The following is a 57,671-nucleotide window of genomic DNA, read 5'->3' as shown; positions in this document are numbered from 1 at the left end:
TTGCTGACGTTTCGGCGCTCGCGCTTTTTTCTTTACCGGTCCATTCTCAGTAGCATTGATTTTCACGTTCACTGACCGCATGTTAGAAAGATTGCGTCGCGCCATTGCGCGCCACCCCCACTCCATGAAGAAAGGACTGCGCTTATGACCAATCCGTTACTCACCCCTTACACGCTTCCGCCGTTTTCCGCGATCAAACCTGAGCACGTGGTTCCTGCTGTGACTGAAGCGCTGAACAACTGCCGCGCTGAAGTTGAACGCGTTGTAGCACAGGGTGCACCTTACACTTGGGACAATTTAGTGCAGCCATTGGCGGAAGTGGATGACCACTTAAGCCGCATTTTCTCACCGGTGAGCCATCTCAACTCGGTGAAGAACAGCCCGGAACTGCGTGAAGCTTACGAGCAAACGCTGCCGCTGCTGTCCGAATACAGCACCTGGGTAGGCCAGCATGAAGGCCTGTATCAGGCTTATCGCGATCTGAAGCAAGGCGACAACTATGCTGCGCTGGATATCCCCCAGAAGAAAGCGGTGGAGAACGCACTGCGTGATTTTGAGCTGTCCGGTATCGGTCTCGATAAAGAAAAACAGAAACGCTATGGCGAAATCGCGGCGCGTCTGTCTGAACTCGGTTCGACTTACAGCAACAACGTGCTCGACGCCACCATGGGCTGGAGCAAGCTGATCACCGACGAAGCGGATCTGGCGGGCATGCCGGAAAGCGCGCTGGCCGCGGCGAAAGCGCAGGCCGAAGCCAAAGAGCAGGAAGGCTGGTTGCTGACGCTGGATATCCCAAGCTACCTGCCAGTGATGACCTACTGCGACAACGCGGCGCTGCGTGAAGAGATGTACCGCGCTTATTCAACGCGTGCTTCTGAGCAGGGTCCAAATGCCGGTAAATGGGATAACGGCCCGATCATGGGCGAAGAGCTGGCATTGCGTCACGAGCTGGCACAGCTGCTCGGCTTTGACTCCTTCGCGCATAAATCACTGGCGACCAAAATGGCGGAAAATCCGGCGCAGGTGATCGACTTCCTGACCGACCTCGCTAAACGTGCGCGTCCGCAAGGTGAGAAAGAGTTAGCCCAGCTGCGCGCCTTCGCCAAAAAAGAGTATGGCGTTGACGAGATGAATCCGTGGGATCTCACTTACTACGGTGAAAAACAAAAACAGCATCTGTACACCATCAGCGATGAGCAACTGCGTCCGTACTTCCCGGAAGAGCGTGCGGTGAGCGGTCTGTTCGAAGTGGTGAAACGCATTTATGGCATTACCGCCAAAGAGCGTAAAGACGTCGATGTTTACCACCCAGACGTGCGCTTCTTCGACCTGTTCGATGAAAGCGGCGAGCTGCGCGGCAGTTTCTATCTTGACCTGTATGCGCGTGAGCACAAGCGTGGCGGGGCGTGGATGGACGATTGCGTCGGTCAGATGCGTAAAGCCGACGGCAGCTTGCAGAAGCCAGTGGCGTACCTCACCTGTAACTTCAACCGTCCGGTACAGGGCAAACCTGCGCTGTTTACCCACGATGAAGTCACCACCTTGTTCCATGAGTTTGGGCACGGCTTGCACCACATGCTGACGCGCATCGAAGCGCCGGGCGTGTCGGGTATCAGCGGTGTACCGTGGGATGCGGTCGAGCTGCCAAGCCAGTTTATGGAAAACTGGTGCTGGGAGCCGGACGCGCTGGCGTTTATCTCCGGCCATTACGAGACCGGCGAACCGTTGCCGAAAGATCTGCTGGATAAGATGCTGGCGGCGAAGAACTATCAGGCGGCGCTGTTTATCCTGCGTCAGCTGGAGTTCGGCCTGTTCGATTTCCGTATGCACACCGAATTCAATCCGGAAAAAGGCGCGCAGATCCTTGAAACCCTGCGTGAAGTGAAGAAGCAGGTTGCCGTGGTGCCAAGCCCGGAGTGGGGCCGTTTCCCGCATGCGTTTAGCCACGTCTTCGCTGGCGGTTATGCCGCAGGCTACTACAGCTACCTGTGGGCGGATGTGCTGGCAGCGGATGCTTACTCACGCTTCGAAGAAGAGGGCATCTTCAACCGTGAAACCGGCCAGTCGTTCCTCGACAACATCCTGACGCGTGGCGGTTCCGAAGAGCCAATGGAGCTGTTCAAACGCTTCCGTGGCCGTGAACCACAGCTGGACGCGATGCTGGAACACTACGGAATTCAGGGATAAGCCTGCTTGTGAAAATCGGTTTAATCGATGAATCAGGCGCCGGAGACGGCGCCTTATTACATCTGGCGCAGCGCTGGGGCTTGCAGCATGACGATCAGTCCGTGATGGCACTGGTGCTCACGCCGGAACGCCTGGAACTGCGCAAACGGGATGAGCCTAAACTAGGCGGTATCTTCGTGGATTTTGTCACCGGTGCCATGGCGCATCGCCGCAAGTTTGGTGGCGGTCGCGGCGAGGCGGTGGCGAAAGCGGTGGGCATTAAAGGTGGCTATTTGCCGGACGTGATCGACGCGACGGCAGGATTGGGGCGCGATGCCTTTGTGCTGGCAGCGCTGGGTTGCCGGGTGCGCATGCTGGAACGCCATCCGGTGGTTGCGGCTCTGCTGGATGATGGTTTGCGTCGTGGCTATGAAGATGCGGAGATCGGCGGCTGGCTGCGTGAACGTCTGACGCTGCTGCATGTGGTGAGCCAACAGGCGTTAAGTGATATCACGCCTGCACCAGATGTGGTGTATCTCGATCCGATGTATCCCCATCGTCAAAAGAGCGCGATGGTGAAGAAGGAGATGCGGGTGTTTCAGTCGCTGGTCGGTGCCGATGATGACGCCGATGCGCTGCTGGAACCCGCTCGCCGTCTGGCGAAGAAACGTATTGTGGTGAAACGTCCGGATTACGCGCCGCCATTAGCCGGTGTTGCAACCCAATCGGCGGTGGTCACCAAAAGCCATCGCTTTGATATTTATCCGCCGTTGGTATGAGTCTGCCTGCTGGCATCGTGACGTAATTTATCGCGCGGGGTTTAAAGACGCGCGATGCATTACGCCACTACCAAGAAACCAGGGCCATTATTGGCCCTGTTTTTATTCGTCTTCTTCGTCACGCAGCGGCACAATCAGCATATCGATATGTACCGTGTTGATCAGCTGTCGCGCGGATGACATCAGCTTGCTCCAGAAATCCTGGTGGTGGCCACAGACCACTAAATCCACTTCATATTTCTTAATCGCATCCACCAGCACCTGGCCGAGATCGCCGCTGCCGCTCAGGGTTTCACTGATCGGATAACCGGCGTTGGTAGAAAGCTCTTTCAGCGCGGTGTGCGTCTCTTCAGAAATGCGTTTCTGCATGTCGCCCAAGTTAACGTCAATCAGCCCGGTGTAGAGGTCTGAATAGTTCACATCAACGTGGATCAGCGAGATTTTTGCATCATAAGGACGGGCCAGTGAAACGGCTTTATCAACCAGCAACTGGCTTTCCGGGGAAAGGTCTACTGCAATCAGGATGTGTTTATAAGCCATGATAAAACTCCTTCTCAAGATTCTGGGGCTACCTGAATTCCCGCCGCTCGGCGAGCGAAATCCTTTGCGCGAAACAGCGATGAAGCGCCACCAACCACAATTTATGCCCTGCAGGCGTTCTGTTCTTATGTGTTGAGTATAGCCAGAGTTGTTAACAAATGCTGCAATCCACGGCTCGCTTGTGAGGAAGATCAAGCGCTATCGCAATTTTCACTCGCGGTGAACGAAAATCATCGCTGGAAAAAAATTGAACAGATCTCCTACACTGAAAATGAGTGCCACTGCCGTCTGGGTAACGCGCTCGGGCTCGCATAACAACAATGCAATTCAATTCATCTGTGGCTGGTTAATTTCCCGTGGGGCGTCTACAGCATTTCCCCGCTGCCTTCGACGTCATTGCGGCTCCAGCTGGGAGGGGAACATGATCAGCACTATCGCGCTTTTTTGGGCTCTGTGTGTTGTTTGTCTGGTGAATATGGCGCGCTACTTCTCTTCTTTGCGCTCGCTATTGGCTGTGCTGCGCGGTTGCGATCCGCTGCTGTATCAATATGTGGATGGGGCGGGTTTCTTCACGTCTCATGGTCAGCCGAGCAAGCAGGTGCGACTGGTGCGTTATATCTGGGATAAACGCTATCGCGATCATCACGACGACGAATTTATTCGCCGCTGCGAGCGCGTGCGCAGGCAGTTTGTCTTGACCAGCGGGCTCTGTTTTTTGGTGGTGGTGAGTCTGGTTGGCCTGGCGATCTGGCATTAAATAGCGGCAATAAAAAAGGGCAACCTGTGTTGAACAGTCGCCCTCTTGTTTGCCGTTGACGGCTTAGATAATTTTCAGCGCGATCCAGTAGAGCGAACCTGACAGCACAATACACACCGGCAGGGTGAACACCCACGCCATGGCGATGTTTTTGATAGTGCGGCTCTGTAATCCCCCGCCATCAACCAGCATGGTACCGGCAACCGATGACGACAGGATATGCGTGGTCGAAACCGGCATTCCGGTATAGCTCGCGATACCAATCGACACGGCCGCAGTGACCTGCGCTGACATGCCTTGCGCATAGGTCATGCCTTTCTTACCGATTTTCTCACCGATGGTGGTCGCCACGCGACGCCAGCCAATCATGGTGCCAATGCCCAGCGCTAACGCCACAGCCATGATGATCCAGATCGGTGCGTACTCGACGGTGCCCAGCAAATCGCCCTTCAGCTTGTTGAGGAAGCGCTTATCGTCCGGGGTGGTCTCTGGCAGCTTCGCCGCTTTATCGGCCGTGTCCGAGACGCACATCAGCAGGCGACGCATCTGACTGCGCTGATCAACTGTCAGTTGGTCATAGCTGTTCAGATTGGTCAGCAAGAGTTGGGCACGATTAATAGCCTGTAGCGCACGGCTGCTATCGCAATGGAACTCATGCGGACCGCCCACAGATTCTTCCGGCGTTGGCACCGCTGGCGGCGCCATCTGGACGATATGCGTGAGTGAATCACTATGCTGCTGGTAATACTGCTCCAGATGATTGACCGCATCGCGCGTACGCGTGATGTCATAACCCGAAGCGTTCATGTTGACCACGAAACCAGCGGGTGCCACACCAATCAGCACGAGCATAATCAAGCCAATGCCTTTCTGACCATCGTTCGCACCGTGGGAGTAGCTCACGCCAATCGCTGAGACGATCAAGGCAATACGCGTCCAGAAGGGTGGCTTCTTCTTGCCATCGATCTTTTCACGGTCAGCCGGTGTCATATGGATGCGCGAACGTTTAGGGGTTCCGCTCCAGTAACGACGCAGGATGAAAATCAATGAACCCGCAATCACCAGACCGACAATCGGTGACAGAATCAGAGACAGGAAAATATTGATCACTTTCGGCAGGTTGAGTGCGTCAACGACCGAGGTGCCGGTCATCAGTGCATTGGTGAGACCAATACCGATAATCGCGCCAATCAAGGTGTGAGAACTGGATGCCGGCAAGCCCAGATACCAGGTGCCAAGGTTCCAGATGATGGCTGCCAGTAGCATGGAGAACACCATGGCGAGGCCATGCGCAGAACCTACATTCAGCAGTAAATCCGTTGGCAGCATATGCACGATGGCATAGGCCACGCTTAAACCACCCAGCAAAACGCCTAAGAAGTTGAAAACACCCGCCATCACAACCGCCAATTGCGCCCGCATCGCGCGGGTATAAATGACTGTAGCGACTGCGTTAGCAGTGTCGTGGAAACCGTTGATTGCCTCATAGAACAAGACAAACAGCAGAGCTAATACCAAAAACAGGCCGGTACTGAGGTCAAGACCAGCGAACAGATGTAGCATAAACGTTACGCCATTTTTTGGAGGACATGAACGCGGCGCATTATCGGCGACAACCCGCATGATGTGAAAGGAAAATATAGCCCTTTTTTGTCTTAAAATTGCCACAAACCCCGTCAGACAAGGTAAAAAGACTGAAAAATAAGCGAGTTACAATATGACACATTTACGGCATTTTTTTGACGCTGGCGCGAAATGCCGCAGATCTCTACAATCACCGCCTTTCAATTATGTGGATTAAGCACTGTGGACAAGTTTGACGTTATCGTAATAGGTGCAGGCGCTGCCGGCATGTTCTGTGCCGCGCAGGCAGGGCAGTTGGGTCGTCGTGTGCTGTTGCTGGATAACGGCAAAAAGGCGGGACGTAAAATCCTGATGTCCGGCGGTGGCCGCTGTAACTTCACCAATATGTACACTGAACCGGCGGCATATCTCTCGCACAACCCGCATTTCAGCAAGTCGGCACTGGCGCGTTACACCCAGTGGGACTTCATCGATCTGGTGAATCGCCACAAGATTGCGTATCACGAGAAAACACTTGGCCAACTGTTCTGCGATGATTCGGCGCAGCAGATTGTGGATCTGCTGTTAAAAGAGTGCGAAGACGGACAAGTCACCGTGCGTTTGCGCAGTGAAGTGCTAAGCGTGACGCGTGATGAAAATGGCTACAGGCTACAGCTGAATGGCTCCGAGGTGCAGGCAGAAAAGCTGGTGATCGCGAGTGGGGGATTATCGATGCCGGGTCTCGGGGCAACGCCGTTTGGCTACAAAGTGGCCGAGCAGTTTGGTTTGAAAGTCTTTCCGACGCGCGCTGCACTGGTGCCTTTCACCCTGCATAAGCCGTTGCTGGAGCAGTTAAACACGCTGTCGGGTGTGGCGCTGCCCACCACCATTACGGCGCAGGACGGCACGCTGTTTAAAGAAGCGATGCTGTTTACCCATCGCGGCTTGTCGGGTCCGGCGGTGCTGCAAATTTCCAGCTACTGGCAGCCAGGGGAATTTGTCACCATTAATCTGTCGCCGGAGACCTCGCTCGATGATTTCATCAACGTGCAGCGCGAGGCACATCCGAACCTCAGCCTGAAAAACAGCCTGGCGAAAATTTTGCCAAAGCGACTGGTGGAAGTGTTGCAGGAGTTGAAGCAGATCCCGGATGTCACCCTGAAACAACTCAACAGTAAGCAGCAGGCCGAGTTGGTCACCACGTTGCATCAGTGGCGCGTGCAGCCAAATGGCACCGAAGGCTACCGTACCGCCGAAGTGACGATGGGCGGCGTCGATACCACGCAGCTCTCTTCCAAAACCATGGAAGCGCGTGACGTGCCCGGCCTTTACTTCATCGGCGAAGTGGTGGATGTCACCGGTTGGCTCGGTGGATATAACTTCCAGTGGGCGTGGAGTTCAGCGTGGGCGTGCGCGCAGGCGCTGTAAAGTATCACGTCACCATTAATGGCGATGCTACTGCGCGAATACGAAGTTCAGCTTGATGGTGAGGTTACAGCGCTAATGCCTGGCGCTGCGTAACGGCGTCGCTACAGCACTAATGCTAGGTTTTGCCTGATAGCGACGTTGCAACCCACATCCACGGATTGGGGGGCGGCCACGAAACACCCCCCATTGCGCGTTTTTTTGCAGTGTGCGCATTGATGCGCACCTGGCATTATTGAGCGGCTTTACCCGCTAACGTCGCTGCAGGTGTCAGGTTTTTCGGCTGCTCGTGCAGCAATACTTGCCCCAGCAGGCTATCGCTGTTGACCACACCGTATTTCAGATGCGTCGCGATATATTTGCGGTCAAAGCTGGTGAGTTTGTACACCGGTGGCAACACCTCTGGTAAAGCATCCACCATCAGCATGCGGCTCAGTTTCACCGGACGCCAGCCGCTCAGCGTTTGATACAATAACGCCCCGGCTTCCGCTTTGCGTAAGTAGAAGTTGTAGTGATTCTCTTCCCGCAGCGCCTGCTGCTGAGCGATATACACCACCAGATAATCCGGCGTCTTGATGCCCTGCAGAATGGTGTCGTAGTTCGGCAGCGCCAATAATTGCTGGAAGAAGGCCTCGGAGCCTAACTCCACAATCGGGCGGAAGCAGTGCAGCCAGCGGCCGATAAAGGCATTGTTTTTCGGCGCGGCGAGAAACCAGGATTCCATCACCGGATAAGCGCAATCGCGGGTGGATTCCTCGCGATAAAAAGCGACCAGGTCATAACGCTCATCCGCATTCACCGCTAACAGCTCATCAAGGCTACGATTGAGGATAATGGTGGCATCCATCCAGATTCCGCCATAACGATGCAGCAGCTCCAGGCGAATCACATCGCTTTTGTGCGAAGCCCGCATCCCCGCGTGGACAAACTTCAGGTCGGGTAAATAGTCGTGCAGATTGAGATTGTTGATCACCGTCAGCGTATAGCCAGGGTTTTCACGGGCAATCTTGTCGACAAAAATCTGGACTTCAGCCGGGAGCTTTTCACTTTCCCAGTACATCCAGACCTGACGCGGAATGGGCGCAGGCGGATTAGCGCGAGCCTGCAAGTTAATATCCTGCTCGGCTGAGGGGTGGTAGGCGGGAAGGCGTTTGCGTGTGGTCAGTTTTTTTTCCGCCAGCAACGCCAGCGAAATCAAATGCATTTTAAGTTTATGGTTGGACATCATCATTCCTGTAACCCTGTCGGCCGCTATCCCAGCTTTTACCGCTTTAAGGCGAAAAACTGGCCCTGTAACAGCGGGCACGATGAAGCGCGAATCGCGCGAAAAGTGGCTCAAAATTAACAAACAGCGCCGAACTGCTCAATAAATAAACTCTGAAAACGTTACTTTAAGAGAATACGCAGGCGGCGTTCACTTGCCGTGCCGTTGCCGTGGGTGTTTAAGGGCTGTTAACCGATGAATCTGTTAAGATCGCCGCGTTTTTTCAAACAGGCCCATGATTCCATGTTCAAACTTAAATTCCTTCTGCCCGTGCTTATCGTCATCAGCGCGGCTGTCTGGTGGCTGATGCCGCACTATAGCGATGAAGACAAAGGCTATTACATCGCCATGTTCTGCACCTTGACCCATGACGGGCGCGACAACTCACCCCAGGCAATGCAGCAGATCATTGAAGGCAGCAACTCGGACTATGCGCTGCAGAAAATTCATTTCCAGTCAGGTCTGGCACAACATCTGCAAAGCGTGTGGCAGGATTTGTCAGTGGGGCAGCAACAGCAGGCGCGGCAGGACAGTCTGTCCTGCCGCAAGGTGATGTCTGAAAAGTTATTACCGGGTAAAGCAGTGCAGTGATTAATGAACGGGCAGCGCTAATACCGCGTCGGTGGTTTTGATCTCGGCAAACACATCAGCAACGCCTGCCAATGCGCTCTGCTGCAGCACCTTGTGATCGACCACCTTGTTATCCCAGGTCGCCAGATCGCGCGTGGCGGTGGCATCTTCCGGGATGATGACCGAGTAGCCAAGCGGTACGGCATCACGTGCGGTGGACGACACGCACATATGGGTCATCAAACCGGTGACAATTAACTGCTTGATGCCCAGACTGTCGAGTTGTTGTTTCAGATCGGTTCCCACAAAAGAACTGGGTGTGGCTTTGGTAATGACACGATCATTTTTGCCCGGCTGCAAATCCTTGTGGAATTCAGCGAAGCGGCTGCCTTTGGCGAACAGCGGGCCATCTGCCGCGCCTTCATGGCGGACGAAGAACACTGGCATGCCATGCTGGTGTGCAAACTCAACCAGGCGCTTACTGTTTTGCAGCGCTTTCATGCCGTCTGGAATGGGCATTTTGCCGCCAGCGAAGTATTCGTTCTGAATATCAATCACGATGACCGCGGTTTGATTGGCTGTCAGCTGGCTGGTGGCGGTGGCACCGCTCATTGTACGAATGGTCGGTGCATTTTCAGCTTTGTGTTCTTCGGCAATAGCACTGCCAGAAATTGCCATCGCTAATGCTAAGGTTCCTGAAGCAAAAAAATTTTTCATCGCTAATAATCTCTTTGAGTGAGAAGTCAGGGTGACTTCCGATGCACAGCAGTATGGCGATTGTGCCGAAAGTGAAGGAGTACTGCGCATGACAAATAACGTTCACTTTGCGCCAAAAATGGCGCACCGGGATGCGCCCATCAAGGTCGGTATTGTGGTGTTTGACGACATCATCCCGTTTCATCTTTCCGTTCCCTGTGCGGTGTTTGAGAAGGCGGAACGCGAAGATGGCCGAGCTTGCTACCGGTTAATGATCTGTGCCACCCACGCCGGTCCGCTCCGCACCAACAGCGGTTTTTCGATTGTCGCGGAGCATGAACTGGCTATGCTGGCCGAAGCGGATATGGTGGTGGTGCCCAGCTGGAGCGATCCTGCCGTTGCGCCACCGCCCGCGTTGTTGCAAGCGTTACAGCAGGCTGCCCTGCGTGGTGCTCAGATTGTTGGCTTGTGTCTTGGCGCCTTTGTGCTGGGAGCCGCTGGCTTGCTGCAACAGCAGCGCGCCACGACACACTGGCGTTGGATGAGTGATTTTGAACGGCTTTACCCCGATGTGACGATTGATCGTGACGTGTTGTATATCGACGAAGGGCAGATTGTGACCTCAGCGGGCACTGCAGCGAGTATCGATTGCTGCCTGCATCTGGTGCGTGAACAGTGTGGAGTGGATGTGGCCAATAGTGTGGCGCGCATGCTGGTGGTACCGCCGCATCGGCAGGGCGGCCAGGCGCAATATATTGAGCAGCCGGTCTATCACTCGGCGGGCAACGATCGATTTATGTCGGCGCTCAGTTGGGCCACCGAAAATTTGCAGCAGGCCCTTACGCTGGATCAGTTGGCGGAGAGAGCGTTGATGAGCCGTCGCAGTTTTACGCGCCGTTTTAACCAAACCACCGGCAGCTGTTTCAGTGATTGGTTAGTGAACCAGCGCCTGGCATTGGCGCAGCGATTTTTGGAAAAAACCGACCAACCGGTTGAGCTGATCGCTGAAAAAGCCGGATTCTCTTCGCCGTTGATGTTAAGACGACATTTTAAAAAGAATTTGAATACGTCTCCGTTACAATATCGGAAAACATTTCGTGGTCGGATGTGAATTAATGGTTTGTAAATCAACCTATTGATAATAATGCATTGAAAATAGGGCGGCTAAAATTATTCCCGAATCATTTTTGACAGGCTATCTGATGAGAAGACTATTTCAGCGTGATCAATGAGGGTTATTCTTAACAACGGATGGCGAACCATCCGTTGTTATGCAAATCCTGCAAAGAAAAATAGTTACGCGGTTTATTAACGCATCACACAATCAATGCGTGAGGGAAATTGACCTGAACGTAGCGATGGCGCTCTCACCTCTTTCATTTTCTCACTGCTGTTAAATCCATGCTTACGGCAAATCACGCAGGGATCAGTACTCTCTTTCAATTGCTGCTTGGCTTCGCTCCCCAGCTGACGCTTACGGCAGTAGAGTGGGGTGCAACCCATCACTTGCTTAAAGGAGCGAGTGAACGATTGCTGGCTTTCAAAATGGTATTTTACGGCCAGGCTGATGATCGGTGCGTTGCTGTATTTCAGCTCGCTGACACAGCATGCCAGTTTCTTTTTACGGATATACCGTGCCAGTGTTTCATTATGATAGCGGGCAAATAATTTCTGCAAATACCATTTGGAATAACCCGATTTCACGGCGATATCATCAATGCTTAAGCGCTGATCCAGATTGTCCATAATCCATTTGGTCACCGAATCAATAACCCCTTCGTTGTATTTTTGCGGCATCTTTTTGATCCTCCATTAACTGGGCACAGTGTAAAATAATTAATCTTTCCATTCATCCGATTAACGTAAAGTTTTATAAGGAATTGGCTGTTTTATTATTTGTCATCAAGACTGGTCTTGCTTTTAGTGAAATAAAGGCCGTTTTTGTTGAACCGATGTTGAATATTTAACGTAATCACGTACGTTATTTTTAACTCAAATTTTCCATCGCTTTGCCAGGCTTAACAGTTAGAGAAAACGTGGCGCTGGCACACCTCATCAATACGTCCTGGCGATTAACGTGCCAGACTGATGGTTTTTTCATAGCTCAGGAGCAATGCGCATGGCTTTTCGTTTCCCGATAAAACAGTCACTTGCCGTGATTTTGACGGCGATGGCAGCGCTACCCACCCCCTCTGCATTGGCGGCCAATGTGTATGGCGAACAGCTTGAAGGTTTTCATTACCCTTACACACTCGAGCATTTTAATTTCTCCTCTCAGCAGCAACCGCTGAGCATGGGGTATATGGATGTCAAACCCGCGCAGCAGGCCAATGGTCAAACGGTGGTGCTACTGCACGGTAAGAATTTTTGTGGTGCGACCTGGGAAGACACCATCAAAGCGCTTAGCCAGCAGGGATATCGGGTCATTGCGCCGGATCAGATTGGCTTTTGCAGCTCGACGAAACCTGCCAACTACCAATACAGCTTCCAGCAGCTGGCGCTGAATACCCATCAACTGTTAGCGCATCTTGGCGTGGCTAAAGCGGTGATGGTCGGGCATTCAACCGGTGGGATGCTGGCGACGCGCTATGCGCTGATGTATCCACAGCAGACACAGAAGCTGGTGCTGGTGAATCCGATTGGGCTTGAGGATTGGAAAGCCAAAGGCGCGCCGTGGCGCTCGGTGGATCAGTGGTATCAGCGCGAACTGAAGCTCAGTGCGGCGGGCATTAAAAAGTATGAGCAGACGACTTACTACAGCGGTCAGTGGAAGCCGGAGTACGACAAGTGGGTGGATATGCTGGCAGGGCTCAACAACGGGCCAGGCCACAAGAAGGTGGCGTGGAACTCTGCGCTCATTTACGACATGATTTTCACCCAGCCAGTCTATTACGAATTCAAAGACCTGAAAGTGCCGACAACGCTGATGATCGGAACCGCCGATACCACCGCGATTGGCAGCGATATCGCTCCCGCTACGGTCAAAGCGCAGCTAGGTCATTACAATGTGTTGGGCAAACAGGTGACAAAGATGATTCCGGGGGCACATTTAATTGAGTTCCCAGGTATGGGGCATGCGCCGCAGATGGAAGAGCCGCAGAAGTTTAATCAGACACTGATTAGCGATCTGGCGCGTCCACAGTAAGATGCGGTGGCAGAGGGGCGTGCTTATCACGCCCTGGCATTACTGTGCCTGCTTTTTTTTGCCGTTTTTGGCTTTGTACATCCGCGCATCGCTGCCTTCCAGCAGCTGTTCCAGCGACAGCGGATGGTCGGGGTCAAACTCCACGATGCCTGATGAGAAGTGCAGTGCGTAGCGGCGGTCGAGATCCTGAGTTTGCTTTTGCAGGAAGCCATCAAAGCGCGCCAAAACGCCCTCAGCATCGGCCTGCTGTAAGCCGTTAAACAGCACCACAAACTCATCGCCACCCAGGCGCGCAAAGATATCAGCGTGGCGGAAACTCACTTTCATCGCATCCGCAAAATCCATCAATGCACGATCCCCCTCGCGGTGGCCGAGCGTATCATTGATGGCTTTAAAACGGTCGAGGTCGAGGAAGGTCAGACTGGCCGGGAGTTGTTTGGCTTCGCACTCATTCAGCGCAAGCTGTCCCAGCGTCATAAACCCACGTCGGTTGGTGATTTGCGTGAGTTCATCCGAGGTCGCTGTCTGGAACGCCACTAATTCTGCTTCGGCCATCGCGGCCAAATCGCGCAGCGTATTCATATCATCCGCATTGAATTCGCGCGCATGGTGGTCGACGATACAGAGCGTGCCCACTTTGGCACCTGCGGGCGTACGCAGCGGACAACCGGCATAGAAACGCACGGGATTCTCTGAGGTATTCACCAACGGATTATCGTGGAAGCGCTCATCTTCGAGGGCGTTTTCCACCACCATCACATCGTCTTGCAGGACGGCATGACCACAGAACGACGTATTACGGGGTGCGGTCGCCGCGCTTTGGCCTGCGATGGATTTGAACCACTGGTGGTCTTCCTCCAACAGGCTAACCAGCGCAACCGGCACGCCGAATAAACGACGGGCAAGGCGGGTTAAACGGTCAAAACGCTCTTCTGCAGGCGTGTGCAGAATGTTGAGCGCACGTAACTGGGCCAGACGACGTGACTCGTCCGCAGGCAGTGCAGGTGCTTTCATCGCGTTACTCTTTCTTTTGATTTATTCGGGTACAACTTCACTGGTGTTTTGCTGCCATAACGGCATAAAGCGCTTAGCAACGGTTGCGATATCCATTGCTAAGCGTAACGATTATCAGAGCACTTTTTGCTCGGCAAGATCAAGGGCAAAATAGCTGAAAATCAGGTCAGCACCGGCACGTTTAATCGCACCAAGACTCTCCAGAACCACATTACGTTCGTCGATGGCACCCGCCTGCGCGGCGAATTTGATCATCGCGTATTCACCACTCACCTGGTACGCAGCCAGCGGTAGAGTAGTGCGTTCGCGAATATCGCGCAGGATGTCGAGGTAAGCACCCGCCGGTTTTACCATCAGTGAATCGGCCCCTTCGGCTTCATCGATCAGGGACTCGCGAATCGCTTCACGGCGGTTCATCGGATTCATCTGATAAGTTTTACGATCGCCTTTTAATGCCGTTCCCGCTGCTTCCCGGAACGGACCGTAGAATGAAGAGGCGAACTTGGTGGAGTAAGACATGATGGCCGTATCGGTGAAGCCTGCGGCATCCAGTGCCTGACGAATGGCTTTCACCTGACCATCCATTGCCGCTGAAGGGGCGATAAAATCCGCACCGGCTTGCGCGGCGACCACGGCTTGTTTGCCGAGGTTAATCAATGTCTGGTCGTTATCCACGCCGTGATCGCACAGCACGCCACAGTGGCCGTGGCTGGTGTATTCACAGAAGCAGGTATCGGACATCACGATCATTTCTGGCACGGTGTCTTTGCAGATACGCGACATACGCGCCACCAGGCCATTCTCATTCCATGCATCGCTGCCGGTCGCATCCGTGTGATGCGAGATACCGAAGGTCATCACTGAGCGAATACCGGCTTTGGCGATGCGCTCAATTTCATAGGCGAGACGTTTCTCAGGAATACGCATCACACCCGGCATGGCGTTAATCGGCACGTAATCGTCCACGCCCTCTTCAACAAAGATTGGCAGGGCCAGATCGCTCAGACGAAGGTGGGATTCCTGGAACATTTCACGCATTGATGCGCTTTTGCGCAGTCTTCTTGGACGTTGGAGAAGATTGAATTCAGACATGTTCGTACAACTTTTGCTGGTGAAAAAAGTGACAACAGTTTACCCCTTTTCGCCAGCGGGGATGAAGGATTGTGTGCGGAAACGAAAACTCCCGCCGGGCGGCGGGAGTGGGGAAGATTACTCGTTGATGTCCGGGTGCTGCTGCACCAGGTTTTTACGTTTCGCCTCGAGCTTAGCGATCTCTTCATCAATATCTTCGATTTTCTGCTCAATGTTGTCGTGATGCTCCTGCAGGATTTCACGCGCTTCTTCAATATCCGACGCCGCTGGTGTGGCACCGCGCAGCGGCTTGTTGGCGGTCTCTTTCATGTAGATACCGGTGATCAAACCAATCACCGCGACCACCATCAGATAATAAGCCGGCATATACAGATTGCTGGTTGTCTCAACCAGCCATGCGGCGAAGGTCGGGGTTAAACCGGCAATCAGTACCGAGATATTGAAGGCACTGGCCAGCGCACTGTAACGAATGTGCGTTGGGAACATCGCCGGCAGCGACGAAGCCATCACACCGGTAAAGGCGTTGAGGATCACCGCCAGCAGCAGCAGACCCGCAAAAATCAGCCCCAGCACGCCGCTGTTAATCAACATAAAGGCCGGAATTGAGAAGGCGAACAGCGCGATACTGCCGATGATGATAAACGGACGACGGCCAAAGCGGTCACTCAGCATGCCCATCACCGGCTGCACAAACAGCATACCCATCATGATGGCGATAATAATCAGTACGCCGTGATCTTCCGAGTAGTGCAGGTTATGCGACAGATAGCTCGGCATGTAGGTCAGCAGCATGTAGTAGGTCACGTTGGTGGCAATCACCAGACCGATACAGGCCAGCAGACTTTTCCAGTGCTTGGTGGCGATCTCTTTGAACGATACTTTCGGGCCATCACGCAGACCTTCACGATCGCCTTGCTCCAGCTTATCAACGTGCTGCTGGAACGCCGGTGTCTCTTCCAGTGCGTGACGCAGATACAAACCGATGATACCTAACGGCAGCGCGAGGAAGAACGGCAGACGCCAGCCCCACTCAAGGAATTTCGCTTCGCCGATGACGGTGGAAATCAGCACCACCACGCCCGCACCCAGCACGAAGCCGGCGATGGAGCCAAAGTCGAGCCAGCTGCCCATAAAGCCACGCTTACGGTCCGGCGAATATTCCGCGACAAAGATCGACGCACCGGTATATTCACCGCCCACCGAGAAGCCCTGCGCCATTTTCGCCAGCAGCAGCAGAATCGGAGCCCAGATGCCGATGGTGGCATAAGAGGGGATCAGGCCGATACAGAAGGTACTGATCGACATGATGACAATGGTAATGGAGAGGATTTTCTGACGACCGTATTTGTCGCCGAGCATACCAAAGAACAGACCACCCAGCGGGCGAATCAGGAAGGGAACCGAGAAGGTACCCAGTGCAGCAATCATCTGCACACTAGGCGATGCATCCGGGAAGAACACCTTACCCAGCGCATACGCCACAAAGCCATAAACACCGAAATCAAACCACTCCATCGCGTTGCCCAGAGACGCGGCGGTAATGGCTTTTCGTAAACGGGCGTCATCGATAATCGTGACGTCATCCAGCCCGATAGGTTTTACACGCTTCCTACGTAGTTTCATGATGTAACCCTGTATTGGAAATCGAAAAATCCTCAACGCTGCAGACTACATTTTGTGGCCAGTCCACGGCGTTGAGAAGATTTAAGCATAGCCGTCAAAGAGGATTTTATCCGGCATAGCAACGGTAATAATTAGGGGCGAAATGATTACGTCCCGCGACAGAGTATACCGATTTTGTGTGATATTTGTCATGTTTCAGCCAACAACTGGCTATTTTTTGGCTAAAACTCTGGCGGAATGTCGGAGGAAACGCAGCTTATAAAATCCTGGTTATCGCGCGTCAGGCCGCGTAATGCGTGCGTTTCAGCCAGGAATGCATCAAAAAGGAGGCAAAGCGTGTCATTTATTTTTTTTTTGAAAAAACGCGGAGAAAATTTTGATGATTATCAGCGATATCAACTGCGCATCGCTGATTGATTAATCCATTGTTCTGACAAGTGGCGGCTTGATTGCCATACCTGATTGTTGCGCAAATAAATAAGAATTTCTTATCATTAAGCGAAGCGGTAAGTTTGCTTGCCAGCTTGTCATCATTCGGTAATACTCTGCCGCCTGGCTCAGGTGGAGTGTTCATGTCGAGAAAAAACGCCCGATTGTTTGAGAATCCCTGGCTGTCGCAAATTGACAGTGTAGAAAGGAATCTTATCAATTATGCGCCTGATGCACGGCGAACGCTTGCCGATCCTGTGGCACCGATTGGCTGGATTGACTGCGGTGAACGTGCCGATACCCAATTGGCGTTACTGGCCCAACAACCTGATGAGCTGCTGAAACGCCTGAAAACCTGGCGGCAAGCCGGATTGCTCACCAGCCAGGCGGCCGAGAGTTTGCGGCAGCTGCAACGCCTGACGCAAACCAGCATCGCGCGTAATCAACCCATTACCCAGCTTGATGAGTATCAGCAGTTGGTGGGACAGCTGACGCCGACCCTGGAACGTATTAACCAGCGCCTGAATGGCCAGCGCCCGCCGGTCACGCTGGCGGATGACACTCTGGAAGTGGCGCTGCGTATCGCCGAAAAACGCCGTCGCTCAGAGTAGCGAGCGCAGTGGTGCGCCGCTTATCCATCCCTGAATATCTTCCACTGCCTGCGTGAAGTAGGTGCGGTAATTGCTGTCGGCGACATAGCCAAGGTGCGGCGTGGCCAGCACATTGGGCAGATGGCGCAACGGGTAGTCAGCAGGTAGCGGTTCCTGTTCGAACACATCGATTCCGGCTCCAGCCAATTGACCGGATTGCAGTGCGGCAATCATCGCTTGCTGGTCGACAAGTGCGGCGCGTGAGGTGTTGATCAACAGCGCGCCCGGCTTCATCTGCGCCAGTGCAGCCTGGTCAATCACGTGGCGCGAGCGCTCGCTAAGCACCAGGTGCACCGAGACAAAATCGCTCGCTTGCATCAAGGCGTGCAGCGAAGGCATCCGTTCTGCGCCACATTCGGTTGCGCGTGAGTCGGTGAGATTCTGACTCCATGCGCAAACGCGCATCCCAAAGGCCTGCGCCACTTTGGCCATCTCGCCCCCGATTTTACCCAGCCCCACTAAGCCCAACGTTTTGCCCTGCAAACCGAGCCCCAGCGTTTGCTGCCACGGCCCGTTATTACGCAGTGCCTGATTTTCTACCCCGATGTGGCGAGCCAGCCCAATCAGCAAACCCCAGCTGAGCTCCATCGGTGCAGCGCTGCTGCTGGCGGTGCCGCACACGGCGATATAACGCTCGGCACAGGCGTGCAGATCAATCGAGGCATTACGCATGCCGGAGGTGACCACCAGTTTCAGGTTAGGCAAGCGACCAATCAGTTCGGCCGTGAGCGGTGTGCGCTCGCGCATGATGACCAGAATATCGGCGTGTTCGATGTGACGAACCAGTTCATCTTCATGATCAAAATGCCGGGTCAGTGCGGTGGTGTGGACAGTAGGTTGCAGCGATGCCCAATCGGCCAGCGACAGGGCAACGTTTTGGTAATCATCAAGAATGATGCAATTCAGGCTCATGGGATTCCTCAACGAGAAGTGGCTGGCGCCCTTGCTCATTGAGCCAGGCGCGGAGCCGGTCATTATCCATCGGACGGGCATAATAGTAGCCCTGGATGTAGACAACGCCACGTTGCTTCAGGTACTCGAATTGCAACGAGGTTTCCACCCCTTCACCGAGCACGTCCAGCTTGAGTTTGTGGCACAGATTAATGATGGCATCCAGCACCGGCGTTTCTACCTCAAGACCTTCAATGGCGTTAATGAAGCCGCGATCGATTTTCAGGTAATCCAGCGGGAAGGTCAGCAGATAAGAAAGTGAGCAGTGGCCGGTACCAAAGTCATCAATCGCCACTTTCATGCCGTGTGACTGCAGGTAGCGGAGTTTACGCGCCACCAGTTCGCCGTCATCAATCAGGCTGCGCTCAGTGAGCTCCAGCGTCACCACCATCTGCTTGTCTTTAATGCGGCGGGCAAAGCGCTGAATGTCCTGCACGAAATCGGCATGTTGCAAGTGTTCTGCCGCCACGTTCAGGCCGATATGGAAACCGGGCTCAACCTCCCAGCCCTGAATATCTTCCGCCATCAGATCCAGCAAATGCTGGGTCAGTTGCACAATTATCCCTTCAGATTCGGCGTGGCTGATAAAGATATCCGGACGGATCATCTCACCATTCGGCAATTGCCAGCGCAACAGGGCTTCCGCGCCTTTACAGCGCTCGATTTCCGTGCTGTAAACCGGCTGGTAATGGACCGAGAATTGACGGCTACGCATCGCGCGGCGGATTTCATCGGCCCACGAAATGCGGCGGCGCAGCCAGTTGGCGGTCAATACCATCAGCAGGATAGAGAAAATTGCCGCCATCGGCAGGAAGATAAACAGCGCCTGACGCCAGGCCTTCAGCAACTCGGAGGCGGGCACGGTGACATTCACGCTAATGGGGTAGCGGCTGGATTCGGCCTGATAAGGCTCGCTTTTCAAATACAGCTCGGGCTCGATATCGGCAGGACCGCTGGTAATCGGTGCGCCGCCGCTAAAGCGCATGCTCATTTGATAGCCACGTGACTCGCCAATAGCGTGCATAAAGTCCATCAGATACTGGCCATCAATCACCGCCCAGAAGCCGGTGCTGTCTGGCAGTTGACGCACGAACACCACGGCAGGTCGATTAGGCACGCCGTAAGTGCCCCGAATGGAGATGCTCCACCAGGCTTTGCCGGTGATCGGCGGCGGTTGCATCATCATCTGGGTCAGTGTGCCATGGGCTAAACCAAAGGCAGACGAGCAGCTAATGTTCTCGCCACTCAGCAGACCGACGGAGCGGAAATAGGCGTTGAGGGTGCCAGCGCGCTGTAGCTGATCCTCGATCTTCGCACAAGGCTGATAATGGAACTGACGCAGCTGGGTGATCATATCCCAGGCGTTATCACTCATTTTTTCGGCTTGAGTGAGTAAGGAGTTAGCGGTGGAGATCTGCTGCTGACTCACCGTGTGCCGCGCTTCAATGGCCGTACAAAGGATGCCCAGTACCAGCGGTAATAACCCGGCACAGACAATTAACAGCCAGCCAAAATCGCGATTTTTTCTTTGCGGTGGCACCTGACTTTCCTCGGTCATTTTAAGCAGCAGATGAGGGCTAAGCTGCGGCGTCAGCAGCATAACACTTCCAGGGGCCGTGCATATTAGCGTTTTGCTTTTGCTCTGGACTGACTCAGGTCAAATATCGGCGTCGCTTTGCGTTAATTGACAATGTTTTGCCGTTATTGGCATTTCCCAGCGGGAAAAGCGCTGTGCCACGATGATGGGAAAGCATATTGACCTGATATGAGGAGCGAAAATGAGCACTGAAACCCTGGATGTGGCTTCCCTGCGCCAACGTATCAGCGAAGGCGAATGGCAGGCGCGTGTGAAGCTGGCGCAGGCCTATCACCTGGCGGCCAGGCTGCGCTGGACTGACCATATCTACACCCACTTTTCTCTGCGTGTGCCGGGCGATCAGCCCCATTTTCTGATTAACGCTTTTGGTCAAACCTTCGATGAAATCTCGGCGGAGACGCTGGTGAAAATTGATATCGACGGAAACATCATTGATGACCCGACGGGGCTGGGGATTAACCACGCGGGATTTGTGATTCACAGCGCCATTCACCGTGCGCGTCCGGATGCGCATGCCGTGCTGCATACGCATACGGCGGCGGGCATTGGTGTCTCTGCGCAGCGCAACGGTTTGCTGATGATTTCGCAGCACAGCACGCGCTTCCACAATCGCCTTGGCTATCACGATTACGAAGGCATTGCGCTGGATCTTGATGAGCAGCAACGCATTGTGGCCGATCTTGGCGATCTTAACGCGTTGATTCTGCGTAATCACGGTTTACTCACCAGCGGTGGCAGCATCGAAGAAGCGTTCTATAACCTTTACTACCTGGAGCGTGCTTGCCAGGCGCAGCTAGCAGCTCAGTCGGGCGGTGCGGATTTGATCATCCTGCCTGATGCGGTATCCGAGAAAGCGGCGCAAGCCTTCGACAACAGCATCCGTAACCACAAATATCAGCTGCACTGGGATGCTTACATCCGCCAGCTCAACCGCAACGCACTCTGAGAATCCCCTATGAAATGGATGAAACCGGTTGTTTCGACGCTGTTGCTGTGCGCGGCGTTTAGCAGTCAGGCGGCACCTGATTTGAGCAAAGTCACTCTGGTGCTGGGCGATCAGGCGCGCAATCTGCGTTCGCTGATTGAGGCCGCCGATGTGATGAAAGATGCGCCCTATCAGTATCGCTGGGCGAATTTCCAGGGTGCGGCACCGCTGTTTGAAGCGCAACGTGCGGGGGCAGTCGATACCTCTTACGCCGGTGATCTCCCGGTACTGATGGCGGCATCCGGTGGGGTACCGTTGAAGATCATCGCCACCAACGTCGGCGATGCTGGTTCGAACGGGGTGATCGTCCCGGCTGATTCACCGATTCACAGTGTGAAAGATCTGGTCGGAAAGGAAGTGGTGGTGTCATCGGCGCGCGGCAGCATTTCCCAGCATCTGCTGTATGAGGCGCTGGAAGAAGCGCAGGTAAAACGCGATACGGTGCCGGTGCGGTTTGTTTTGCCAACCGATGCCAGTGCCGCGTTTAATTCCGGGCAAATTGCCGCCTGGGCCACGTTCGATCCCTATCTGGGGATTGCCGAACAGCACGGTGCACGCCTGCTGCGCGATGGCAAAGGGTTAACCACGGCACTGTCGTTTGTCACTGCCACGCAGAGTTCGCTGGACGATCCCGCTAAGCGGGCGGCGATTGTCGATTTCACCCATCGTTTAGCCAAAGCCCGCGAATGGGCGCTGGAGCACCCGCAGCAGTACAACGCAGTCTATGCCCAGTTAACACGTCTCTCGCCGGAAGATGCGCAGAAGATTACGCCGCGCATTTCGCACGGCGTTCGGGGGGTGACGGCAGAAGATGTGGCGAAAGTGCAGAAGGTGTCAGATCTGTTTAGCGAGCTGAAGATTTTGCCGAACAAGGTCGATGTGCAGGCGATTACCGATAACAGCGTATTTACGCAATAATCGGCCACCCGGCGCGATGCATCGCGCCGCCATGCTTATGTTTTAACGCGGACGCGATCCCGGCCGCCCAGTGCCTAACAGAATCGCCAGTCGGCTGCCACCCGGCGTGGTCTCCATCAATATCTTAGTGACGCTGGTCAGTGGTACTGACAGCAGCATGCCCACCGGTCCCAGCAGCCAGCCCCAGAAAATCAGCGACAGAAACACCACTAGCGTGGAAAGCCCTAAGCCGCGCCCCATCAACCTGGGCTCCAGCATATTGCCAAACACCATATGAATCGCGCTGAACAGTGCCACCACAAACAACGCATCGTAAGTTCCGTTCAATACCAGTGCCTGAATAAATGGCGGGATGCCGGCGATGATCGGCCCGATGTTGGGTACAAAGTTAAGGATAAAGGCCACGACGCCCCAGAACAGCGCAAACTTCACGCCGATAAGTTCGAGCACCAGCCATACGGCGATACCGGTAATCAGGCTGACCAGGGTTTTCAGCGCCAGGTAGTGGGTCACGCCTTTGAAGGCGCGGTGTAACCCCGCGATGCGGATTTGCGGATTGACCATCGCGTTACGCATTTTGTACGGCAGATGACGCACTTCAAACAGCATAAATACCACGGTGAGGATCAGCAGCAGCACGTTGGTCATGGCACCGGAAAACTGTTTCAGCAGCGTGGTGGCCATATCCATCATCACATTCGGGTCGAGCCGGGCGGCTAAGGCTTCCGTGGAGATATTGATATGAAAGCGAGCGGCAAAGTGCTGCACCACGCCGAGCTTTTGTTCCAGCATGCTACGGATTTGCGGATAGGTATCGCTGAAGTCACTGGCCGAACTGGCCATCACGCCCACCAGCAACAGAATGACGATAAATATCACGCTGATCACCGCTGTGATGGCCAGACCACGCGGCACGCCGCGACGCATCAGCAGGGTGACCAGCGGATTCAGCACAATCGCCAGAAAGCTGGCAAGCAGGAAGGGCACCAGAATCTCTGACGCGGCGCGAATGCCCGCCAGAATGATCACCAGCATCGCCATCTTGACCAGCATGTTCTGGCCAATTTTTTCCTGGGGCAGGTTGTTCATTTACTCTCCTGAGTCATCAATGGCTCAGGAGAGTGTAGTTGAACGAGATTAAGTGATTGTTTATTTAGGAATAAGCGAAACGCGTGAGTGCGTCTTTCGGCAAGGACGCTGTGTAACGCGCAATAAATTGCGCCGCTACTGACATGTGCAGCTGAGTTGTAGCGGCGCGATTCATCGTGCTATTTATTCCCCTGGCGCTGCATCAGCATGGTGGCACCCAGCATCAAGGTCAGGCTGGCGAGCAGCGTCACGGTGGCCATCGCCATCCCTTGTCCCACGGAACCTTGCTCGAACTGACGCCAGATAAAAATCGCCACGGTTTGCGTCCCGGCGGGTGCCAGCAGTAGCGATGTCACCAGTTCGCGCGATGCCACGGCAAACACCATCATCATCGCAGCCAGCAGACTCGGAGCGACCAGCGGCAGGACGATCAGGCGCAGCGCCTGTAAGCGTGATGCGCCGTGCACGCGCGCCGCCGGTTCCAGCGTGGGGGCTAGCTGACGCAGCGCACTGCTGACATAGCGTACCGGCCACGGCAGCAGCAGGCAGCTGTAGGAAAGCAGCAGAATAAACATCGTGTTGTAAGGTGAAACCGGCCAGAAGCCGCGGTTCCACAGCAGAATTAACCCAACACCGACCACCACACCCGGCATGGCGGCAGGCAGCAGCGCCAGGCCATCCATCATCGCCAGCAGGCGCGTTTTCCCTTCTGACACGCGCCAGGCAATCAGGAAACCGAGCAGCCCAGTAAGTAGTGCCGCGCCCAGCGCCAGCCCAATGCTGGTGGAGAAGGCCGCTAATGCATCCCCTTGCTGACTGAACAGCGCGCCGAAATGGCGCAGCGTCAGGTTATTCACATGCAGGCCGCCGGAAAGGGTATTCAGTAATCCACTCAGCGTCATTGCGCCCAGCGGCAGTACCACGGCGAGTAAAACGGTGAGGATAAACGGCAGCAACATCAGCGGCAGCCAGCGCCCGCCCTCGGCAAGCTCTTGCACCACCGGTTTGCCGTTCACTGCCGTCACATCGCTGCTGCCGGTCAGTTTACGTTGCAGGAACCAGGCGGTGAGCGCCACCAGGCTCAGCATCAACGAGAGGGATGCCGCGCCCGGTAAGTCGATTGGCCAGTCCGCCAGTTTGGTTTCGATACCGACCGTCATCAACGTCAGATGCGCCTGAGTGCCGAGCGCCGCAGGCACGCCGTACTCTTCAATCGCCAGCGTGAATGCCAGCAGCACGCCACCGGCTAACGCCGGCAGCGTCAGCGGCAATGTGATCTGGGCAAAAGCGCGCCAGGCTGATGCGCCGTGGACGCGAGCCACCCAGGCGAGGCGCTGACCGCTCGCCATCAGCGAACGCGACACCGCAAAATAGACCACCGGGAAAATATTCAGCGTCATCACCAGCGTCATGCCGGTGCTGCTGAACAGCAGGCTATCAAAGTTGATGCCGATGAGTTGCTCAAAATAGCCGTTGCGTTGCAGCGCCAGCGTCCATGACAGCGCCACGATATAGGGCGGCGTGAGGAAGGGGATCAGGAATAACAGATCCCACATTGCCGCACCCGGCAGGCGGAATAGGCCGCGCAGCGCGCCGAGCGGTAAGCCCAGCAGCAAACTGCACAGCGCCACGCCGCCGCCGATCTTCAGCGTGCCCAGCCACATCGGAACCAGCTGAGGATCTTCAAACAGCGCCGGTAATGCGCTGAAAGCCCCACTCCAGTTCCCCTCGCCAGGCTGTGGAAACAGTGCCTGTAGCACGATAAACAGCAGCGGCAGTGCCACCAGCAGCGTCAGCGCCAGTAGAATCAATCCATTCAGGGCACGCGACATCATTTACTGCCCGAACAGGGCGCCAAAGCGCTTCAGCACCGCCGAACGCTCGCTGCTGCCATCGCTATTGGCGGGCAGCAATTTGATCTCGGTGAACAGCGGACGCTGTGCTTTGATATCGGTACGTGCAGGCATCAACCAGGCCTTCGCGACCTGCTCCTGGCCTTCATCCGACAGCACATAATCGACGAACTTCTTCGCATCATCGGCATGTTGGCTGCTTTTCAGAATCATCATCGGACGCGGTGCTACCACGGTGCCGTTCTCCGGGAAGATCACTTTGACGCTTTCACCCTGCGCGATGTTGTTATAGGTGACGTAATCCACCGCACCAAACACCGCCGCTTTCGCCCCTTGCAGTACGGGTGTGACGGCCTGGGCATTTGGGCCGCTCATCACCATGCCATTGGCTTTTAACTGATCAAACAACTGCCAGGCTTTCTCGCCTTCGCTGTTTTGCAGGCCAATCAACAGATCGAGTGAAGCACCGGACAGAGCGGGATCCGGCGTGGTGACTTTATCTTTAAACGCGGGCGCCGTCAGATCCTGCCAGGTTTTTGGCTCTGGCGTGCCGCTTTTGGTGTTCCACACAATGCCGAGTGCAGAAATACCCTGCGCGACATAGTTTGCCGTTTTGAACTGCTCTGGCACTTTCGCCGCATTGGCGCTTTCATACGGCAGCAGCCAGCCACGATGTTGCAGATCTTCGGCGGTATCCCATGAGGCAGAGATCAGCACATCGGCTTGTGGATTAGCCTGTTCAGCTTCCAGGCGCGCCATGACTTTGCCGGTCGTGGCCTGGAAGATATTCACTTTAATACCGGTTTGCTTTTCGAATCCGGTGGCAAGACTTTTTGATAGCGAACCCGGACCGGCGGTATAAACCGTCAGCGCCTGGGCATCGTTGATCATCATAGCGGAAGTCAAAATCATCGCGCTGATGGCTCCTGTTTTAACTGACTTGAGAGATGGCATTGCGGTCCCCTGAGAGGTGAGTAACGGAAACAATCTGGCCCTGTGCCAGGTGAATAATGCGGTCGGCGAGTGTGTTGGCTTCCTCGCGGTCATGCGTGACATAAACAGCGGTAATGCCCGCACTGCGCAGCAGATCGGCCATGGTATGCACCAGGGTTTCGCGCAGATCGCGGTCAAGATTGGAGAGCGGTTCGTCGAACAACAAAATCGCGGGTTTGGCAACCAAAGCACGGGCGAGGGCGACACGCTGCTGCTGTCCGCCAGAGAGCAACGCCGGTTTGCGATCGCCAAAATCAGCCAGGCCAACCTGCGCCAGCGCTGCATCGGCTTGTTCACGCGCCGCCGCTTTTTTCACACCGCGCATGCGCAACGGGAAAGCGACGTTTTGCGCCACCGTCATGTGCGGCCACAAGGCGTAATCCTGGAAAACCATGCCGAGGTTGCGCATTTCCGGCGCATCACAATGACGTGCAGAGGCAGCGCAGCGATCGCCAATCCATAGCTCGCCCGCCGTGGGTTGCAGCAAACCCGCCAGCAGTTTCAGCAGCGTGCTTTTGCCACAGCCGCTCGGGCCGAGCAGCGCAAGGATTTCGCCTGCGGGAATCGTCAGGGAGAGATCGTGCAGAATCGTCAGATTGTTCACCGACCATCTGAGATTTTTCAGTTCGATAGGCACGGCATGCGTCACTGGCTACCTCCCGTGAAGGAGTAGCACTGCGGCACGCGCGCCTGACAGCAAATCAGGAGCAGCATCAGATTGTTTATCCTCTTTGGGATTTGTTGGGCGCGAGTGTAAGTGGGCGATATGACGAAATGATGACCACAAATTAGGGCGATCACCGGATGCAGTCGGCAGGAAAAGGCGTATAGTTAGCCTTCTATACAAATATTTAGTCACCCACGAGCGCAATCACTCATGCCTGACCAGCCTGCCGCAGCCCCTGAACACGGCCGACTTCGCCTGAATCTTCTGATCCTCTCCATTGTGAAGTTCAACTTCGCCAGCTATCTCACGATTGGCCTGCCGTTGGCGGTGCTGCCGGGCTTTGTCCATGACGGATTAGGCTACAGCGCCTTTTGGGCGGGATTGGTGATCAGCCTGCAGTACATCGCCACGCTGCTGAGCCGTCCACATGCCGGGCGCTATGCTGATATGTGGGGGCCGAAGAAGGTCGTGGTGCTAGGGCTGGTGGGGTGCCTGATTAGCGGCATCTGTATCCTGCTTTCAGCACTGACGGAAGGGCAGGGCGTCCTCAGCCTGATTTTGCTGTGTCTGGGGCGCGTAATATTGGGCGTGGGGCAAAGCTTCTCTGGCACCGGCACTTCACTGTGGGGCGTGGCGCGCGTTGGGTCGCTGCATATTGGTCGGGTGATTTCCTGGAACGGTATCGTCACCTACGGCGCGATGGCGATTGGTGCACCGCTGGGTGTGGTGATTTTCCGCAGCGGCGGTTTGCTGCTGCTTTCCAGCATCATCATTGCCATCTGCGTGCTGGCGATTGCGCTGGCACTGCCGCGTGCGCCGGTGAAAGGCAGCAAAGCCAAACCGCTGCCGTTTCGCGATGTGCTGGGCAAAATCTACGGTTTTGGCCTGATCCTGGCGATGGGGTCAGCAGGGTTTGGCGTCATCGCCACCTTTATCACCCTGTTCTATCAGGATAAAGGCTGGGATGGTGCCGCCTTTGCCCTAACGATGTTCAGTGCCGCCTTTGTCGGTACGCGCCTGCTGTTCCCCAACGCTATCAATAAACTCGGTGGCCTGCGCGTCGCCAGTATCTGTTTTGCCGTCGAAGCGGTTGGACTGTTTCTGGTGGCGGGTTCATTCGATCCCTGGATGGCGAAAATGGGGGCGTTTCTAACCGGTGCAGGTTTCTCGCTGGTGTTCCCGGCGATTGGCGTGGTGGCGGTGAAGGTGGTACCGCAGCAGAATCAGGGCAGCGCGCTAGCGACCTACACGGCGTTTATGGATCTGTCATTGGGCATCACTGGCCCGATTGCGGGGTTTATCATGAGTTACGCCGGAGTCTCGCTGGTGTATCTGCTGACTGCGCTGCTGGTATGTCTGGCGCTTTTCTGCACGTTACGCATGATGAAGCGCATGCCCGCAGAGGCGAACGTAGAAATCAAAGAAAATGCCTGACTTCAATGAATAAAGCACCCTCACATCATTCATCCCAATCGCTCAGGCGCATCTAAACAGGGTCTTCAATCGCTCAGGCATCCTCTAAATAGTTTACGTCAGAGCAAGGCGGCAAGTTTGTAAGTCCCCAGGAGCTTACGTCCGTCAGTGATTGAGGTGTGCAAACGTTGTTATGGCACTCAGGCATACCCTAAATAGTTTAAGTCAGAGCAAGGCGGCAAACGCGCGAATCCCCGGGAGCTTACGTCCGTAAGTGACTGGGGCGCACAAACGCGGCCAACGCAGCTATGACGTAAAATATGACGAGGATGGAAAAAAGGGCCTCCGACCGAGGCCTAACACTAACAAAGTGTGTCTTGTTATGGACACAGATAAGGGTAGGGGAAACGGCGACCACACACCCTCGGCCGCCGTTATAAATCAGGCTTGCAGTAACGCAATACTCTGGCGAATTTCGCGTTCAATCTCTTTCGCGCCCCACTTCTCCAGCTCCGAGGAGAATGGCTCAAATGCGTAAATGCCCTTATAACCAAGCATCTCCAGCCGCTTCACCTGCGCCACGCTGTTCAGCACATCGCGGTCGCTCAGCATAATGCGCTCTTCATCCGTCAGTTCCACCGTTGGGCGGGTATCTTCCACGCCTGAGAGATGCACTAAACCAATCTGGTTCACCTCAATCTCCTGCGGGAACTCCTGCTCGGCGTTCTCGTACAGGTGATGATGGAAGGTATCCAGCAGCAATTTAAACGGCACGCCCGCCTGCTTAATCAGCTTTTGCGTCTGCACCGCAGAGCGCAGTGAACTTACCGGGAAGCCCAGCGGCTCAACCAGCCCCTGAATACCATATTCAGCGAAGCGCGGTGCCAGGATCTGCAACGCCTCCAGCGTTTTCTCTGGTGCGATGGCAATACCCTCGTTCAATGGGCACATCACCAGCGCTTTGGCTCCAATGGCTTTCGCTTCTTGCAACATCGCTTCGGCTTTGCTCAACAGCGCGTCATCAGGGCGGTTAAACGGATAGAGCGCGTTAATGGTCTCGATCTCGATGTGATACTTATTCGCCAGCGATCGCAGCTGCGACGCGCTCAGACCATCGGTGACCTTGCCGCCCGGCATATCGTTACGCAGTTCCACTTTGCTCAAACCCAGTCGCTGAACTAACTGGAAAAAAGCTTCTAGTGAGAGCGCAGGCGCAATTTTACGGTTGATACAGAAACGGGTTGGATCGATGGCCATGTGAGGCTCCTGTAATAGGATACGGATCAGATGCTGCAAAGAAAACATTTATTTCATTGTTAGTGAATTATGAAATATCAGATATTGGATCTTCCTCGCAAAAATTTCATATTTCGTTTCGCGCAACAGCATAGCGACGTGACTTAAGTAGAAAATGTGTGGTCACAGTGGGTTAGGGTTGCGCCGGGGCAACAGGGTAAGAACGCCCGTAGTGAGGGCTTTGCGCCTGCCTGACAGCCAGAGCGGGAAAAATGCGATCCATGCCGCTAAAAGGAAATTTTCCAAAAAGAAGTATTTGAAAAATTTATTTCATTGTAATAGCTTCATAGCACGCTTTTCGTATTGCCTGGTCAGGTGGTGTTGCAGTGATAACCGACTGCCTGCAGGGAACTTCACATCAAAGAGGCAACGACATGACTATCGTAGGAAACTTTATCGGCGGCAAGATTACCCATAGCGCCAGCAATGAAACCATCCCGGTATACGATCCAGCCACCGGCAAAGTCGCGCGTGAACTGACGCAGAGCACTGCTGCTGAAGTGGAAAAAGCGATCGAAATCGCCCATGCCGCGTTCCCTGAATGGTCGAAAACTGCGCCGCTGCGTCGTGCCCGTGTGATGTTCAACTTCAAAGCACTGATGGAAAAACATCGTGACGAGCTGGCTGCGCTGATTGTGTCTGAGCACGGCAAAGTGTGGTCGGATGCGTTAGGTGAGCTGACGCGCGGTATCGAAGTGATCGAGTTTGCCTGCGGAATCCCGCATCTGATCAAAGGTGAAAACTCACCAAGCGTCGGCACCGGCGTGGATAGCTACTCGCTGATGCAGCCGGTTGGCGTGGTCGCGGGTATTACGCCTTTCAACTTCCCGGCGATGGTGCCACTGTGGATGTTCCCTATCGCACTGGCGTGCGGTAACACCTTTATCCTGAAGCCACCGGCGCTGGATCCATCAGCCTCTGTGCGTATGGCTGAACTGCTGAAAGAAGCGGGACTGCCGGATGGCGTGTTCAACGTGGTGCACTCGTCTAACGAAGATGCTGAGCAGCTGTACAAAGATCCGCGTATTGCGGCAGTGAGCTTCGTCGGCTCTTCCGGCGTGGCCGAGCATATCTACAAAACCGCCAGCGCCCACGGTAAACGTGTGCAGGCGTTTGGTGCGGCAAAAAACCACGCTATCGTGATGCCAGATGCCGATCTGGATGCCACTGTGAATGCCATCATGGGCGGCGCCTTTGGTTCTGCCGGTGAGCGTTGCATGGCGCTGCCTGTGGTTGTCGCAGTGGGCAATGATACTGCCGACAAACTGATTGCACGTCTGACTCCGCTGATCAAAGCGCTGCGCATCGGCCCCGGTATCCAGAAAGGTGCTGAAGAGAACGAAATGGGCCCGGTGGTTTCTGCCGCACATCAGAAGAAAGTACTGGGCTACATCGACAAAGGTGAAGCCGAAGGCGCAAAACTGGTGGTAGATGGTCGTGGCGTGAAAGTCGCAGGCCATGAAGAGGGTTATTACGTGGGCGGCACCCTGTTTGATAACGTTACCCCGGACATGATGATCTGGCGCGAAGAGATCTTCGGACCGGTATTGAGTATCATGCGTTCTACCGATTTCGACAGCGCGCTGAAGCTGGTAAACAGCCATGAATTCGGCAACGGCAGCGCCATCTTCACCAGCAACGGCCACACCGCGCGTGAGTTCGTGCAGAACGTGGAAGCGGGCATGGTAGGCGTTAACGTTCCCGTGCCGGTGCCAATGGCGTTCCACAGCTTCGGCGGCTGGAAGCGCTCAGTGTTCGGTGCCCTGAACGTGCACGGTCCAGACGGCGTGCGTTTCTACACCCGCATGAAAACCGCCACCGTGCGTTGGCCGAGCGGTCAGCAGACTGTTTCAGAGTTCAGCATGCCGACGCTGGGCTAATCTCGCTCTAACAAGGAGATCGATGATGTCTTTGATTTCGAAAGCACAGCAGCCAGACAGCAACGGCCGTATTCAGCACGTCACGCCGGAAAGTGCGGGCTGGGAGTATGTCGGTTTTGATGCTTATCTGTTGAAGAAGGGCCAAAGCCTGAAACTCAGCAGCGGCGATAAAGAGCTGTGCCTGGTGCTGGTGGCGGGTTTTGCCTCAGTGAAAACCCGCAACGCGGAGTTTCCCAACCTCGGCAAACGCCTGTCACCGTTCGAGCGTATTCCACCGTACTCGGTGTATGTGCCGCACGATGATGAAGTAGAAGTCTACGCCGACAGCGATCTGGAACTGGCGGTGTGTAATGCGCCGAGCAAAGGCAACCTGCCTGCGCGCCTGATTGCCCCGGAAGATGTGGGTGTGGAGCAGCGTGGTAAAGGGCGCAATCAGCGTCTGGTGCACAACATTTTGCCGGACAACAAAGAGGCCGACAGCCTGCTGGTGGTGGAAGTGTATACCGACGAGGGCGCGACCAGTTCGTACCCGAGCCATAAACATGACCAGAAAACCAGCCCGGATGAGACCTATCTGGAAGAGACCTATTATCACCGTTTCGATCCAGAGCCTGGTTTCGCGATGCAGCGCGTGTATACCGACGACCGTTCACTCGACGAGTGCATGGCGCCGTATAACCGCGATGTGGTGACCGTCCCGCGTGGCTACCATCCGGTGGCCACCATTGCGGGTTACGATAACTACTATCTGAACGTGATGGCCGGTCCGGTGCGTTTGTGGAAGTTTACCTGGGAAAAAGATCACGCCTGGGTGAACAGCGATAAGTATCCGCGCAGTAAATAAAGCCGCAGGTCGCCCTAATGGCGACCCTATCGGCTAGCGATACGCTTGTCGTTGGGTGTGCAGTGATGCGCACCTGCCAGAACATCGCAAGATATGAATGACACATGTAAAAAGGGCAGCCAAATGGCTGCCCTTTTTGATGTACAACGCTCGGCGAAGTTATTCGCCGGTGCCGGTATTATTCAACGCTAATGAAACCGCCAGCGTCTGCGCCAGACAGAGTGAGGCGACCTGCGAACGGAAGCCATCAACCTGCGCTTCGCGCACCACAAAACACACATCGCTGAAGGCGGCCAGCGGACTCACCTGGCTGTCGGTGATGGCAATCAGATGTGCGCCGCGTTTGGCACCCAACTCAACCAGCTCAACCGCTTCACGCGCATACGGCGAGTAGCTGATGGCAATCACCACATCTTTGGGATTCACCATGCTCAACTGCTCGGTAAACATGCCGCCGAGACCGTCGATCAGAAACGCACGACGCTCCAGATGGCGCAGCGCATACACCAGATAGGACGCAACGCTGAATGAGCGACGCAGGCCAATGATGTAGATATTCTCGGCTTCATCCAGCATTTTCACCGCTTTGTTCAGCTGGTCCGGATTAACCTGCATGGCTAGCTGCTGCAATGCCTGGCTGTTCACCATGGTGAATACGTTGAGAATCTCAACCGGGCTCTCAGGAGAACTGGCGCTGTCATCCGTCGCCGTCTGGCGGAACAGACGGGCGCGCTCGGTGTAGTTCACCGTTTCTTCCATCAGATGTTGACGGAAAACCTGTTTCATTTCGTTGAAACCGCTAAAGCCAAATGCGTTGGCAAAGCGAATCAGCGTGGAGGGCGGCACATCGGCCTGCTGCGCGATGGAAGCGACGGTATCGAAAGCAATGCTGTTGCTGTTATCAAGAATATAACGAGCCACCTGCTTCAGGCGTTTACTCAGCGTCTCATAGCGACGACGGATATCGTCCTGTAACAAGGTTAATTGGGTTGGATTATTGGTCATGACTTCGGCCCGTCAAAAAAGAAAATATGGCTGGATAATGAGCGCTATAGTACCAGATGGATGGAAAATTTCATTTGTTTGACGCTATCGTGACGCTTATTTCATCGGTTTATGAAATGCCTCACAAAAAGAAGTGATTAGCGAGAAGGCAAAAGCCAATAAAAAAAGCGGCTCTTGCGAGCCGCTTTTAACTGTGATTAAACCCTGTCAGCCACGCGCCGCGCGCCAGTAGCCAATCAGTCGCAGATAGTTGCCTTTCACCGTTTCAATCAGCGCTTTATCATCCAGTTCACCGTTGAGCCATTGGCGTGACGGTTGGCCGAAGATGGTGCGTCCGACGGCAAAGCCTTTCACCCACGGCGCTTGCGCCGCCGCAGCGAAACCGGCTTTCAGCGTCTCTTCCGGTGCATCGAGGCCGAGCAACAGAATGCCGCGGCAGTGGGGATCGTTCTGTTCGATCAACCCGCTGATGGCCTGCCAGCTCTCCGCCGACAGCGGTGGCAGTTTCCACCAGTCCGGCTGAATGCCCAGGCTGTAGAAGTGGCTCAGCATGTCGTAATAGTACGCTTCATTACGGTCAGGATTGCTCTCCGGCAGAATCAGTTCCAGCAGCAGCTCATGCCCGCTTTTGTTACAACCGTTCCACACATCGAGTACCAGTTCATCCTGCTCTTTACGCAGCTCGGCGCTGTCGTGCGGATGGTAGAACACCAGGCATTTCACCACGTGCTCTGCCGGCCAGTCGACCAGTTGCGAACCGATGTTACCGTGCTCCAGACGCAGGGGACGCGAGCTTGGCAGTTCGATAGGTCGGCCAATCCACCAGTTTTTGCCGGTAATGGCGTTCAGCGCTTTCTGGCCGTAGGTGGTATCCGCCAGAATCCCACTCTTCTCATTTAAGCCTGCTTCGTTGGCCGCTTCCTGTGCCGCCTGCAACAGCAGCAGTTTCAACTGCGGGATCTTATCTTCACTGACGCCCGCTTCACGTGCCATATCGGCCAACTGCTTACGGTGGTCAAAGGCGAACACGTTGAGTTCTGGCCACTGCTGTTTACGCGTGGTGACGCGGTGCAGATGGTTGAGGCGCGCATCCAGATCCGGACGTTTCACATCTTTATCGCGACCAAGGAAATCGTCCAACTCTTCTTTGGTTGGCATCGCTGGCGCGCAACCGTGGCGTGAGACCACCAGCGCACCACAGGCGTTGGCGTAGCGGCAAGCCTGTTCCCAGCTTTCATCGTTGAGCCAGCCGCGTAGCAGGCCAGACATAAAGGCATCGCCTGCACCCAGCACGTTCAGGACTTCAACGCGTACGCCGGTTTGCAATTTGGTCTGTTCCCAGCTGTCCGGGATATCACCTTCAAACACCACGCAACCCAAGGGTCCACGTTTACACACCAGCGTCGCTTTGCTTGCCTGGCGCACATTTTTCAGTGCTGTCAGCGTATCCGTGCTGCCGCCGGCAATATGGAACTCTTCTTCCGTTCCTACCACCAAATCGAAATAGTGCAGCACTTCCTGCAGCTGTTTCGTGACTTCACCGGATTCAACGAAACGCGTTTCGCCATCGCCCAGTGACGTCAGGCCCCACAGCACCGGACGATAATCGATATCCAGTGCGGTGCGCAGACCATTACGTTTGGCGATATCCAACGCTTTCAGTACCGCAGCGCGGGTTTGCGGATGTGAAAGATGCGTACCGGTGACCGCGACAGCGCGAGAAGAGGTGATGAATTCCTCTTTAATGTCATCCGGCACCAGGCCCATATCGGCACAGTTGTCGCGGTAGAAGATCAGCGGGAAGGTATCTTCATCTTTAATACCGAGGATCACCAGGCCGGTCAGGCGGTTTTTATCGGTGATCAGCCCATCGGTGTTACAACCTACGCGCTGCAATTCTTCTCGCAGAAAGCGGCCGTTATGTTCATCCCCTACGCGTGCCAGCATGGCTGATTTCAAGCCCTGAATGGCTGTTCCATAGGCCACGTTACCGGAAGAACCGCCCAGATATTTATTAAAGCTGGTCATATCTTCCAGACGTGATCCGATTTGCTGACCGTAGAGGTCGACGGCGATGCGTCCGATACAAATCACATCAAGCCGCTTCTGTTGTGTACTCATACCTGTGGTTTCCTTCTGTGATAAGCAGACACTGGGGCGAAAACGCCCAACATCAAGCGCTATGCTTCCGGGTTCTCAAGGTGCCTGATTGGCTATGGTCGCAGTATGAGGAATAAAAATTCCAAATACAATATGAAATGAAACATCCATCGCGATTTTGTGACCGAGGTAAAACTCTGCACAATGCGCTATCACGGCACGCTGTTTAGCATCAGTTTCACTGATGCTCTGGCTTGTGAGCCAGGTCGCAGGAAAATGACTGTGAATAAAGGAAGCTACTGAAGTGAAATGAAATTTCGCTATCTTGTTAAAATGCTATTTTGTCATTCCACTTTTACCCCTGCAACGGCCTCCGCTGGCAACGTTTCATCGCTGAATTTGATCTCCATCGCAAAATGAAATGTTTCTTCTGTAATTACGTTTAATGAAAAAAATATTTGTTTATAATCGCCACACGTTTCACTTATCCGCGGGTGCCGTAACGGCAGCGAAAACCCGAACCGCGTTGTACCTCACGTCAGGTACCAGCATGTAAAGGAAGAAGCATATGGGCACAATCAGACTTACCACGGCACAGGCGCTGGTGAAATTTCTTGATAACCAGTATCTGAACGTTGACGGCGTTGAAACCAAATTTGTGAAAGGCATTTTTGCCATTTTCGGCCACGGTAACGTGCTGGGATTGGGGCAAGCGCTGGAGCAGGACAGCGGCGATCTGGTGGTGCATCAGGGTCGTAATGAACAGGGCATGGCGCATGCGGCGATTGGTTTCGCCAAGCAGTCACTGCGTCGTCAGATTATTGCCTGTACCTCTTCAGTGGGACCGGGCGCGGCGAACATGATCACCGCAGCTGCCACGGCGACCGCGAACCGCATTCCTTTATTGCTGCTGCCGGGTGATGTGTTCGCGACGCGTCAGCCCGATCCCGTTTTGCAGCAGATCGAGCAGAGCCACGATCTCAGCATCAGTACCAACGATGCCTTCCGCGCGGTGAGCAAATACTGGGACCGCGTTAGCCGTCCTGAACAGCTGATGACTGCCTGTATTAATGCCTTGCGTGTGCTGACCGATCCGGCGGAGACCGGTGCCGTGACCATCGCGCTGCCGCAAGACGTGCAGGGTGAGGCCTGGGACTTCCCGGAATATTTCTTCCAGAAACGTGTGCACCGTCTGGATCGCCGTCTGCCGACCGCTGCCCAGTTGGAAGATGCTCTGTCGCTGATTGCGCGTAAACACAAGCCGCTGATTATCGTGGGTGGCGGTCTGAAATATTCCGATGCCGGTGCCGCGCTGCTGAAATTCGCGGAACGCTTTAACATCCCGTTTGCGGAAACACAGGCCGGTAAAGGCACCATTGTTTCTGATCATCCACTGAATGTGGGTGGCGTCGGCGAAACCGGCTGCCTGGCGGCTAACCTGTTGGCGAAAGAAGCCGACCTGGTGATCGGGATCGGCACGCGCTACACCGATTTCACCACCGCTTCGAAATGGATTTTCCAGAATCCTGAAGTGAGCTACCTCAACATCAACGTCAGCAATTTCGACAGCTACAAGCTCGATGCGGTGCAGCTGTTAGCGGATGCGCGTGAAGGGTTGACCGCACTGGAAAGCGGACTGAAAGGCTTTGAGAACCACTGGGGCGGTCAGGTTGAGCAGGCGCAAAGCAAGCTGCTGAAAGAGACGCAGCGTGTGTATGCCGCCACTTATAACACTGACGATTTTATTCCCGAAATCGCCGATCACATTGACCGTGAAGCGCTGTTTACTGAGTTTGAGCGCCTGACGCAGTCAGTGCTGACGCAGAGCAGTGTGCTGGGCACCTTAAACGAGCAGCTCCCAAAGGATGCAGTGATTGTCGCGGCAGCGGGCAGTCTGCCGGGCGACCTGCAACGCATGTGGCGCACCAAAGATTACAACTCGTACCACGTTGAATATGGCTATTCCTGCATGGGCTACGAAGTCAACGCCGCGTTGGGCGTGAAGCTGGCGCAGCCGCAGCGTGAAGTCTACGTGATGGTTGGCGATGGCTCGTTCATGATGCTGCACTCCGAGCTGGTCACCTCGATTCAGGAAGGCGCGAAAATCAACGTGGTGCTGCTGGATAACATGACCAACGGCTGTATTAACAACCTGCAGATGGAACACGGTATGGACAGCTTCACCACCGAGTTCCGTTTCCGCAACCCGGAAGGCGGCAAGCTGGATGGCGGCTTTATTCCGGTCGATTTCGCGGCGATTGCGGGCGGTTACGGCTGTAAAACTTATCGCATCACCACGCTGGAACAGTTGGAAGCTGCACTGATTGACGCGCAGAAACAGACCGTTTCAGTGCTGTTCGACATCAAAGTGCTGCCAAAAACCATGATTCACAAATATTTCAGCTGGTGGCACGTTGGTGTGGCTCAGACTTCAACGTCTGAACGCACGCAGGAAGTCGCTGACAAGCTTAACGTGCATATCGAACAAGCACGTAAGTACTAACACCCTTTTTAGGCCGGCGTTCGCCGGCCTTGTTTAACCCTATGTACCCCAAATAATTCGAGAGTCAGGAAGGCGGCCAACGAGAGCAGCCAACGCACCTGCATCTTGAAATATGAAGGGCATACTTATCCGACTCTACAGGTGTAATTATGACGCTCAAACTCGGTGTAATTGGTACCGGTGCAATTGGTCAGGATCACATTCGTCGCTGCAACAATGTGTTGCAGGGCGCGAAAGTGGTGGCGGTTTCAGATATCAACGTGGAAGGGGCCCGTGCGGCGCTGCAGCGTCTGAATATCGAAGCTGAGGTGTATCAGGATGGTCATCAGGTGATTCACTCGCCGGAGGTGGATGCCATTCTGGTGACATCATGGGATCCGACCCACGAAGAATTCACCCTCGCCGCCATTGCTGCTGGCAAGCCGGTGTTCTGCGAGAAGCCGCTGGCGATGAGCGCCGAAGGCTGCCGCCGCATCGTTGATGCCGAAATTAAACACGGTAAACGCCTGGTGCAGGTGGGCTTTATGCGTCCGTACGATTCAGGCTATCGCGCGTTGAAGAAAGTGATCACTGACGGTGAAATCGGCGAGCCGCTGATGCTGCACTGTGCGCACCGCAACCAGAGCGTGGGCGAAAATTACACCACCGATATGGCGATCACCAACACCCTGATTCACGAGCTGGACGTGTTGCGCTGGTTGACCGAAGACGATTATAAATCGGTGCAGGTGGTGTTCCCGCGTTCCACCTCGAAGAGCCATGCCAAATTGAAAGATCCGCAAATCGTGCTGTTCGAAACCCAGAAGGGCATCCGTATTGATGTCGAGATCTTCGTGAACTGCGCATACGGCTACGACATTCAGTGTGAAGTGGTGGGCGAAGAGGGCATTGCCAAACTGCCTGAGCCTTCCTCTATTCAGATGCGCAAAAACGCGCGTCTCGGCAATGCGCTGCTTACTGACTGGAAAGACCGTTTCATTGAAGCCTATGACGTTGAACTGCAGGCCTTCATCAATGACGCCACGGCGGGCAAGTTGACCGGTCCTTCCGCCTGGGATGGGTTTGCCGCTTCCGTTGCGGCGGATGCGTGCCATAAAGCCCAGAACAGCGGCGCTATTGAGCCGGTGACCATGCCTGCGCGTCCAGACTTTTACGCCAAATAACTGAATCCGTGCGCTAACACTTCTCTCTCAGAATCAGGGAATTGAAATGAACAAAGACAATGTAAAACTGGCGATTGCGCCAATCGGCTGGACCAACGATGACATGCCAGAGCTGGGCAGCGAAAACACCTTCCAGCAGACGGTGAGCGAAATGGCGTTGGCAGGTTTCACCGGCAGTGAAGTCGGCAGTAAATACCCGAAAGATCCCGCAGTGTTGAAACCGATGTTGGATATTCGTGGTATCCAAATCTGCAATGCCTGGTTCAGCACTTTCTTCGCCAACGGTGACAAGGCGAAAACCATCGACGAGTTCACCCATCACATGAACTTCCTGCACGCCATGGGCGCGCGCGTGATTGGCTGCTCTGAACAAAGTAAAAGTATTCAGGGCACCACGCTGGCGGTGCTGGAGCAGAAACCGATCTTCACGGATGAAGAGTGGCGTCTGACGGCGGAAGGCTACAACGAGTTGGCTGAAATCGCGGCGAAGAAGGGCATGCGCGTGACGCTGCACCATCACATGGGGACCGGCATTCAGACCCCAGCGGAAATCGATCGCTTTATGGAATCGACCAATCAGAATGTCGGCCTGCTGTATGACACTGGCCACATCTACTACTCCGAAGGCTCACAGCAGGCGATGCTGGATGTGCTGACCCAATACCTGCCACGTATTTTCCACGTGCACCTGAAGGATGTGCGTGACAGCGTGGTGGCTGAAGTGCGTGAAAAATCACTGTCGTTCCTTGATGGCGTGAAGAAAGGCACCTTCACCGTGCCGGGCGACGGCGTGATTGATTTCAAACCGGTGTTCAAAATCCTCGACGATTACGGCTACAAAGGCTGGATGGTGGTGGAAGCGGAGCAGGATCCGGCACTGGCCAATCCGTTCGAATATGCGGTGAAAGCACGCAAATACATTCGCGAGAATACCGGGTTATAAGTTCAATGATACGCAATGAATTGCACCGCTGCGGATTGTGCACTTCCGTTGTAGCGGTGCGATTCATCGCGCTGTTTTGACTTCAGACACCATAAAAAAGGCCGTTACCCCTTTCAGGATAACGGCCTTTTTATTTGGCCTGGATTACGAAGCCAGCGACAGCGCCGGTTTCTGACCGTTGACCGCCAGCCACTCGCGAATGCGTGCCTGCTCGGCTTCTGTCAGCCACATACCTTGTTTGGTACGACGCCAGATCGCATCATCCAGTTCGCGCACCCACTCATTTTTCACCAGGTAGCGCAATTCAGCTTCATAAAACTCGTGGCCGAAGTTCTCGCCCAGATCCGCCAGACTGCTTGCGCCAGCCAGCAGTTCTTCGGTGCGGCTGCCGTAGGTACGGGCAAAGTGGCGCGCCATGCCTTCGCTGATAAACGGATAGCGACGACGTAAGCCTGCGGCGTAATCTTCACGAGTGCCAGAGAAATCACCGCCTGGCAGTACTGCTGATTTAGTCCAGGCTGGGCCAGCGTTGGGATAGTACTTCGCCAGTTTCTCCAGTGCGTGCTCTGCCAGCTTACGATAGGTGGTCAGCTTACCGCCAAACACCGACAGCAGCGGCGCCTGGCCGTTGTCATCGTGCACATCCAGCGTGTAATCACGGGTGATGGCCTGCGGAGAATCCGATTCGTCATCACACAGCGGACGCACACCAGAATAAGTCCAGACGATGTCATCTTTGCTCAGCTGCTGTTTGAAGTGTCCGTTAAACACTTTCAGCAGATAGCTGATTTCGTTGTCATCGATCTTCACGTCTTTCGGATCGCCTTTGTACTCCACATCTGTCGTACCGATGATAGAGAACTCGTCCATCCACGGAATTACAAACACGATACGGTTATCTTCGTTCTGCAGGATGTAAGCCTGCTTTTCACGGTGTACGCGCGGCACCACAATGTGGCTGCCTTTGATCAGGCGAATGCCATAAGGTGATTTTAATTTCAGACCATCGTCGAACAGTTGCTTCACCCATGGGCCAGCGGCGTTAACCAGGCCTTTAGCGCGCCAGGTGAAAATTTTGCCGGTATCGATATCTTCCGCTTCTACCATCCAGAGACCGCCTTCGCGCCATGCACGGTTAACGCGGGTGCGGGTGCGCACTTCGCCACCCTGTTTCACCACTTCCTGCGCGTTAAGTACCACCATGCGCGCATCGTCCACCCAGCAGTCGGAATATTCGAATCCGCGCGTGATCTCAGGCTTAAGGGCCGATTCCGCGCCAAAACGCAGGCCTTTACTGCCCGGTAGGGTGGTGCGTTTACCCAGGCGGTCGTACATAAACAGGCCAAGGCGAATCATCCACGCCGGACGCAGATGCGGGCGATGTGGCAAGCGGAAGCGCATTGGGAAGGCAATGTGCGGTGCCATTTTCAGCAGCACTTCACGTTCGGCCAGCGCTTCGCCCACCAGGCGGAATTCGTAATGTTCCAGGTAGCGCAGGCCACCGTGGATTAATTTAGAGCTGTTGGAGGAGGTTGCACAGGCCAAATCCCGCGCCTCCAGCATCAGCACTGACAGTCCGCGTCCTGCAGCGTCCACTGCAATGCCGGCTCCGTTAATGCCGCCGCCGATCACGATCAGGTCTTTGGTTTCCACGTCATCTCCTCCGATGTTCGGAATAGTTCTAAAATGTTCGTTTTCGAGCGTAATAATAATCGGAAACCAACATTGATGCCAGCGCTTAACTCAATAAAAACATTTTTGCGTGATATAGCTAACATTCCTGCAGGAAAAAAAATCCATAGCCATAACTTTTGTCAGGTTATCGCGACGGATTCTCAGGTTAAACTAGGCGCTAATTGTGACGACCTTATGAGAGACACCATGGAAAACTTCGAATGTATTTCGGTTCATCAGGCTAACGAGCACCTGGCACAAGGCGCACAGCTGGTGGACATTCGCGACCCACAAAGCTTTGCCATGGGCCACGCGACAGGATCGTTGCATCTGTCGAATGACAATCTGGCGGACTTTATCGCGCAGGCGAATCATGCGTTGCCGGTGCTGGTGATGTGCTATCACGGCAACAGCAGCAAAGGGGCGGCGCAGTTTTTGTTAGGGCAGGGATTCAGTGCAGCGTATAGCATCGATGGCGGTTTTGACGCCTGGCGTGCCGTGTTCCCCGCGCAGGTGGCCACTGGCGGCGTCTGAGACGATCACATAAAGGAAGGAGAACCCGCACGATGCGCATTACTCAGTTCAACAACCCGCGTATGGCGCAGGCGTTTGTGGATTACATGGCAACGCGCGGCGTCACGCTGCGTATTGAGCGCGAAAGCCACTATGTCATTATGCTGGATGATGAAGCCAGGCTGGAGATGGTTGAAAACGAACTTGCCCAGTTCGTACGCGACCCTAATCATCCACGCTATCAGGCCGCCAGCTGGCATACAGGCAGTACCGAAAGTGGCTTGCGCTATGAACGCAGCAACATCTGGGCGAATATTCGTGAACGCGCAGGCCCGCTCACCATGACGATCATGATTGCCTGCGTGGCGGTGTTCATCATGATGCAGATTGTCGGTGATGATGTGGCGCTGGATTGGCTGGCGTGGCCTGCTGACTCCTCGCAGTATTTCCAGGTGTGGCGCTGGTTTAGCCATGCGTTGTTGCACTTCTCACTGCTGCACATCCTGTTCAATCTGATGTGGTGGTGGTATCTCGGTGGCGCAGTGGAGAAGCGCATTGGCAGCGGCAAGCTGTTTGTGATTATGCTCATTTCCGCGCTGTTGAGCGGCTGGATGCAGGCTAAATTCAGCGGTGTGCTGTTCGGCGGACTATCGGGCGTAGTGTATGCGCTGATGGGTTATTGCTGGCTGCGTGGCGAGCGCGATCCCGAAAGTGGCATTTATCTGGAGCGCGGTCTGATGGGCTTCGCTATTGTATGGCTGATTATTGGCTGGTACGGCGCTTTTGGGCTGTCGATTGCTAACGCTGCACATGTCACCGGCTTGCTGGTCGGCCTGGCAATGGCGTTTGTCGATACGCGCAATGTGGCACGTCGGTAGCAGGTATAAAAAGAAAACGGCTCTGAGCCGAGGAGAGAGATGTGAAGCAGACGCAACGTCATGACGCCATTATCGATTTGGTGCGACGCCAGGGATATGTCAGTACGGAAGAGCTGGTGGATCACTTTGAGGTGAGCCCGCAAACCATTCGACGTGACCTGAACGATCTGGCCGATCAGAATAAAATCCTGCGTCATCACGGTGGCGCGGCGCTGCCTTCCAGCTCTGAAAACACCGCATGGCAGGATCGTAAAATGATGTGGTCGGCGGAGAAAGCGCGCATTGCCGAGCGTGTGGCGAGCCAGATCCCCGATGGTGCCACGCTGTTTATCGATATCGGCACCACGCCTGAAGCGGTGGCGCATGCCTTGCTGAACCATAACAATTTGCGCGTGGTGACTAACAATCTCAACGTGGCAATTTTGCTGATGGCGAAACCGGACTTCCGCGTGATCATCGCCGGCGGTGAAGTGCGTACGCGCGATGGTGGCATCATGGGCGAAGCGACGCTGGATTTCATCTCCCAGTTCCGCCTCGACTACGGCATTCTCGGCATCAGCGGTATTGATATGGATGGCTCACTGCTGGAGTTCGATTACCACGAAGTACGCACCAAACGCGCGATAATCGAAAACTCACGCTGCGTGATGTTGGTGGTGGACCATTCTAAGTTTGGCCGTAATGCGATGGTGAACCTGGGGAATATGAGCCTGATTGACTATATGTATACCGATCAGACGCCGCCCGCCAGCGTGCTGAAGGTGATTGAGCAACACGAAGTCCATCTCGAACTCTGCTAATCCATCCTGCCGGGGCGGTCACCGTGCCGCCCGCAGGGTCGCATCAGGTTGAGCGCCACGCTTAAATCCACTTTTTTTCCCTTCATCCGCATTTCTCTGTCGCTTTTTTCTTCGCCCCCGGCTTTACTTATCCTTTCTGGTTATGCGCTCGCCCATCTTTACCGTTAACGGATTCGAAGGGATTGATATGTCGCAGCAAAAATTTAATAAGACACGTTTCGACGCCGCACTTACCCGCCAATGGCAGCACCTTGGACTCACCTCCGCCCAGCAAATGACACCGCATCAGTGGTGGCAGGCATTAAGCCGTGTGCTGACGGAGATGCTCGCCACACAGCCGCCCGCCACACCGCGCGCAGGCCAACGCCATGTGAACTATCTGTCGATGGAGTTTCTCATCGGCCGCCTGACCGGCAACAACTTGCTGAATCTCGGTTGGTACGACGAGGTGAAGGAAGCGCTGGCGGCGCATCAGGTAGAACTCAGTGAATTGCTGGAGGAAGAGGTGGATCCGGCGCTTGGCAACGGTGGATTGGGGCGCCTGGCCGCGTGCTACATGGACTCCATGGCCACTGTCGGGCAGGCCGCGATGGGACATGGCCTTAATTATCAGTACGGTTTGTTCCGCCAGACCTTTGACGATGGCCAGCAAAAAGAGGCGCCGGACGACTGGCAGCGCAACAGCTATCCGTGGTTTCGCCATAACGCCGCGCAGGATGTGCAGGTTGGCATCGGCGGCAAAGTGAAGAAAAACAGTGATGGCTCGCTGCAGTGGCGACCTAAATTTCATCTTAAAGGTGAAGCCTGGGATTTGCCGGTGGTCGGCTACCGCAATGGCGTGACGCTGCCGTTACGTTTGTGGCAAGCCACCAGCGTGCATCCGTTCGATCTCACCCTGTTCAATGATGGCAAGTTCCTGCAGGCCGAACAGCCCGGCATTGATGCTGACAAACTCACCAAGGTGCTGTATCCCAACGATAATCACGCTGAAGGGAAGCGCCTGCGCCTGATGCAGCAATATTTCCAGTGCGCCTGCGCGGTGGGGGATATTCTGCGCCGCCACCATCTTGCCGGGCGCTCGATTCACACCTTGCCCGATTTTGAAGTCATCCAACTCAACGATACCCATCCCACCATCGCCATCCCGGAAATGCTGCGTATTCTGCTGGATGAGCATCAATTGAGCTGGGATGAAGCCTGGCACATCACCAGTCGTGTTTTCGCCTACACCAATCACACGCTGATGCCAGAAGCACTGGAGCGCTGGGATGAACAGCTGGTGCGCGATCTGCTGCCGCGCCATATGCTGATCATCCGCGAAATTAACCAGCGGCTGAAAAAAATCGTCAAGAAGCAGTGGCCTGGCGACAGCGCGACCTGGCAGAAGCTGGCGGTGGTGGCCGACGGGCAGGTGCGTATGGCGAACCTGTGTGTGGTGAGCTGTTTCGCCGTGAATGGCGTGGCTGCGCTGCACTCTGAGCTGGTGGTGAAGGATCTGTTCCCGGAGTATCACCAACTGTGGCCGACCAAATTCCATAATGTCACCAACGGCATCACACCGCGCCGCTGGTTGAAGCAGTGCAATCCGCTGCTGTCGAACCTGATTGATGAGACGTTGCAGGTGGAGTGGGCCAACGATCTGGATGCGCTGGAATGGCTGGCGCCCTATGCGCGTAAGAAAGCTTTCCGTCAGCAGTTCCGTACCATCAAGCAGCAGAATAAGCTGCGGCTGACCGTGTATATCAAACGCGTGACCGGCATTGATGTGAACCCTGATGCGCTGTTCGATGTGCAGATTAAGCGGCTACACGAGTACAAACGTCAGCACCTCAGCCTGCTGCATATGCTGCACTGCTATCGTCAGCTGCGGGACAATCCTGATAACCCCGACTTTGTGCCACGCGTGTTTCTGTTTGGTGCGAAAGCCGCGCCAGGCTACTACCTGGCCAAGAACATCATCTACGCCATCAACAAAGTGGCTGAAGTGATTAACAACGATCCCAAAGTTGGCGATCGGTTGAAAGTGGTATTTATTCCGGACTATCGCATTACCGCCGCAGAGCTGATGATTCCGGCAGCCGATCTCTCGGAGCAAATCTCGACCGCCGGTTATGAAGCGTCCGGCACCGGGAATATGAAGCTGGCGCTGAACGGCGCGCTGACCATTGGCACGCTGGATGGCGCAAACGTTGAGATCGCCGAAGCGGTGGGCGAGAAGAACATCTTTATCTTCGGCAATACGGTGGATGAGGTAAAGGCGCTCAAAGCCAACGGCTACAGCCCGAAAAAGCTGCGCAAGCAGAATAAGTATCTGGATGGTTTGCTGAAAGACCTGGAGAAGGGCAAGTTCAGTGCAGGTGACAAGCAGGCATTTGACATGCTGCTCACCAGCCTGACCAAAGGCGGCGATCCCTGGCTGGTACTGGCCGATTTCGAGGCTTATCTCGAGGCGCAGCAGCAGGTTGAAGCCTTGTGGAAAAATCCGGAGGCGTGGACCAAAGCGGCGATTCTTAACACCGCGCGCACCGGGCGTTTCAGCTCCGATCGTTCGATTCGCGATTACCAGCAGCGTATCTGGCAGGCCGCGCGCTGATTTACAGCTCGCCAACAATGGCAACCCGATGTTGTTCGGTACGGTTTTCGTCGGGTGCGCATGGATGCGCACCGCACCCAAGGAGATGCGATGACACTCAGTAAACTGGATAAGGCCGCGCAGGACGCGGGTATTGCGGTAGATTTTACCAACGCGAACGGTGAGCGGGTGCGCATTAGCGACGACACCAAACGTGCACTGCTGGCGGTGATGAATACGCCGGAAGGTAAAGCGCCACCACTGCCGCCGGTGCTGGTTTTTACCCCGCGCCGTCCGCGTCAGTGTTGCCCGCAGGGCAAAGGCGAGTTTAGCTGGCAGTTTGAAACCGAACGCGGCAAAACTTACAGCGGCACGCTACAGGCGGGGGAAGCCTTCGCGTTGCCGCCGCGTCTGGCGCAGGGTTATCACCGTTTGACCTTGCGGCAGGGACGTCAGCAGTGGCACTCGCGCATTATTATCGCGCCACGTCGCTGCTATTTATCCGAACCGCTAGCGCAAGGCGACAAACGCTGGGGAGCGCTGGTGCAGCTTTACACGCTGCGATCCGATCGCAATTGGGGGATCGGTGATTTTGGCGATCTTGCGCAAATGCTGGAGCAGGTTGCCGCTCACGGTGGCGATTTTGTTGGCCTCAACCCGTTACACGCGCTTTATCCTGCGCAGCCTGAACACGCCAGCCCTTATAGCCCCACCTCGCGTCGCTGGCTGAATATGTTGTATATCGACATCAATCAGGTCGCGGCATTTGCACAAAGTGATGAGGCACAGCGTTGGTGGAAACGCGCTAAAACGCGCAAGGATGTGCAAGCCGCGCGCGCAACTGACTATGTCGACTATCGTGCGGTGGCGGAGTTGAAAATCACGGCGCTACGTCTGGCCTGGCAGCAATATCAGCCTGAGCAGGCGTTCCTGCAATTTGTCGCGGAGGGCGGCGATCATCTGCGCTATCAGGCGGCGTTTGACGGCATTCTGGCAGAACGCAGCGCTCAGCAGGAGAAGGCGTGGGGATGGGCGTCATGGCCGGAAACCTGGCGCAATGCGCACCAGCCCGAGGTGCAACAGTGGTGCTCGCAGCATGAGGACGAGATTCAATTCTGGTGCTGGTTGCAGTGGCTGGCGCAACAGCAATTTGCCGCCTGCTGGCAGCGCAGCCAGCAACTCGGCATGACGGTGGGGCTTTACCGTGATCTCGCCGTGGGTGTGGCGCAGCACAGTGCAGAAACCTGGCAGGATGCGCAGCTGTATAAGCTGGGCGCTTCTGTGGGTGCGCCGCCGGATCGCCTGGGGCCACTGGGGCAAAACTGGGCGTTGCCGCCGCTTGATCCGCACGAGATGCGCGCGCGCGGCTATCAGCCTTTTATCGATTTGTTGCGCGCCAACATGCGTGATTGCGGCGCGCTGCGTATCGATCACGTGATGGCGTTATTGCGGCTGTGGTGGATTCCGTATGGTGAGACAGCGGATAAAGGCGCCTATGTGTCGTATCCGGTGGACGATTTGATGGCGATTCTGGCGCTGGAAAGTCAGCGCCATCGCTGCATGGTGATCGGCGAGGATCTGGGCATTGTGCCGCCGATCATCGTCCGCATGATGCGCAGCCACGGTATTTTCTCGTGGAAAGTGCTGTTCTTCGAACAGGAGCGCGATGGCCGCTACCGCCAGCCTTCGGCTTATCCTCGCCAGTCGATTGCCAGTGCCAGTACCCATGATTTGCCCACGTTGAGCGGATTCTGGCAGGCGGAAGATTTGGCATTGGGTGAAAAGCTTGGCATGTATCGTGATAGCGTGCTGCGCTCCCTGCAACAACAACGCACGGCACAAAAGCAGGCTTTGCTGGATGCCTTACAGCAGGCGGGGGCCATGCCTGCTCGCAGTCGTCAACCTGCGTTGAAACAACCGCTTACGCCGGCGCTGAATGTGGCGATGCACCGTTACCTGGCCCGCACGGAAAGCGCACTACTGGGATTGCAGCCGGAAGATTGGCTCGGCATGACAATGCCGGTAAACGTGCCTGGCACCGTGGATGAGTATCCGAACTGGCGGCGCAAGTTATGTGTCTCGCTGGAAGAGATGTTTGCCGACAAAGCCGTGAAGCACGTTCTGAAAGCGGTGAATGACGGGCGCAAAGCGAGGTAGAAATCTGCGGCAGCTCGGGTGCGCTGCCGCAAGAAAATCAGTAATAAGAGTGCTCGCCGCGCTGGTGTTCAGTGAGGTCACGCACACCTTTCAGCTCAGGGAACGCTGCCAGCAGCTCTTTCTCGATGCCATCTTTCAGCGTGACGTCGATCATTGAACAGCCGTTACAGCCGCCGCCAAACTGCAGAATCGCGTAACCGTCATCGGTGATTTCCATCAGGGATACACGACCACCGTGACCAGCCAGCTGTGGGTTGATCTGCGCTTGCAGCAAATACTCCACACGCTCAACCATTGGGGCATCATCCGACACTTTGCGCATCTTGGCGTTTGGCGCTTTCAGCGTCAGCTGGGAACCGAGGTTATCGGTGACAAAATCGATCTCAGCATCTTCCAGGTAAGGCGCGCTCAGCTCATCAACATAGGCTGACAGCTTTTCGAACTTCATTTCAGTATCAGTGGCTTCTACTGCATCGGGTGGGCAGTAAGAAACACCGCATTCAGCGGTTGGCGTACCCGGATTAATGACGAATACGCGAATTTGTGTGCCATCTTCTTGTTTTGATAGCAATTTTGAGAAGTGCTCTTGCGCAGCATCAGTAATAACGATCATGGCGATTGCTCAATAGTTGACTAAATTACTTGGTTATAATACGCCCAACGCCGACGCTCTACAAGGTACGGCACAGGCAGCCAATATGCACGCTGGCCGCGCCTTGCGCCAGCAAAATGCGGCTGATTTCTGCCACCGTGCTTCCGGTGGTCACCACATCGTCGATGAGCAGGATATGGCGTCCGCGCACCGGCATTTCAAGGGAAAAGGCCCCGCGCAGATTCTTTTTCCGCGCCGAAGCGCGCAACGCATGCTGGACCAACCCCCGCCGTCTGCGGCGCACCCCGGCACGATATTCACAACCTAGCCAGCGTGCCAGCGGTTTTGCCAGCAGCTCAGCCTGATTATAGCCACGCTGCCAGGCTCGACGCCGATGTAACGGCACACTCAACACCAAATCGATGCGCGGCGTCAGGTTATCGCGGCGACTATTTAACAATTTTAACAAAAGCAGCCGCGCCAGCATCACTCTGAGTGCGGTTGCCCGAGAAAATTTCAGCTGGATGACCCAATCACTCAGCGGCGGCAGGTAATCACTAACGCAGGTCAGGCTGTGCCACGGCGGTGGACGACGCAGACAGCGGCCGCACAATCGGGTGCCGCTGGCCGGCAGTGCACAGCAGGGGCAGATCGCGGGCAGCGCCGGGATTTGTTGCACACAGCGGCTGCATAGCCCATGTCTGGCAATCTGTAATGGCAGGCGGCATAGCCAACACAGGGCAGGGATTGATAGCATAGCGGCCTCTTTTCACTTTTCGGGAGTGTAACCGATGAGTTCGCTTTACTGGCACACCACAGGCACGGGCGATCGCGATCTTGTGCTGCTGCACGGCTGGGGATTGAATGCCGAAGTGTGGCAGAACATTGTTCCACGACTCAGCCCGCATTTTCGTCTGCACCTGGTGGATCTGCCCGGCTTTGGCCGCAGCCAGGGGTTTGGTGCACTGACCTTAGCCGACATGGCTCAACAGCTGGTTCCACAACTGCCTGAGCGTGCAGTGTTGCTCGGCTGGTCGCTGGGGGGACTGGTTGCCAGCCAGATTGCACTGACGCAGCCTGAACGTGTCACCGCGCTGATTAGCGTGGCATCGTCGCCCTGTTTTACCGCGCACGAGGATTGGCCGGGCATCAAGCCTGAGACGCTGGAGAGCTTCCAGCAGCAGTTGAGCAATGATTTCCAGCGCACCGTAGAACGTTTCCTGGCCTTGCAAACCATGGGTACGGAAAACGCTCGCCAGGATGCACGTCAGCTCAAAGACGTGGTGCTATCGCAGCCAATGCCTTCGGTCGCGGTGCTGGAAGGTGGACTGGAGATATTGCGTGAAGTGGATCTGCGCGCGCAGCTGCCGCAGCTGACAATGCCTTTTATGCGTCTGTATGGATCGCTGGATGGATTAGTCCCGCGTCGCATTGCAAAGCAGTTAAATGAGGCGTTGCCGTGCTCACCTGCAGTTGTGATGGAAAAAGCGGCACATGCGCCATTTATCTCGCACCCTGACACATTTTGTCAGCATATTATCTATTTTATCCAAGCGGTTAGCCGTTAAATCTATTGCGGCAGTGGCAATTCTTTCATCAGCGGTAATACTTTTGACGTGAGCTGAGCTGCTTCGCGGTGTGATCTTTTGCTATCTCGCCTGTTGTGCTTCGCAGCCGCTGACATCTCAATAATGCAAAAAATGGATGAGGATAATGCTATGAAGATGATGAAATGGGCAGTGGCTTCTCTGGTGATGAGTGCGGTGTCGTTTTCAGCGTTCGCCGCAAAGGAAGTGACTAAAGAAGAAGTGCAAAAAATGAATCTGGAGAAAATCGGTACGGTGACCACCACGGCGGAGACCACTTCACCGATGGATGCGAAGCGCGAACTCTCCAAAGCGGCCGATGAGAAAGGCGGCAAATACTTTCTGGTGATCGCAGGCCGCGAACATGGCAAGTTTAGCGCCACGGCGGATGTTTATAAATAATCAGCCACGCAGCCACATAAATTGCCACGCAGCCAGTGTCATCGGCTGGCTGCCGTCGATCTTCTCGCCGCTGATCACATCCTGGAAATGTCGTGTCTGTGGCAGATGCGTGGTGACTTCCCGGCTGCTGAGATTAAACACGCACAATAAGCCGTCTTCATTGCCTGGCGGATGTCGTCGCAGCATCAATAAGGCATTTTCACTCTCCAGCAGCGTCATCGCATTATCCGGATGGAACGCGCTCTGGCGGGTGCGCAGCTGGATCAATGCGCTGAGTCGTTCATACACCTGCTGACGTAACGGGTCATCGCCGCTGATCCACTGTTCCATTTCACGCAAACTGTATTTCTGGCGATTGATGGCGCGGTTGTGTCCTGCCGCGCGCACGCCTTCATTGTCGTTGCGCGATCCCAGAATACTTTGGATATAGATGGCCGGCACGCCCGGAAAGGCGAGCAGAATGGCATGTGCCAGCAGGAAGCGACGCAGACGTGTGTCATCGTCATCATTCTGTTGGTTGAGAGCATCGAAATAGGTGACGTTAATTTCGTAAGGGCTGGTGGTGCCATCGGGATTATTTTTATAAGACACCAGCGCCCCTTCCAGCGCCAAATCTCGCACCAGTGCTACGATCTCCACTTCAGACAAAATACCGCGCGCAGGATTGAGGCCAATGCCATCGTGCGAGGCAAGGAAGTTGAAGAAAGTGGTGGTGCCGTTACTGGTGCCCAGCGTGCTGGCCCATTGGCGCAGCGCGCGTGCGGATCCTGAATGAATGGCATGCAGCACCAGCGGCGGCAGTGAAAACTGATACACCATCTGCGCTTCGTCGTGCCCGTTACCAAAATAACTAATGTTGTCTTTGTGCGGCACGTTAGTTTCCGTGACGATCACTGTACCCGGTGCCACTTCGTTAGCGATGGCGCGAAACAGCTTCACCAGTTGGTGGGTCTTGGGCAGGTGAATACAATTTGTACCCGGCGTTTTCCACATATATCCCACCGCATCGAGACGAACGTAATCGGCGCCTTTGTTCAGGTAATCCAGCAATACGTCGACCATGCGAATCAGCACTTCAGGATTGGCAAAATTAAGATCGATTTGATCGGCGCTGAAAGTGGTCCAGATAAAGCGAGTTTCACCATCGGCCATCTCGAACGGGGTGAGCAACGGTGAGGTGCGGGGACGCGTCACGGCGCTGAGATCGGTAGCCGGCGGCATGCTGATAAAAAAGTCATCCCAACCGGGATCCTGCGCCAGATAGTGGCGGAACCATTGGCTGTGCGCCGACATATGATTACAGACAAAATCGAACATCAGCCGGGTTTCACTGTGCAGCGCCGCAATATGCTGCCACTCGCCACAAAGAGGATTCACCTGGTGATAATCAATCACGGAGAAGCCATCGTCGGAAGAGTAGGGAAAAAACGGCAGCAGATGGACCAGGCTGAAAGTGGATTGCAGATGCTGCTGATAGAAGTGCGAGAAGCTGGCAAGTGTGGGCTTATCGGGTTCACGGAACTGATCGGCGTAGCTGATCAATACCACATCCTTCTCATCCCAGTGGGCTTTGCGCGGCAGCTTAGCGGTATCTCGCGCTGCACGAATGTGGGAAAGCAGACGCTCACGTGCGGCGACGGGGAAGCGGCCTGCGTAAATCTCATCAAGTAGGGCGTTGATTATGTCCATCAGATCGTTGGGCCACGCGGAAGGTCATTTTTTCACACGGATTTTTTCAGCGTAGACGGATGAGGGGATTTATCAAATGTGTACGCGCGGAGCGAAGCCGCCTCCGCGCGTTATTCAGGGCTGGGCGTTAGCGTTTTTTGCCAAATGCTGCTGCCAGCGCATCACCCATCGCGCTGTTGCCTGCAGGTGCATTGGCAGGTTTACCGCGTCCTTTGCTGCTAGCGGCGGGACGTGCATTCTCTTTGCCGCTGCTGCGGTTATTACCGCCGCGCGCATTGCTCTCGCCGGGCTGCTCGTCAAGACGCATGGTGAGGGCGATGCGTTTACGCTGCATATCCACTTCCATCACCTTCACTTTGACGATATCGCCCGCTTTCACCACCTGATGGGGATCTTCGACGAACTTGTCTGACAGTGAAGAGATGTGCACCAGACCATCCTGATGCACGCCGATATCCACGAAAGCACCAAAGTTGGTGACGTTGGTGACCGCGCCTTCCAGAATCATGCCCGGCAGCAGATCGTTCAGCGTTTCCACGCCTTCGGCAAATTGCGCGGTTTTGAATTCCGGACGGGGATCGCGCCCCGGTTTCTCCAGCTCTTTCATGATGTCGGTGACGGTTGGCAGACCAAAACGCTCGTCGGTGAAGTCGCGCGCGTTGAGATCGCGCAACCCACCCGGGTTGCCCATCAGTTCGCTCAGCGCCTGTTCAGTCGCGGCCAGAATACGTTCGACCAGCGGATAAGCTTCCGGGTGCACGGTGGAGGCATCCAGCGGGTTATCGCCGTGATTGATGCGCAGGAAGCCGGCGCACTGCTCGTAAGCTTTTGGCCCAAGACGGCTGACTTTCAGCAGCTGCTGGCGATTTTGGAAGCGGCCGTTCTCATCGCGCCAGGTGACAATGTTCTGCGCCATCATGCGGGTTAAGCCTGCCACGCGCGTCAGCAAGGCGACTGAAGCGGTATTCAGATCCACGCCGACGGCGTTTACGCAGTCTTCCACCACCGCGTCCAGCTTCTTCGCTAGCTGGCTTTGGCTCACATCATGCTGATACTGGCCGACGCCGATGGATTTCGGATCGATTTTCACCAGCTCGGCCAGCGGATCCTGCAAGCGACGCGCAATGGAGACGGCGCCGCGAATGGAAACATCCAGGTCCGGAAACTCCAGCGCGGCCAGTTCCGATGCGGAATAGACCGATGCGCCAGCCTCACTAACAATCACTTTCTGCGCGTTGATTTGCGGGAACTGCTTCTGCACGTCGAGGAAGAAACGCTCGGTTTCACGTGAAGCGGTACCGTTACCAATCGCCACCAACTCCACCTGGTGTTTGATGCACAGTGCTGCCACAGCCGATGCGGCTTTCGCCACCTGTCCGGTGTGCGGATAGATGGTGTCATGAGCCACCAGTTTGCCCGTGGCATCCACCACCGCGACTTTCACGCCGGTACGCAGGCCCGGATCGAGCCCCATGGTGGCGCGCATGCCTGCCGGAGCCGCCATCAGCAAATCGTGCAGGTTGCGGGCGAAGACGTTAATCGCTTCATCTTCTGCGCGTTCGCGAATGGTGCCCATCAATTCGGTTTCGAGATGCAGCAGCACTTTGATGCGCCAGGTCCAGCTCACCACCGCTTTACGCCAGCTGTCTGCCGGTGCATTGTTCAGACGCAGTTGCAGATGGTCGGCGATCAGCGTTTCACCGTGGCTTTCGCGCGGCGCTTCTTCGAATTGTGGATCGGCGTTCAGAGAGAGTTGCAGCACGCCTTCATTGCGACCACGGAACATCGCTAGCGCACGGTGAGAAGGAACGGTGCTGAGAGGTTCGTGGTGATCGAAGTAGTCGCGGAATTTCGCGCCCTCTTCCTCTTTACCTTCCACCACACGAGCCACCAGATGCGCGTTTTTCCACAGATAATCACGCACTTTTGCCAGCAGCGTGGCGTCTTCGGCAAAACGTTCCATCAGGATATAACGTGCGCCATCCAGCGCTGCGCGAACATCGGCGACGCCTTTATCCGCATCCACAAAGTTTGCAGCCAATGACTCGGGTTCCTGAGAAGGATCGCTCCATAGCGTTTCAGCCAGTGGCTCCAGGCCCGCTTCGATGGCGATCTGCCCACGCGTGCGGCGTTTCTGCTTATACGGCAGATACAGATCTTCCAGTTCAGTTTTGTTCAGCGTGCCATTGATGGCCGTGGCGAGTTCTGGGGTGAGTTTGCCCTGCTCATCGATGGATTTCAGAATTGACTGGCGGCGATCTTCCAGCTCACGCAGATAGCCAAGGCGGCTCTCCAGCTGACGCAACTGGGTATCATCCAGCCCACCGGTCACTTCCTTACGATAACGTGCGATAAATGGCACGGTGTTCCCTTCATCCAGCAAGCGTACAGCGGCGTCAACCTGGTCGGCGCGTGCCTTCAGCTCACTTGCGATAATCTGGCTCAGTGAATCTTTCATCATCATTAACAATGCTTACACAGGGTTGGAAAATAGGGGACAGTTATACGGATTGGGGCGGCAAATTGCCAGCCGGGGACAGGCGAATCCGTCTTTTTCTGAATGCAGCACGCACATCACTGCGCACACCTTGCTGATAGCAATGCAGTCGCTTATTGTTGGCCTCTTTGCTGTAAAGACCCATTATTGCCACGAGTAGATGTTATGAAAACCCAACTGATTACCCGCGAAGGCTATAACAAATTACGTGCCGAGCACGAGCATTTGTGGAACGAAAAGCGTCCGGAAATCACCAAAATTGTCTCCTGGGCGGCCAGCCTTGGCGATCGTTCGGAAAACGCCGATTACACCTACAACAAGCGCCTGTTGCGGCAGATAGACCGCCGTGTGCGCTATCTGCGCAAGTGCCTCGCCGATCTGAAAATTGTCGATTATGCGCCGCAACAGGAAGGAAAGGTGTTCTTTGGTGCCTGGGTTGAGGTGGAAAATGAACAGGGTGATGCAAAGCGGTTTCGCATTGTGGGGCCGGATGAAATCTATGGCGATGCGGTTAAGGATTACATCTCCATTGATTCACCGATGGCCCGTGCGCTGATCAAGAAAGAGGTGGATGACGAAGTGGTGGTGAATACCCCAGAAGGACAGAAGGTTTGGTTTGTTAACCGCATCGAGTACGTGAAAAACCCAGAGTAAAAAGAGGCGGAGAATAATGGCTTGGGTAAAAAAGCCTTGGGTGCAACTTATTCTCCGGTGGCGAAAGGGGCTGGCAGTAAGAGGGGGAAGCGCCGCAGCCTTGCCGCGCCTGAAACGTTCGGATTATTTTCCTGGTGTGGTCGCAGTGGTGGTCGATGTGCTGCTGGTACCTTTGTCGCCGCCGCCCATGGTCGCTAATGCCACACCCAGTAAAGCACCTACCGCACCCACGCCAATCGCATCTGAGTTGCCTTTGGCAGTGGTGGAAGCCTGGGCTCCCGCCGCTTCGCCCGCGTTAGTGGCAGCATGAGCCTGAGAAAGGCTGACCAGCACCAGTGCACTCAGCAAGACCGCAGTTTTTTTCATTTTTCTCTCTCCAAAGATGCGCAATTTCAGCAGGAACCCTTGCAGTTTCTGAGATCGTTATGCGGGAAGAAAGTGCTGATGAGTAACTGATTAATCAGACTTTATTTAACGCTGGCCTTATCAGGCGCGAGATACGTATTGTTCCGAGAGCAGATGAGCACTGAAAACGAAAAGAGCCAGATATTATGCTGCGAACGATCGCCTATCGAACGATTCTGGCCTGCCGACTTAAGTCAAATGGTCCCAAATGCTGTGATAACGAGCGGTCTGTGGCCTGGTGATCCATTTTCGAAAAGAAAACCACGGAAATTTTCGGATTAGCGCTAAGCGGCTGGAAAGCCCCGATAAAAAGCGGGAGACAACGCGCATTTCAGGGATTAAATTAGATATAAGCTGCTGTTTAATATGCTTTGTAACAATTTCGGCTAGAATATAAACCATTAATAACTGTCACATGCAGGCATCTTTTTTACACAATATTGACTCAGGCAATGGCGCCTTTGGGAGTTGAACAATGCAAGAGAACTACAAAATTCTGGTCGTCGATGATGATATGCGTTTGCGCGCACTGCTCGAACGTTATCTCACCGAGCAGGGCTTTCAGGTGCGCAGTGTCGCCAACGCCGAGCAGATGGATCGTCTGCTGACCCGTGAATCATTCCATTTAATGGTGCTGGATCTGATGTTGCCAGGCGAAGATGGCTTGTCCATTTGCCGCCGTTTGCGCAGCCAGAGCAACCCGATGCCGATCATTATGGTGACGGCAAAAGGCGAAGAAGTGGATCGTATTGTCGGACTGGAAATCGGTGCTGATGACTACATTCCTAAGCCGTTCAACCCACGTGAATTGCTGGCCCGTATTCGTGCCGTGCTGCGCCGTCAGGCCAATGAATTGCCAGGTGCGCCTTCACAGGAAGAAGCGGTTATCGCCTTTGGTAAGTTCAAACTGAACCTCGGCACGCGTGAAATGTTCCGTGAAGATGAGCCAATGCCGTTGACCAGTGGTGAGTTTGCGGTGTTGAAAGCGCTGGTGAGCCATCCGCGTGAACCGTTATCACGCGATAAGCTGATGAACCTGGCGCGTGGCCGTGAATACAGTGCGATGGAACGTTCAATCGACGTGCAGATTTCCCGTCTGCGCCGCATGGTAGAAGAAGATCCGGCGCATCCGCGCTACATCCAGACCGTTTGGGGTCTTGGCTACGTCTTCGTTCCGGACGGCAGTAAAGCATGAGGCGATTGCGCTTCTCTCCTCGCAGTTCGTTTGCCCGCACCCTGTTATTGATCGTTACCTTGCTGTTCGTCAGCCTGGTAACGACCTATCTGGTGGTGTTGAATTTCGCCATTCTTCCCAGTTTGCAGCAGTTCAATAAAGTCC

General features: G+C 54.9%; 50 protein-coding genes (1 of these 50 cut by a window edge). 26 read left to right on the top strand and 24 right to left on the bottom strand.

What is annotated here, in order from left to right:
• Positions 1–144: 144 nt before the first annotated feature.
• A complete protein-coding gene (gene prlC, locus VI01_RS04300) occupies positions 145–2,187 on the top strand; it encodes an oligopeptidase A (protein WP_045814100.1) in 2,043 nt (680 codons plus the stop codon).
• Between the two features lie 8 nt (positions 2,188–2,195).
• Positions 2,196–2,945, top strand: a complete 750-nt coding sequence (gene rsmJ, locus VI01_RS04295) for a 16S rRNA (guanine(1516)-N(2))-methyltransferase RsmJ (RefSeq protein WP_045814099.1) — start codon at positions 2,196–2,198, stop codon at positions 2,943–2,945.
• A 102-nt stretch (positions 2,946–3,047) separates the two neighbouring features.
• Here rsmJ and uspA read toward each other — a convergent pair whose 3' ends face one another.
• Positions 3,048–3,485, bottom strand: coding sequence for a universal stress protein UspA (gene uspA / locus VI01_RS04290; RefSeq protein ID WP_045814098.1), 438 nt, complete (start codon positions 3,483–3,485; stop codon positions 3,048–3,050).
• A gap of 421 nt (positions 3,486–3,906) precedes the next feature.
• Between uspA and uspB the strand changes: the two genes are divergently transcribed.
• Positions 3,907–4,242 carry a universal stress protein UspB gene (gene uspB, locus VI01_RS04285; RefSeq protein ID WP_034819764.1) on the top strand — a complete coding sequence of 112 codons (336 nt, stop codon included), beginning with the start codon at positions 3,907–3,909 and terminating at the stop codon, positions 4,240–4,242.
• 63 nt (positions 4,243–4,305) lie between these two features.
• Here uspB and pitA read toward each other — a convergent pair whose 3' ends face one another.
• Positions 4,306–5,805, bottom strand: a complete 1,500-nt coding sequence (pitA, locus tag VI01_RS04280) for an inorganic phosphate transporter PitA (RefSeq protein ID WP_045814097.1) — start codon at positions 5,803–5,805, stop codon at positions 4,306–4,308.
• Between the two features lie 243 nt (positions 5,806–6,048).
• On the opposite strand from pitA, the gene VI01_RS04275 reads away from it, so the two are divergent.
• Positions 6,049–7,233 (top strand): NAD(P)/FAD-dependent oxidoreductase, encoded by a 1,185-nt coding sequence (locus VI01_RS04275; RefSeq protein WP_038649818.1) that lies wholly within the window; start codon positions 6,049–6,051, stop codon positions 7,231–7,233.
• 229 nt (positions 7,234–7,462) lie between these two features.
• On the opposite strand, the gene VI01_RS04270 is transcribed toward VI01_RS04275, so the two are convergent.
• Positions 7,463–8,455, bottom strand: a complete 993-nt coding sequence (locus tag VI01_RS04270; RefSeq protein WP_045814095.1) for a glycosyltransferase family 32 protein — start codon at positions 8,453–8,455, stop codon at positions 7,463–7,465.
• Between the two features lie 282 nt (positions 8,456–8,737).
• Here VI01_RS04270 and VI01_RS04265 point away from each other — a divergent pair, with 282 nt between their 5' ends.
• A complete protein-coding gene (locus VI01_RS04265) occupies positions 8,738–9,085 on the top strand; it encodes a hypothetical protein (RefSeq protein WP_045814175.1) in 348 nt (115 codons plus the stop codon).
• Here the strand turns inward: VI01_RS04265 and VI01_RS04260 are convergent, their stop codons facing one another.
• Positions 9,086–9,781 carry a cysteine hydrolase family protein gene (locus VI01_RS04260; RefSeq protein ID WP_045814094.1) on the bottom strand — a complete coding sequence of 232 codons (696 nt, stop codon included), beginning with the start codon at positions 9,779–9,781 and terminating at the stop codon, positions 9,086–9,088.
• A gap of 88 nt (positions 9,782–9,869) precedes the next feature.
• Here VI01_RS04260 and VI01_RS04255 point away from each other — a divergent pair, with 88 nt between their 5' ends.
• A complete protein-coding gene (locus VI01_RS04255) occupies positions 9,870–10,871 on the top strand; it encodes a GlxA family transcriptional regulator (RefSeq protein ID WP_045814093.1) in 1,002 nt (333 codons plus the stop codon).
• A gap of 197 nt (positions 10,872–11,068) precedes the next feature.
• Here the strand turns inward: VI01_RS04255 and VI01_RS04250 are convergent, their stop codons facing one another.
• Entirely contained in the window at positions 11,069–11,557 is a 489-nt protein-coding gene (locus VI01_RS04250; RefSeq protein ID WP_045814092.1) for a helix-turn-helix domain-containing protein, read from the bottom strand.
• A gap of 322 nt (positions 11,558–11,879) precedes the next feature.
• Between VI01_RS04250 and VI01_RS04245 the strand changes: the two genes are divergently transcribed.
• Positions 11,880–12,905: an alpha/beta fold hydrolase gene (locus VI01_RS04245; RefSeq protein WP_045814091.1), complete on the top strand. Its 1,026-nt coding sequence runs from the start codon at positions 11,880–11,882 to the stop codon at positions 12,903–12,905.
• A gap of 39 nt (positions 12,906–12,944) precedes the next feature.
• Here the strand turns inward: VI01_RS04245 and VI01_RS04240 are convergent, their stop codons facing one another.
• From VI01_RS04240 to VI01_RS25305, 4 genes are all read right to left on the bottom strand, one after another.
• Entirely contained in the window at positions 12,945–13,919 is a 975-nt protein-coding gene (locus VI01_RS04240; protein WP_045814090.1) for a diguanylate cyclase, read from the bottom strand.
• A gap of 114 nt (positions 13,920–14,033) precedes the next feature.
• A complete protein-coding gene (gene hemB, locus VI01_RS04235) occupies positions 14,034–15,011 on the bottom strand; it encodes a porphobilinogen synthase (protein WP_034819746.1) in 978 nt (325 codons plus the stop codon).
• Positions 15,012–15,128: 117 nt separating this feature from the next.
• Positions 15,129–16,634, bottom strand: coding sequence for a glycine betaine/L-proline transporter ProP (gene proP / locus VI01_RS04230; protein ID WP_045814089.1), 1,506 nt, complete (start codon positions 16,632–16,634; stop codon positions 15,129–15,131).
• 343 nt (positions 16,635–16,977) lie between these two features.
• Positions 16,978–17,208: a hypothetical protein gene (locus VI01_RS25305; protein WP_156149331.1), complete on the bottom strand. Its 231-nt coding sequence runs from the start codon at positions 17,206–17,208 to the stop codon at positions 16,978–16,980.
• Between VI01_RS25305 and VI01_RS04225 the strand changes: the two genes are divergently transcribed.
• Entirely contained in the window at positions 17,207–17,674 is a 468-nt protein-coding gene (locus VI01_RS04225) for a hypothetical protein (RefSeq protein WP_045814088.1), read from the top strand. The two genes, VI01_RS25305 and VI01_RS04225, sit on opposite strands and share 2 nt — an antisense overlap.
• On the opposite strand, the gene VI01_RS04220 is transcribed toward VI01_RS04225, so the two are convergent.
• Both VI01_RS04220 and VI01_RS04215 read right to left on the bottom strand, forming a co-directional pair.
• Positions 17,666–18,625 (bottom strand): D-2-hydroxyacid dehydrogenase family protein, encoded by a 960-nt coding sequence (locus tag VI01_RS04220; RefSeq protein WP_045814087.1) that lies wholly within the window; start codon positions 18,623–18,625, stop codon positions 17,666–17,668. The two genes, VI01_RS04225 and VI01_RS04220, sit on opposite strands and share 9 nt — an antisense overlap.
• Entirely contained in the window at positions 18,600–20,204 is a 1,605-nt protein-coding gene (locus VI01_RS04215) for an EAL domain-containing protein (RefSeq protein WP_045814174.1), read from the bottom strand. The genes VI01_RS04220 and VI01_RS04215 overlap by 26 nt, the downstream gene beginning before the upstream one ends.
• 238 nt (positions 20,205–20,442) lie before the next feature.
• On the opposite strand from VI01_RS04215, the gene VI01_RS04210 reads away from it, so the two are divergent.
• On the top strand, positions 20,443–21,207 hold the full coding sequence (locus VI01_RS04210) for a class II aldolase/adducin family protein (RefSeq protein WP_038644243.1): 765 nt from the start codon (positions 20,443–20,445) through the stop codon (positions 21,205–21,207).
• A 9-nt stretch (positions 21,208–21,216) separates the two neighbouring features.
• On the top strand, positions 21,217–22,164 hold the full coding sequence (locus VI01_RS04205) for an ABC transporter substrate-binding protein (protein WP_045814086.1): 948 nt from the start codon (positions 21,217–21,219) through the stop codon (positions 22,162–22,164).
• Positions 22,165–22,206: 42 nt separating this feature from the next.
• Here the strand turns inward: VI01_RS04205 and VI01_RS04200 are convergent, their stop codons facing one another.
• The 4 genes from VI01_RS04200 to VI01_RS04185 all read right to left on the bottom strand — a co-directional run bounded on the left by VI01_RS04200 (position 22,207) and on the right by VI01_RS04185 (position 26,748).
• Positions 22,207–23,253: an AI-2E family transporter gene (locus tag VI01_RS04200; protein WP_045814085.1), complete on the bottom strand. Its 1,047-nt coding sequence runs from the start codon at positions 23,251–23,253 to the stop codon at positions 22,207–22,209.
• Positions 23,254–23,432: 179 nt separating this feature from the next.
• Positions 23,433–25,088: an iron ABC transporter permease gene (locus VI01_RS04195; RefSeq protein WP_197079562.1), complete on the bottom strand. Its 1,656-nt coding sequence runs from the start codon at positions 25,086–25,088 to the stop codon at positions 23,433–23,435.
• Positions 25,089–26,060 carry an ABC transporter substrate-binding protein gene (locus tag VI01_RS04190; RefSeq protein WP_197079561.1) on the bottom strand — a complete coding sequence of 324 codons (972 nt, stop codon included), beginning with the start codon at positions 26,058–26,060 and terminating at the stop codon, positions 25,089–25,091. It lies immediately after the preceding gene.
• Positions 26,038–26,748: an ABC transporter ATP-binding protein gene (locus VI01_RS04185; protein WP_045814084.1), complete on the bottom strand. Its 711-nt coding sequence runs from the start codon at positions 26,746–26,748 to the stop codon at positions 26,038–26,040. The genes VI01_RS04190 and VI01_RS04185 overlap by 23 nt, the downstream gene beginning before the upstream one ends.
• A 228-nt stretch (positions 26,749–26,976) precedes the next feature.
• Between VI01_RS04185 and VI01_RS04180 the strand changes: the two genes are divergently transcribed.
• Positions 26,977–28,200: an MFS transporter gene (locus VI01_RS04180; RefSeq protein WP_045814083.1), complete on the top strand. Its 1,224-nt coding sequence runs from the start codon at positions 26,977–26,979 to the stop codon at positions 28,198–28,200.
• Between the two features lie 420 nt (positions 28,201–28,620).
• Here the strand turns inward: VI01_RS04180 and VI01_RS04175 are convergent, their stop codons facing one another.
• Entirely contained in the window at positions 28,621–29,436 is an 816-nt protein-coding gene (locus VI01_RS04175; RefSeq protein WP_045814082.1) for a TIM barrel protein, read from the bottom strand.
• Between the two features lie 413 nt (positions 29,437–29,849).
• Here VI01_RS04175 and VI01_RS04170 point away from each other — a divergent pair, with 413 nt between their 5' ends.
• Together VI01_RS04170 and iolB are read left to right on the top strand one after the other, a co-directional pair.
• Entirely contained in the window at positions 29,850–31,355 is a 1,506-nt protein-coding gene (locus VI01_RS04170) for a CoA-acylating methylmalonate-semialdehyde dehydrogenase (RefSeq protein ID WP_045814081.1), read from the top strand.
• 25 nt (positions 31,356–31,380) lie between these two features.
• Positions 31,381–32,199, top strand: coding sequence for a 5-deoxy-glucuronate isomerase (gene iolB, locus VI01_RS04165; protein ID WP_038644251.1), 819 nt, complete (start codon positions 31,381–31,383; stop codon positions 32,197–32,199).
• A 159-nt stretch (positions 32,200–32,358) separates the two neighbouring features.
• On the opposite strand, the gene VI01_RS04160 is transcribed toward iolB, so the two are convergent.
• Together VI01_RS04160 and iolC are read right to left on the bottom strand one after the other, a co-directional pair.
• Positions 32,359–33,204 carry a MurR/RpiR family transcriptional regulator gene (locus tag VI01_RS04160; protein WP_034819711.1) on the bottom strand — a complete coding sequence of 282 codons (846 nt, stop codon included), beginning with the start codon at positions 33,202–33,204 and terminating at the stop codon, positions 32,359–32,361.
• 207 nt (positions 33,205–33,411) lie between these two features.
• The gene (iolC, locus tag VI01_RS04155; protein ID WP_045814080.1) at positions 33,412–35,325 is read right to left on the bottom strand and encodes a 5-dehydro-2-deoxygluconokinase; all 1,914 of its coding nucleotides are present in this window, start codon (positions 35,323–35,325) and stop codon (positions 33,412–33,414) included.
• Between the two features lie 547 nt (positions 35,326–35,872).
• On the opposite strand from iolC, the gene iolD reads away from it, so the two are divergent.
• From iolD to iolE, 3 genes are all read left to right on the top strand, one after another.
• A complete protein-coding gene (gene iolD / locus VI01_RS04150; RefSeq protein ID WP_034819705.1) occupies positions 35,873–37,807 on the top strand; it encodes a 3D-(3,5/4)-trihydroxycyclohexane-1,2-dione acylhydrolase (decyclizing) in 1,935 nt (644 codons plus the stop codon).
• 149 nt (positions 37,808–37,956) lie between these two features.
• Positions 37,957–38,970, top strand: a complete 1,014-nt coding sequence (locus VI01_RS04145; protein ID WP_045814079.1) for a Gfo/Idh/MocA family protein — start codon at positions 37,957–37,959, stop codon at positions 38,968–38,970.
• Between the two features lie 46 nt (positions 38,971–39,016).
• Positions 39,017–39,913 (top strand): myo-inosose-2 dehydratase, encoded by an 897-nt coding sequence (gene iolE / locus VI01_RS04140; protein WP_045814078.1) that lies wholly within the window; start codon positions 39,017–39,019, stop codon positions 39,911–39,913.
• 144 nt (positions 39,914–40,057) lie between these two features.
• On the opposite strand, the gene glpD is transcribed toward iolE, so the two are convergent.
• Positions 40,058–41,566 carry a glycerol-3-phosphate dehydrogenase gene (gene glpD, locus VI01_RS04135; RefSeq protein ID WP_034819696.1) on the bottom strand — a complete coding sequence of 503 codons (1,509 nt, stop codon included), beginning with the start codon at positions 41,564–41,566 and terminating at the stop codon, positions 40,058–40,060.
• 228 nt (positions 41,567–41,794) lie between these two features.
• Between glpD and glpE the strand changes: the two genes are divergently transcribed.
• From glpE to malQ, 5 genes are all read left to right on the top strand, one after another.
• Positions 41,795–42,121, top strand: coding sequence for a thiosulfate sulfurtransferase GlpE (gene glpE, locus VI01_RS04130; protein ID WP_045814077.1), 327 nt, complete (start codon positions 41,795–41,797; stop codon positions 42,119–42,121).
• A gap of 32 nt (positions 42,122–42,153) precedes the next feature.
• Positions 42,154–42,978: a rhomboid family intramembrane serine protease GlpG gene (gene glpG, locus VI01_RS04125; protein ID WP_038644257.1), complete on the top strand. Its 825-nt coding sequence runs from the start codon at positions 42,154–42,156 to the stop codon at positions 42,976–42,978.
• Positions 42,979–43,019: 41 nt separating this feature from the next.
• Positions 43,020–43,778: a DeoR/GlpR family transcriptional regulator gene (locus VI01_RS04120; RefSeq protein WP_045814076.1), complete on the top strand. Its 759-nt coding sequence runs from the start codon at positions 43,020–43,022 to the stop codon at positions 43,776–43,778.
• A 187-nt stretch (positions 43,779–43,965) separates the two neighbouring features.
• Positions 43,966–46,371, top strand: coding sequence for a maltodextrin phosphorylase (malP, locus tag VI01_RS04115; protein WP_045814075.1), 2,406 nt, complete (start codon positions 43,966–43,968; stop codon positions 46,369–46,371).
• Between the two features lie 90 nt (positions 46,372–46,461).
• On the top strand, positions 46,462–48,507 hold the full coding sequence (malQ, locus tag VI01_RS04110) for a 4-alpha-glucanotransferase (protein ID WP_045814074.1): 2,046 nt from the start codon (positions 46,462–46,464) through the stop codon (positions 48,505–48,507).
• A gap of 37 nt (positions 48,508–48,544) precedes the next feature.
• On the opposite strand, the gene nfuA is transcribed toward malQ, so the two are convergent.
• Both nfuA and gntX read right to left on the bottom strand, forming a co-directional pair.
• Positions 48,545–49,120 carry a Fe-S biogenesis protein NfuA gene (nfuA, locus tag VI01_RS04105; protein ID WP_034819678.1) on the bottom strand — a complete coding sequence of 192 codons (576 nt, stop codon included), beginning with the start codon at positions 49,118–49,120 and terminating at the stop codon, positions 48,545–48,547.
• 58 nt (positions 49,121–49,178) lie between these two features.
• Positions 49,179–49,856 (bottom strand): DNA utilization protein GntX, encoded by a 678-nt coding sequence (gene gntX, locus VI01_RS04100; RefSeq protein ID WP_045814073.1) that lies wholly within the window; start codon positions 49,854–49,856, stop codon positions 49,179–49,181.
• Between the two features lie 34 nt (positions 49,857–49,890).
• On the opposite strand from gntX, the gene bioH reads away from it, so the two are divergent.
• Positions 49,891–50,667, top strand: coding sequence for a pimeloyl-ACP methyl ester esterase BioH (bioH, locus tag VI01_RS04095; protein ID WP_045814072.1), 777 nt, complete (start codon positions 49,891–49,893; stop codon positions 50,665–50,667).
• Between the two features lie 150 nt (positions 50,668–50,817).
• Positions 50,818–51,087: a DUF1471 domain-containing protein gene (locus VI01_RS04090; protein ID WP_034820058.1), complete on the top strand. Its 270-nt coding sequence runs from the start codon at positions 50,818–50,820 to the stop codon at positions 51,085–51,087.
• Here VI01_RS04090 and VI01_RS04085 read toward each other — a convergent pair whose 3' ends face one another.
• Entirely contained in the window at positions 51,088–52,776 is a 1,689-nt protein-coding gene (locus VI01_RS04085) for an alpha-amylase family glycosyl hydrolase (RefSeq protein WP_045814071.1), read from the bottom strand.
• A 127-nt stretch (positions 52,777–52,903) separates the two neighbouring features.
• On the bottom strand, positions 52,904–55,234 hold the full coding sequence (locus VI01_RS04080; protein ID WP_045814172.1) for a Tex family protein: 2,331 nt from the start codon (positions 55,232–55,234) through the stop codon (positions 52,904–52,906).
• A gap of 204 nt (positions 55,235–55,438) precedes the next feature.
• Here VI01_RS04080 and greB point away from each other — a divergent pair, with 204 nt between their 5' ends.
• Positions 55,439–55,927, top strand: coding sequence for a transcription elongation factor GreB (gene greB, locus VI01_RS04075; protein WP_045814070.1), 489 nt, complete (start codon positions 55,439–55,441; stop codon positions 55,925–55,927).
• Positions 55,928–56,050: 123 nt separating this feature from the next.
• On the opposite strand, the gene yjbE is transcribed toward greB, so the two are convergent.
• A complete protein-coding gene (yjbE, locus tag VI01_RS04070; protein ID WP_045814069.1) occupies positions 56,051–56,293 on the bottom strand; it encodes an exopolysaccharide production protein YjbE in 243 nt (80 codons plus the stop codon).
• A gap of 514 nt (positions 56,294–56,807) precedes the next feature.
• Here yjbE and ompR point away from each other — a divergent pair.
• Complete coding sequence (ompR, locus tag VI01_RS04065) at positions 56,808–57,527, top strand: two-component system response regulator OmpR (RefSeq protein ID WP_001157751.1); 720 nt, start codon at positions 56,808–56,810, stop codon at positions 57,525–57,527.
• Positions 57,524–57,671: the 5' portion of a two-component system sensor histidine kinase EnvZ gene (gene envZ / locus VI01_RS04060; protein ID WP_034819650.1), read on the top strand. It continues 1,211 nt past the right edge of the window; the window shows 148 of its 1,359 coding nt (coding positions 1–148); the start codon lies at positions 57,524–57,526; the stop codon falls past the right edge of the window. Before ompR ends, envZ begins: the two co-directional genes overlap by 4 nt.

This window comes from Pantoea sp. SM3, assembly GCF_000963995.1.
Taxonomy (GTDB): Bacteria; Pseudomonadota; Gammaproteobacteria; order Enterobacterales; family Enterobacteriaceae; genus Pantoea; species Pantoea rwandensis_B.
Note: the sequence above shows the minus strand (reverse complement) of the source record. Positions and strands in the feature narration are given on the sequence as shown.

Bases quoted from the DNA above. Each gene is read 5' to 3' on its own strand.
- VI01_RS04245 (WP_045814091.1), top strand. From the start codon at position 11,880: ATGGCTTTTCGTTTCCCGATAAAACAGTCACTTGCCGTGATTTTGACG.
- glpE (WP_045814077.1), top strand. From the start codon at position 41,795: ATGGAAAACTTCGAATGTATTTCGGTTCATCAGGCTAACGAGCACCTG.
- gntX (WP_045814073.1), bottom strand. From the start codon at position 49,856: ATGCTATCAATCCCTGCCCTGTGTTGGCTATGCCGCCTGCCATTACAG.
- VI01_RS04160 (WP_034819711.1), bottom strand. From the start codon at position 33,204: ATGACCAATAATCCAACCCAATTAACCTTGTTACAGGACGATATCCGT.
- VI01_RS04240 (WP_045814090.1), bottom strand. From the start codon at position 13,919: ATGAAAGCACCTGCACTGCCTGCGGACGAGTCACGTCGTCTGGCCCAG.
- VI01_RS04225 (WP_045814088.1), top strand. From the start codon at position 17,207: ATGTCGAGAAAAAACGCCCGATTGTTTGAGAATCCCTGGCTGTCGCAA.
- VI01_RS04145 (WP_045814079.1), top strand. From the start codon at position 37,957: ATGACGCTCAAACTCGGTGTAATTGGTACCGGTGCAATTGGTCAGGAT.
- iolC (WP_045814080.1), bottom strand. From the start codon at position 35,325: ATGAGTACACAACAGAAGCGGCTTGATGTGATTTGTATCGGACGCATC.
- VI01_RS04175 (WP_045814082.1), bottom strand. From the start codon at position 29,436: ATGGCCATCGATCCAACCCGTTTCTGTATCAACCGTAAAATTGCGCCT.
- VI01_RS04080 (WP_045814172.1), bottom strand. From the start codon at position 55,234: ATGAAAGATTCACTGAGCCAGATTATCGCAAGTGAGCTGAAGGCACGC.
- VI01_RS04190 (WP_197079561.1), bottom strand. From the start codon at position 26,060: ATGCCATCTCTCAAGTCAGTTAAAACAGGAGCCATCAGCGCGATGATT.
- proP (WP_045814089.1), bottom strand. From the start codon at position 16,634: ATGAAACTACGTAGGAAGCGTGTAAAACCTATCGGGCTGGATGACGTC.
- VI01_RS04265 (WP_045814175.1), top strand. From the start codon at position 8,738: ATGTTCAAACTTAAATTCCTTCTGCCCGTGCTTATCGTCATCAGCGCG.
- pitA (WP_045814097.1), bottom strand. From the start codon at position 5,805: ATGCTACATCTGTTCGCTGGTCTTGACCTCAGTACCGGCCTGTTTTTG.
- VI01_RS04255 (WP_045814093.1), top strand. From the start codon at position 9,870: ATGACAAATAACGTTCACTTTGCGCCAAAAATGGCGCACCGGGATGCG.
- VI01_RS04260 (WP_045814094.1), bottom strand. From the start codon at position 9,781: ATGAAAAATTTTTTTGCTTCAGGAACCTTAGCATTAGCGATGGCAATT.
- greB (WP_045814070.1), top strand. From the start codon at position 55,439: ATGAAAACCCAACTGATTACCCGCGAAGGCTATAACAAATTACGTGCC.
- VI01_RS04200 (WP_045814085.1), bottom strand. From the start codon at position 23,253: ATGAACAACCTGCCCCAGGAAAAAATTGGCCAGAACATGCTGGTCAAG.
- yjbE (WP_045814069.1), bottom strand. From the start codon at position 56,293: ATGAAAAAAACTGCGGTCTTGCTGAGTGCACTGGTGCTGGTCAGCCTT.
- VI01_RS04170 (WP_045814081.1), top strand. From the start codon at position 29,850: ATGACTATCGTAGGAAACTTTATCGGCGGCAAGATTACCCATAGCGCC.
- VI01_RS04250 (WP_045814092.1), bottom strand. From the start codon at position 11,557: ATGCCGCAAAAATACAACGAAGGGGTTATTGATTCGGTGACCAAATGG.
- bioH (WP_045814072.1), top strand. From the start codon at position 49,891: ATGAGTTCGCTTTACTGGCACACCACAGGCACGGGCGATCGCGATCTT.
- malQ (WP_045814074.1), top strand. From the start codon at position 46,462: ATGACACTCAGTAAACTGGATAAGGCCGCGCAGGACGCGGGTATTGCG.
- prlC (WP_045814100.1), top strand. From the start codon at position 145: ATGACCAATCCGTTACTCACCCCTTACACGCTTCCGCCGTTTTCCGCG.
- VI01_RS25305 (WP_156149331.1), bottom strand. From the start codon at position 17,208: ATGAACACTCCACCTGAGCCAGGCGGCAGAGTATTACCGAATGATGAC.
- VI01_RS04210 (WP_038644243.1), top strand. From the start codon at position 20,443: ATGAGCACTGAAACCCTGGATGTGGCTTCCCTGCGCCAACGTATCAGC.
- glpG (WP_038644257.1), top strand. From the start codon at position 42,154: ATGCGCATTACTCAGTTCAACAACCCGCGTATGGCGCAGGCGTTTGTG.
- hemB (WP_034819746.1), bottom strand. From the start codon at position 15,011: ATGTCTGAATTCAATCTTCTCCAACGTCCAAGAAGACTGCGCAAAAGC.
- VI01_RS04180 (WP_045814083.1), top strand. From the start codon at position 26,977: ATGCCTGACCAGCCTGCCGCAGCCCCTGAACACGGCCGACTTCGCCTG.
- VI01_RS04205 (WP_045814086.1), top strand. From the start codon at position 21,217: ATGAAATGGATGAAACCGGTTGTTTCGACGCTGTTGCTGTGCGCGGCG.
- VI01_RS04085 (WP_045814071.1), bottom strand. From the start codon at position 52,776: ATGGACATAATCAACGCCCTACTTGATGAGATTTACGCAGGCCGCTTC.
- VI01_RS04090 (WP_034820058.1), top strand. From the start codon at position 50,818: ATGAAGATGATGAAATGGGCAGTGGCTTCTCTGGTGATGAGTGCGGTG.
- nfuA (WP_034819678.1), bottom strand. From the start codon at position 49,120: ATGATCGTTATTACTGATGCTGCGCAAGAGCACTTCTCAAAATTGCTA.
- uspA (WP_045814098.1), bottom strand. From the start codon at position 3,485: ATGGCTTATAAACACATCCTGATTGCAGTAGACCTTTCCCCGGAAAGC.
- VI01_RS04270 (WP_045814095.1), bottom strand. From the start codon at position 8,455: ATGTCCAACCATAAACTTAAAATGCATTTGATTTCGCTGGCGTTGCTG.
- malP (WP_045814075.1), top strand. From the start codon at position 43,966: ATGTCGCAGCAAAAATTTAATAAGACACGTTTCGACGCCGCACTTACC.
- uspB (WP_034819764.1), top strand. From the start codon at position 3,907: ATGATCAGCACTATCGCGCTTTTTTGGGCTCTGTGTGTTGTTTGTCTG.
- iolB (WP_038644251.1), top strand. From the start codon at position 31,381: ATGTCTTTGATTTCGAAAGCACAGCAGCCAGACAGCAACGGCCGTATT.
- ompR (WP_001157751.1), top strand. From the start codon at position 56,808: ATGCAAGAGAACTACAAAATTCTGGTCGTCGATGATGATATGCGTTTG.
- iolE (WP_045814078.1), top strand. From the start codon at position 39,017: ATGAACAAAGACAATGTAAAACTGGCGATTGCGCCAATCGGCTGGACC.
- VI01_RS04195 (WP_197079562.1), bottom strand. From the start codon at position 25,088: ATGATGTCGCGTGCCCTGAATGGATTGATTCTACTGGCGCTGACGCTG.
- iolD (WP_034819705.1), top strand. From the start codon at position 35,873: ATGGGCACAATCAGACTTACCACGGCACAGGCGCTGGTGAAATTTCTT.
- VI01_RS04220 (WP_045814087.1), bottom strand. From the start codon at position 18,625: ATGAGCCTGAATTGCATCATTCTTGATGATTACCAAAACGTTGCCCTG.